Annotated in this window: 54 protein-coding genes, 1 tRNA gene, 2 other RNA genes and 1 riboswitch (2 of these 58 cut by a window edge); of the genes, 29 read left to right on the top strand and 28 right to left on the bottom strand. The window is 57.9% G+C overall.

Annotation, left to right across the window (positions count from 1 at the left end; genetic code table 11):
• The 6 genes from waaA to F3J41_RS21550 form a co-directional block, all read right to left on the bottom strand.
• A protein-coding gene (waaA, locus tag F3J41_RS21575) for a lipid IV(A) 3-deoxy-D-manno-octulosonic acid transferase (protein ID WP_021507071.1) crosses the window boundary here: on the bottom strand, window positions 1-554 show its start. It extends 721 nt beyond the left edge of the window; only the first 554 of its 1,275 coding nucleotides appear in the window; it begins with the start codon at window positions 552-554; its stop codon lies beyond the left edge, outside the window.
• An 85-nt stretch (window positions 555-639) separates the two neighbouring features.
• Window positions 640-1,773, bottom strand: a complete 1,134-nt coding sequence (locus F3J41_RS21570) for a glycosyltransferase family 4 protein (RefSeq protein ID WP_166712397.1) — start codon at window positions 1,771-1,773, stop codon at window positions 640-642.
• Window positions 1,766-2,842 (bottom strand): putative lipopolysaccharide heptosyltransferase III, encoded by a 1,077-nt coding sequence (gene rfaQ / locus F3J41_RS21565; protein WP_166712395.1) that lies wholly within the window; start codon window positions 2,840-2,842, stop codon window positions 1,766-1,768. Before rfaQ ends, F3J41_RS21570 begins: the two co-directional genes overlap by 8 nt.
• Window positions 2,843-2,915: 73 nt before the next feature.
• The gene (locus tag F3J41_RS21560; protein ID WP_166712393.1) at window positions 2,916-3,917 is read right to left on the bottom strand and encodes a glycosyltransferase; all 1,002 of its coding nucleotides are present in this window, start codon (window positions 3,915-3,917) and stop codon (window positions 2,916-2,918) included.
• Window positions 3,898-5,019, bottom strand: a complete 1,122-nt coding sequence (locus F3J41_RS21555) for a glycosyltransferase family 9 protein (RefSeq protein ID WP_058759423.1) — start codon at window positions 5,017-5,019, stop codon at window positions 3,898-3,900. Before F3J41_RS21555 ends, F3J41_RS21560 begins: the two co-directional genes overlap by 20 nt.
• Before the next feature lie 43 nt (window positions 5,020-5,062).
• A complete protein-coding gene (locus tag F3J41_RS21550) occupies window positions 5,063-6,187 on the bottom strand; it encodes a glycosyltransferase (protein ID WP_058759422.1) in 1,125 nt (374 codons plus the stop codon).
• Window positions 6,188-6,501: 314 nt separating this feature from the next.
• Here F3J41_RS21550 and F3J41_RS21545 point away from each other — a divergent pair, with 314 nt between their 5' ends.
• On the top strand, window positions 6,502-7,467 hold the full coding sequence (locus F3J41_RS21545; protein WP_166712391.1) for a deacetylase: 966 nt from the start codon (window positions 6,502-6,504) through the stop codon (window positions 7,465-7,467).
• A 14-nt stretch (window positions 7,468-7,481) separates the two neighbouring features.
• Here F3J41_RS21545 and rfaC read toward each other — a convergent pair whose 3' ends face one another.
• The 3 genes from rfaC to rfaD are packed head-to-tail and all read right to left on the bottom strand — an operon-like array spanning window position 7,482 to window position 10,446.
• The gene (rfaC, locus tag F3J41_RS21540) at window positions 7,482-8,450 is read right to left on the bottom strand and encodes a lipopolysaccharide heptosyltransferase RfaC (protein WP_166712389.1); all 969 of its coding nucleotides are present in this window, start codon (window positions 8,448-8,450) and stop codon (window positions 7,482-7,484) included.
• A 2-nt stretch (window positions 8,451-8,452) separates the two neighbouring features.
• A complete protein-coding gene (rfaF, locus tag F3J41_RS21535) occupies window positions 8,453-9,496 on the bottom strand; it encodes an ADP-heptose--LPS heptosyltransferase RfaF (RefSeq protein WP_058781669.1) in 1,044 nt (347 codons plus the stop codon).
• A 17-nt stretch (window positions 9,497-9,513) separates the two neighbouring features.
• Entirely contained in the window at window positions 9,514-10,446 is a 933-nt protein-coding gene (rfaD, locus tag F3J41_RS21530) for an ADP-glyceromanno-heptose 6-epimerase (RefSeq protein ID WP_021507062.1), read from the bottom strand.
• A gap of 231 nt (window positions 10,447-10,677) precedes the next feature.
• On the opposite strand from rfaD, the gene F3J41_RS21525 reads away from it, so the two are divergent.
• Both F3J41_RS21525 and tdh read left to right on the top strand, forming a co-directional pair.
• Entirely contained in the window at window positions 10,678-11,889 is a 1,212-nt protein-coding gene (locus tag F3J41_RS21525) for a glycine C-acetyltransferase (protein WP_159377802.1), read from the top strand.
• Window positions 11,886-12,914: an L-threonine 3-dehydrogenase gene (gene tdh / locus F3J41_RS21520; RefSeq protein WP_058781667.1), complete on the top strand. Its 1,029-nt coding sequence runs from the start codon at window positions 11,886-11,888 to the stop codon at window positions 12,912-12,914. The genes F3J41_RS21525 and tdh overlap by 4 nt, the downstream gene beginning before the upstream one ends.
• Before the next feature lie 30 nt (window positions 12,915-12,944).
• Here the strand turns inward: tdh and F3J41_RS21515 are convergent, their stop codons facing one another.
• The 4 genes from F3J41_RS21515 to envC form a co-directional block, all read right to left on the bottom strand.
• Window positions 12,945-13,856, bottom strand: a complete 912-nt coding sequence (locus tag F3J41_RS21515; RefSeq protein ID WP_021507059.1) for a hypothetical protein — start codon at window positions 13,854-13,856, stop codon at window positions 12,945-12,947.
• Complete coding sequence (locus tag F3J41_RS21510) at window positions 13,849-15,078, bottom strand: glycosyltransferase (RefSeq protein ID WP_166712387.1); 1,230 nt, start codon at window positions 15,076-15,078, stop codon at window positions 13,849-13,851. Before F3J41_RS21510 ends, F3J41_RS21515 begins: the two co-directional genes overlap by 8 nt.
• 67 nt (window positions 15,079-15,145) lie before the next feature.
• Entirely contained in the window at window positions 15,146-16,051 is a 906-nt protein-coding gene (locus tag F3J41_RS21505; RefSeq protein ID WP_166712403.1) for a divergent polysaccharide deacetylase family protein, read from the bottom strand.
• A gap of 3 nt (window positions 16,052-16,054) precedes the next feature.
• Window positions 16,055-17,356, bottom strand: a complete 1,302-nt coding sequence (gene envC, locus F3J41_RS21500; protein ID WP_031279626.1) for a murein hydrolase activator EnvC — start codon at window positions 17,354-17,356, stop codon at window positions 16,055-16,057.
• A 249-nt stretch (window positions 17,357-17,605) separates the two neighbouring features.
• Here envC and F3J41_RS21495 point away from each other — a divergent pair, with 249 nt between their 5' ends.
• The 5 genes from F3J41_RS21495 to cysE all read left to right on the top strand — a co-directional run bounded on the left by F3J41_RS21495 (window position 17,606) and on the right by cysE (window position 20,719).
• Window positions 17,606-18,037 (top strand): rhodanese-like domain-containing protein, encoded by a 432-nt coding sequence (locus F3J41_RS21495; protein WP_058759412.1) that lies wholly within the window; start codon window positions 17,606-17,608, stop codon window positions 18,035-18,037.
• Window positions 18,038-18,056: 19 nt separating this feature from the next.
• Window positions 18,057-18,311 (top strand): glutaredoxin 3, encoded by a 255-nt coding sequence (gene grxC, locus F3J41_RS21490; RefSeq protein ID WP_166712385.1) that lies wholly within the window; start codon window positions 18,057-18,059, stop codon window positions 18,309-18,311.
• A gap of 40 nt (window positions 18,312-18,351) precedes the next feature.
• Window positions 18,352-18,816 (top strand): protein-export chaperone SecB, encoded by a 465-nt coding sequence (gene secB / locus F3J41_RS21485; protein ID WP_166712383.1) that lies wholly within the window; start codon window positions 18,352-18,354, stop codon window positions 18,814-18,816.
• Entirely contained in the window at window positions 18,816-19,835 is a 1,020-nt protein-coding gene (gpsA, locus tag F3J41_RS21480; protein ID WP_166712381.1) for an NAD(P)H-dependent glycerol-3-phosphate dehydrogenase, read from the top strand. Before secB ends, gpsA begins: the two co-directional genes overlap by 1 nt.
• 68 nt (window positions 19,836-19,903) lie before the next feature.
• Entirely contained in the window at window positions 19,904-20,719 is an 816-nt protein-coding gene (gene cysE / locus F3J41_RS21475) for a serine O-acetyltransferase (RefSeq protein WP_021507052.1), read from the top strand.
• Here the strand turns inward: cysE and trmL are convergent.
• Genes trmL through cpxR form a run of 3 tightly spaced genes read right to left on the bottom strand, consistent with a single transcriptional unit; the run spans window position 20,716 to window position 23,296 of the window.
• On the bottom strand, window positions 20,716-21,189 hold the full coding sequence (gene trmL / locus F3J41_RS21470; RefSeq protein ID WP_021507051.1) for a tRNA (uridine(34)/cytosine(34)/5-carboxymethylaminomethyluridine(34)-2'-O)-methyltransferase TrmL: 474 nt from the start codon (window positions 21,187-21,189) through the stop codon (window positions 20,716-20,718). The two genes, cysE and trmL, sit on opposite strands and share 4 nt — an antisense overlap.
• 35 nt (window positions 21,190-21,224) lie before the next feature.
• Complete coding sequence (gene cpxA, locus F3J41_RS21465; protein WP_166712379.1) at window positions 21,225-22,601, bottom strand: envelope stress sensor histidine kinase CpxA; 1,377 nt, start codon at window positions 22,599-22,601, stop codon at window positions 21,225-21,227.
• Complete coding sequence (gene cpxR, locus F3J41_RS21460) at window positions 22,598-23,296, bottom strand: envelope stress response regulator transcription factor CpxR (RefSeq protein ID WP_007885339.1); 699 nt, start codon at window positions 23,294-23,296, stop codon at window positions 22,598-22,600. The genes cpxA and cpxR overlap by 4 nt, the downstream gene beginning before the upstream one ends.
• Window positions 23,297-23,446: 150 nt before the next feature.
• Between cpxR and cpxP the strand changes: the two genes are divergently transcribed.
• The 5 genes from cpxP (at window position 23,447) to F3J41_RS21435 (ending at window position 28,246) form a co-directional block, all read left to right on the top strand.
• Window positions 23,447-23,959 (top strand): cell-envelope stress modulator CpxP, encoded by a 513-nt coding sequence (cpxP, locus tag F3J41_RS21455; RefSeq protein WP_021507049.1) that lies wholly within the window; start codon window positions 23,447-23,449, stop codon window positions 23,957-23,959.
• Window positions 23,960-24,153: 194 nt separating this feature from the next.
• A complete protein-coding gene (fieF, locus tag F3J41_RS21450; protein ID WP_058781662.1) occupies window positions 24,154-25,056 on the top strand; it encodes a CDF family cation-efflux transporter FieF in 903 nt (300 codons plus the stop codon).
• Between the two features lie 207 nt (window positions 25,057-25,263).
• Entirely contained in the window at window positions 25,264-26,226 is a 963-nt protein-coding gene (pfkA, locus tag F3J41_RS21445) for a 6-phosphofructokinase (protein ID WP_021507047.1), read from the top strand.
• 147 nt (window positions 26,227-26,373) lie between these two features.
• Window positions 26,374-27,363: a sulfate ABC transporter substrate-binding protein gene (locus F3J41_RS21440; RefSeq protein ID WP_021507046.1), complete on the top strand. Its 990-nt coding sequence runs from the start codon at window positions 26,374-26,376 to the stop codon at window positions 27,361-27,363.
• A 127-nt stretch (window positions 27,364-27,490) separates the two neighbouring features.
• Window positions 27,491-28,246: a CDP-diacylglycerol diphosphatase gene (locus tag F3J41_RS21435; RefSeq protein ID WP_166712377.1), complete on the top strand. Its 756-nt coding sequence runs from the start codon at window positions 27,491-27,493 to the stop codon at window positions 28,244-28,246.
• Between the two features lie 67 nt (window positions 28,247-28,313).
• Here the strand turns inward: F3J41_RS21435 and tpiA are convergent, their stop codons facing one another.
• The 3 genes from tpiA to fpr all read right to left on the bottom strand — a co-directional run bounded on the left by tpiA (window position 28,314) and on the right by fpr (window position 30,645).
• Window positions 28,314-29,081 (bottom strand): triose-phosphate isomerase, encoded by a 768-nt coding sequence (gene tpiA, locus F3J41_RS21430; protein ID WP_031279624.1) that lies wholly within the window; start codon window positions 29,079-29,081, stop codon window positions 28,314-28,316.
• Window positions 29,082-29,202: 121 nt separating this feature from the next.
• Entirely contained in the window at window positions 29,203-29,793 is a 591-nt protein-coding gene (locus F3J41_RS21425; RefSeq protein ID WP_058771031.1) for a YiiQ family protein, read from the bottom strand.
• Window positions 29,794-29,898: 105 nt separating this feature from the next.
• Complete coding sequence (gene fpr, locus F3J41_RS21420; RefSeq protein ID WP_166712375.1) at window positions 29,899-30,645, bottom strand: ferredoxin--NADP(+) reductase; 747 nt, start codon at window positions 30,643-30,645, stop codon at window positions 29,899-29,901.
• 291 nt (window positions 30,646-30,936) lie between these two features.
• Here fpr and emrD point away from each other — a divergent pair, with 291 nt between their 5' ends.
• Complete coding sequence (emrD, locus tag F3J41_RS21415; RefSeq protein ID WP_275044624.1) at window positions 30,937-32,130, top strand: multidrug efflux MFS transporter EmrD; 1,194 nt, start codon at window positions 30,937-30,939, stop codon at window positions 32,128-32,130.
• Here emrD and glpX read toward each other — a convergent pair.
• The 3 genes from glpX to F3J41_RS21400 form a co-directional block, all read right to left on the bottom strand.
• Window positions 32,120-33,130: a class II fructose-bisphosphatase gene (gene glpX / locus F3J41_RS21410; RefSeq protein WP_021507041.1), complete on the bottom strand. Its 1,011-nt coding sequence runs from the start codon at window positions 33,128-33,130 to the stop codon at window positions 32,120-32,122. The two genes, emrD and glpX, sit on opposite strands and share 11 nt — an antisense overlap.
• Before the next feature lie 95 nt (window positions 33,131-33,225).
• On the bottom strand, window positions 33,226-34,737 hold the full coding sequence (gene glpK / locus F3J41_RS21405) for a glycerol kinase GlpK (RefSeq protein WP_021507040.1): 1,512 nt from the start codon (window positions 34,735-34,737) through the stop codon (window positions 33,226-33,228).
• A 29-nt stretch (window positions 34,738-34,766) separates the two neighbouring features.
• Window positions 34,767-35,615: an MIP/aquaporin family protein gene (locus F3J41_RS21400; protein WP_021507039.1), complete on the bottom strand. Its 849-nt coding sequence runs from the start codon at window positions 35,613-35,615 to the stop codon at window positions 34,767-34,769.
• Between the two features lie 416 nt (window positions 35,616-36,031).
• Between F3J41_RS21400 and zapB the strand changes: the two genes are divergently transcribed.
• A complete protein-coding gene (zapB, locus tag F3J41_RS21395; RefSeq protein ID WP_021507038.1) occupies window positions 36,032-36,271 on the top strand; it encodes a cell division protein ZapB in 240 nt (79 codons plus the stop codon).
• 51 nt (window positions 36,272-36,322) lie between these two features.
• On the opposite strand, the gene rraA is transcribed toward zapB, so the two are convergent.
• The 5 genes from rraA to F3J41_RS21370 form a co-directional block, all read right to left on the bottom strand.
• Window positions 36,323-36,808, bottom strand: coding sequence for a ribonuclease E activity regulator RraA (gene rraA / locus F3J41_RS21390; protein WP_021507037.1), 486 nt, complete (start codon window positions 36,806-36,808; stop codon window positions 36,323-36,325).
• A gap of 165 nt (window positions 36,809-36,973) precedes the next feature.
• Window positions 36,974-37,522 carry a mannitol operon repressor MtlR gene (gene mtlR, locus F3J41_RS21385; RefSeq protein ID WP_193717991.1) on the bottom strand — a complete coding sequence of 183 codons (549 nt, stop codon included), beginning with the start codon at window positions 37,520-37,522 and terminating at the stop codon, window positions 36,974-36,976.
• Window positions 37,523-37,582: 60 nt separating this feature from the next.
• A complete protein-coding gene (gene mtlD / locus F3J41_RS21380) occupies window positions 37,583-38,731 on the bottom strand; it encodes a mannitol-1-phosphate 5-dehydrogenase (protein WP_166712373.1) in 1,149 nt (382 codons plus the stop codon).
• Window positions 38,732-38,825: 94 nt separating this feature from the next.
• Window positions 38,826-40,760: a PTS mannitol transporter subunit IICBA gene (locus tag F3J41_RS21375; RefSeq protein WP_058771034.1), complete on the bottom strand. Its 1,935-nt coding sequence runs from the start codon at window positions 40,758-40,760 to the stop codon at window positions 38,826-38,828.
• Between the two features lie 433 nt (window positions 40,761-41,193).
• Window positions 41,194-41,910 carry a DUF3053 domain-containing protein gene (locus tag F3J41_RS21370; RefSeq protein ID WP_010616539.1) on the bottom strand — a complete coding sequence of 239 codons (717 nt, stop codon included), beginning with the start codon at window positions 41,908-41,910 and terminating at the stop codon, window positions 41,194-41,196.
• A 270-nt stretch (window positions 41,911-42,180) separates the two neighbouring features.
• A riboswitch (guanidine-I (ykkC/yxkD leader) is annotated at window positions 42,181-42,275 on the top strand.
• Between the two features lie 63 nt (window positions 42,276-42,338).
• On the opposite strand from F3J41_RS21370, the gene F3J41_RS21365 reads away from it, so the two are divergent.
• The 7 genes from F3J41_RS21365 (at window position 42,339) to F3J41_RS21335 (ending at window position 50,592) form a co-directional block, all read left to right on the top strand.
• Window positions 42,339-43,397, top strand: coding sequence for a putative urea ABC transporter substrate-binding protein (locus F3J41_RS21365; protein WP_166712371.1), 1,059 nt, complete (start codon window positions 42,339-42,341; stop codon window positions 43,395-43,397).
• 14 nt (window positions 43,398-43,411) lie between these two features.
• Window positions 43,412-44,224 carry an ABC transporter permease gene (locus F3J41_RS21360; RefSeq protein WP_058771035.1) on the top strand — a complete coding sequence of 271 codons (813 nt, stop codon included), beginning with the start codon at window positions 43,412-43,414 and terminating at the stop codon, window positions 44,222-44,224.
• Window positions 44,225-44,234: 10 nt separating this feature from the next.
• Entirely contained in the window at window positions 44,235-44,996 is a 762-nt protein-coding gene (locus F3J41_RS21355) for an ABC transporter ATP-binding protein (protein ID WP_166712369.1), read from the top strand.
• An 11-nt stretch (window positions 44,997-45,007) separates the two neighbouring features.
• Entirely contained in the window at window positions 45,008-45,715 is a 708-nt protein-coding gene (locus tag F3J41_RS21350; protein ID WP_058781653.1) for an urea amidolyase associated protein UAAP1, read from the top strand.
• Window positions 45,715-46,350, top strand: a complete 636-nt coding sequence (locus tag F3J41_RS21345) for an urea amidolyase associated protein UAAP2 (RefSeq protein ID WP_021507029.1) — start codon at window positions 45,715-45,717, stop codon at window positions 46,348-46,350. The genes F3J41_RS21350 and F3J41_RS21345 overlap by 1 nt, the downstream gene beginning before the upstream one ends.
• An 80-nt stretch (window positions 46,351-46,430) precedes the next feature.
• Window positions 46,431-50,030, top strand: coding sequence for an urea carboxylase (gene uca, locus F3J41_RS21340; protein WP_166712367.1), 3,600 nt, complete (start codon window positions 46,431-46,433; stop codon window positions 50,028-50,030).
• A 265-nt stretch (window positions 50,031-50,295) separates the two neighbouring features.
• Window positions 50,296-50,592 (top strand): HTH-type transcriptional regulator, encoded by a 297-nt coding sequence (locus F3J41_RS21335; protein ID WP_021507026.1) that lies wholly within the window; start codon window positions 50,296-50,298, stop codon window positions 50,590-50,592.
• A 46-nt stretch (window positions 50,593-50,638) separates the two neighbouring features.
• Here the strand turns inward: F3J41_RS21335 and F3J41_RS21330 are convergent, their stop codons facing one another.
• Window positions 50,639-51,232: an HD domain-containing protein gene (locus tag F3J41_RS21330; protein WP_021507025.1), complete on the bottom strand. Its 594-nt coding sequence runs from the start codon at window positions 51,230-51,232 to the stop codon at window positions 50,639-50,641.
• 60 nt (window positions 51,233-51,292) lie between these two features.
• Here F3J41_RS21330 and F3J41_RS21325 point away from each other — a divergent pair, with 60 nt between their 5' ends.
• The 7 genes from F3J41_RS21325 to dppA all read left to right on the top strand — a co-directional run.
• Window positions 51,293-51,757: a MarR family winged helix-turn-helix transcriptional regulator gene (locus F3J41_RS21325; RefSeq protein ID WP_010616544.1), complete on the top strand. Its 465-nt coding sequence runs from the start codon at window positions 51,293-51,295 to the stop codon at window positions 51,755-51,757.
• 96 nt (window positions 51,758-51,853) lie between these two features.
• Complete coding sequence (locus F3J41_RS21320; RefSeq protein WP_021507024.1) at window positions 51,854-52,282, top strand: organic hydroperoxide resistance protein; 429 nt, start codon at window positions 51,854-51,856, stop codon at window positions 52,280-52,282.
• A 269-nt stretch (window positions 52,283-52,551) separates the two neighbouring features.
• Window positions 52,552-54,246 (top strand): kdo(2)-lipid A phosphoethanolamine 7''-transferase, encoded by a 1,695-nt coding sequence (gene eptB, locus F3J41_RS21315; RefSeq protein WP_166712365.1) that lies wholly within the window; start codon window positions 52,552-52,554, stop codon window positions 54,244-54,246.
• A 124-nt stretch (window positions 54,247-54,370) separates the two neighbouring features.
• Window positions 54,371-54,447: transfer RNA gene (locus F3J41_RS21310), tRNA-Pro, on the top strand.
• Window positions 54,448-54,482: 35 nt separating this feature from the next.
• Window positions 54,483-54,612, top strand: a non-coding RNA gene (locus F3J41_RS21305) — RtT sRNA.
• Between the two features lie 37 nt (window positions 54,613-54,649).
• A non-coding RNA gene (locus F3J41_RS21300) (RtT sRNA) lies at window positions 54,650-54,779 on the top strand.
• A gap of 979 nt (window positions 54,780-55,758) precedes the next feature.
• Window positions 55,759-56,109 carry the start of a dipeptide ABC transporter periplasmic-binding protein DppA gene (gene dppA, locus F3J41_RS21295; RefSeq protein WP_058758078.1) on the top strand. Its footprint extends 1,260 nt past the window's final position, so 351 of the gene's 1,611 nt are visible here — the first part of the coding sequence; the start codon lies at window positions 55,759-55,761; the stop codon falls past the right edge of the window.

Here is a 56,109-nt window from a genome sequence, read left to right as displayed (position 1 = left end):
TCGACGTTCTGCGCGGCGATCAGCGTAATGCGCTGCAGCAGGTCACGCATGAAACCGCCGAGCTTTTTATAACCTCTGGCGGAGCGTTCAGACAGGCGCGCATTGGCAATCACCAGCGGAATCTGGCGCTGATGCAGAATGCGAATGATGTTCGGCCACAGCTCGGTTTCCATGATAATCACCAGCCGCGGGTCGACGGTATCGAGGAAACGGTTGATTGAGCCGGGCAAATCGTACGGCAGATAGACGTGGTGCACGTCTTTGCCAAACGCCGACTGGGCGCGCTCGGAGCCAGTCGGCGTCATGGTGGTCACGGTAATGGGCAGCGTCGGATAGCGATGACGCAACGCGCGCACCAGCGGCACGGCGGCGAGCGTTTCACCGACCGAAACCGAGTGCAGCACGATGCCGTGCGGTGCCACTTTACCGCTGCAGTAGCCGTAGCGTTCCGCCCAGCGTTTACGATAGGCCGGTGCTTTTCGACCGCGCAGCCACAGGCGCAGCCAGATCAGTGGCTGAATCAGATAAAGCAGGGCTGTATAGAGAGTCGTCATAGTTAAGGTTACGACCAGTTCGCGTCAAAAAACACAGTAAAGGCGGCATGTTAACAGAAACTGACCGCCTGCTCATACCACTTCGTCAACGGGTTTGCAGGACGTGCTGATAAAGCGAAGTCAGCGCCTGCGCCAGTCTTTGCGGACCATAAGGTTCAATTTTGCGACGTGCGGCTTCGCCCAGCGCCGGATTGTGCGAAAGTGCGGGCGTTGCGATTACCGCTTCGTTTAACGCTTTGATATCCAACGCATCGCAGACAAAACCCTGTTCACCGTTGGTGATAAATTCTGCGCCGCCGCAGCCGGTGCTGGTAATGATTGCCAGCCCGCAGGCCATCGCTTCCAGCACCACATTGGGGAACGGATCGTACAGCGTTGGCAACAGCAGCGCATCGGCAGCATGATAAAACGGCTGAACGTCCTGCTGCACGCCCGCAAAGCGCAGGCGGTCAAGACAGTTAAGCTGGTTCGCCAGCTGCTGATAGCGCGCCAGCTGTTTGTCCTGGCCGACCACCACCAGGTAGCGATCGCTATTAGCGACCGCTTCAATAGCGGCCTTTAGCCCTTTGCGTTCGAAGCCGGAGCCGACGTAGATCATCACCGTGGCGTCCTGCGGCAGGTTGAGTCGCTGACGCGCGGCGTGACGCAGCGTATCGCTGGCAGGCTGAAAACGCTGGCTATCAATGGCGTTGTGAATCACATGGATTTTGCTGGCATCCAGCGCGAAGTGACGCAAAATATCCTGCTTCACCATGTGTGAATTACAGATTACCGCTTTCAGCGAGGGCGCGTTGAACATCTCCGCTTCCGCCTGCAGCACATAGCGATGGTACGGGCTCAGGCTGGCGCTCAGCCGCTGCCACGGCGAAACAATGCGCGCGCGCTGCTCCAGCCATACGCGATGCACGCCGTCACCGGCGCGGAAAATATCGCAGCCGGCGATGCGCTCGTGGCTCTGTACGATATCGAACTTTTCCCGCTCCCAGCAGGCGCGCGCCGCGCGGGCAAAGCCGCGTTCACGCGAAATGCGGCCGAATTTTGCCGGATTGCAGATGTGCAGGTGCCAGGCCGGGTTCGGCGTGCCCTGCCAGCTGCGGGTAATGATGTTGAGATCGAGCTGCTCGCTGTCCAGCGCTTCCAGCGCGCGTGAGATAAAGCGCTCGGCACCGCCGTCCGGCCGGTATTTCTGCCGGACAATCGCCAGCCGTAACTTAGTCATGCAAAAGGCTCCTGGCGGCGGCAAGCACATCCTCAACCGGGATGGCAGACAGATAGCGCTGCTCGGTATTGGTATTGATCGAATCCGGTGACGGCAGCGGCGCATAGTCGCCCGCCCAGATAACGCGGTTATTGTCGCCCCACGGGCGCCAGTGCTGCAGCTTGGTCGGGCCGAACAGCGCCAGGCACGGCGTCTGCAGCGCCGCGGCCATGTGCATTGGTGCGGAATCGACGCCAATAAACAGCTGTGCCGCGTCGATCAGCGCCGCCAGCTGCGGCAGCGAGAGCTGGCCCGCCAGCGACACCACGTTCGGCGTGCGGCACAGCGACTGGATATGGGCGATCATCGCCAGCTCTTTCTGATCGGGCGCGGCGGTCAGCACCACGCTGCGACCATCAGCGGCCAGTGCATCTATCAGCTGCGCCACCTTTTCATCTTCCCAGCACTTAAAAACCCAGCGCGAGGTGGGCTGCAGCACCACAAACGGGCCGGTAATCGACTGCTGAGCGAGGACATCCTGCACTTTTTGCTGGTCGGCGGTGCTGAAATGCATGGAGGCTGTCGCCCCGGCGGTGGGAATGCCGAGCGGCTGCAGCGCCGTCATGTTTTGTTCCACGGTATGCAGCTGATGGTGACGGTCGGTGGAAACCAGCTGGTTATGACACCAGCGCCAGAACACGTTGTCGCGCTTGCGGTACGCAAAGCCAATACGCACCGGCGCACCAGACAGGCCGGTAATAATGGCGCTGCGCCACTGATCGGCCAGATTAATCACCACATCGTAATGGCAGGCGCGCACCGCCCGCACCAGCGCGACCTCATGGCGAAACTTCTGCCAGCCGCCTTCCTTTTTCCAGTTGCGATCGATGATATGCAGCTGACGGATCGCCGGATGCGCTTCCAGCATCGGGCGCGTCTCTTTATACAGCAGCACATCAATGTTGGCCTGCGGATAGCGCTGGCGCAGCGCATTGATGGCAGGCGTGGTCAGCAGCATATCGCCATGATGACGCAGCTTTATCAGCAAAATATTTTGCGGTGCAAAGTGGGCTGGAATCGGGCTTGCCATACTCAAATCATCTCAAAATTCAGTGAGCTGATTGTAGGGCAAACCCTGGAGGGGTTAAAGCCGCGGCGGGCGCTTATTTATTGCGCCAGCGATAAATGCGGCTCAGCCACAGCAGCAGCTGATACCACTGACGCGCGCCGCGCGCATTGCGCAGCATGCGTTTGTGCGTCTGGCTGCTAAACAGATCGGCGATCATTGCCTGGCGCGCTGCGGCGTCCGGTTCGCGCCGGATAGCGTGGCACACGCTGAGCGCTTCGCGGGTAATCTGCGCGTGGAAGCTCGGGTAAATCTTCACCTTGTGACGATAGCGCGTATTAATCTCTTCCAGCATGCGCGCGATTTTCAGGTAGTGACGCTGATAGTCGACGTTGTGCTGGCCGGTGCGCTTGCGGTTGCTGATCGACGCATCGTGCATGTAGTAGCGATACAGCACCCGATCGGTGTAGCGCACGCGCTGTACGTTGAGCATGAACTCAGTGGTCCACGGGATGTCCTGATGATGCAGACCGGGTTCAAACTGCAGATTAAGCTGTTCGATCAGCTCACGGCGGTAGATACCGAGCCACACGACGTGCAGGTAACGCCGGGTTTTCAGCGCCTTGTTGAGCCACTCCGGCCCGCTTAATACGCCGGTGCTGGTGAGGCGATCCCGCGGAATCATCGGCTTAATTGTCTGGCTGGCCTTGAAAAACCACTCGGCGTTGCACTGCGCAGCGTCCAGCCGATCGCGCTCCGCCATGTCGACCAGCGTCTGGTACATCGCCGGGTCCATGGTGTCGTCGGCGTCGGGAAAGCTGACGTATTTACCCCGCGCCACGGCCAGCCCGGCATTACGCGCACGCGACACGCCACCGTTCGGCTGATGAATCACCTGAATATGCTGGTACTGCTGCGCCAGCGCGTCGGCGCGCTCGCCGGAACCGTCGGTGGAGCCATCGTCAACAATGATGATCTCCAGCGACGTCAGGGTTTGCGCCAGCAATGCATTGATACAGCCAGTAAAATCAGCACCAGCGTTAAACATCGGGATAATGAGACTGAGTAGCGGGGATGAGTTATCGGGCTGCGCTGTCATGTTCTTCGTTGTTCCGTCGCGCCAGGCGCTGCTGCTGCCGGGTGCGGATAAAATCATGGATATCATTTAGCTTGCGTTCATCCAGCTCGAACAGCTGTTCAACCGGATGGGCAAATTTGTATTGCGCAGCGAACACAAACGAAGAGGGCGCGATGTGGTTCGGGCCAATTAAGAGCACGTCACCCAGCGGCCTTTGCTCCTCTACGCAGCAGGGACCATAAATTAAAATCACCGGTACCTGTTGCGCGTCGGCAATATACACATTGCCGGAATCCGAGGCGATATAGAAATCCATCTCGTTAATGGCGGCAGGCAGCGCCTCGAGCGGAATTTTACCTACCAGACTCACCAGATTGTTTCGCTGACCGGCAACTTTAAACAACTCCTGAACGCGTGATTGTTCATTCGGTGCGCCGAAAGCAAAAAAAGTGCAGGGGAGATCGCTCAGGTGGTCGAAAAGCCGACACCAGATTAACGGCGGAATGGTTTTGGCCTGATTTCCTGCCGTTACGCTAATACCAATACGGATGCCCGGCGCCTGCGTAATTTCCGCGGGCAGCGTTTCCGGTTGCCACAGTGGCAGGGTGGCATGTTTGGGATAACTCTCTTTGGTAAAAGAGCGATCGGCCAGTTTCAGGTAATTTTCCAGCGTTAAGGTATTTTTCTCGTGATAAACCACGCCGCTGGCCGTTAAATAAAACAGGCCCTGATAGCCTTTGCGCCGATAGCTGGAAAGAAATTGTTTGTTGCTGGCATTGCAGCAGGCGGCAATAAATAAATTGAGATTGGTGGGATGCAGCAAATAAATATTGTCGTAGCGATTGAGCAGCTGCCATACCAGTTTTATTTTTTTCATCAAACCGGAGCGATGATCTTCGATATACCAGATGTGCTCCAGCGTGGCGTCACGTTCAGCCAGCGGGGCGACACTATAGCTCAGCAGGGCATCGCTTTTTCCCAGGTGGGATAATAACGGCGTGATATTAATATAGTCGCCGATTTTAGCGGTTTGTATCACCAGGTTTTTACCGGTGCGGCCATGGACAAACTTCATCACCCATTTGACCGGCGAAAAAAGAATAAACAGTAGTACGTACGTCAAGTAGTCATCCCCATGATTCGGTCACACCGTCATGGGGGACCTGTTAACCTGAAACGTGCTGCGTGGTTGAAAATGACGTCTCCGCCACCTGAATAAGCTGCAGGTATTGCTGGCAAACAACGCTCAAACTATAAATGCTTAAGTCCAGATGTTGCAACCTGGGGGGAGTTGTATAAATTTCTCGCATTTTTTCTGCCAGCGATGTTGCATTCATCTCTGCCAGACCGCGTGACAGTTCGCCGGTGAGGATCGAAACAGGACCGCCCGGACAGCGCGTACTGACCACCGGGGTGCCGCAGCTCAGGGCTTCGACCAGCACATTACCAAAACCTTCACTGTCGGAACTGACCACCAGCAGGCGCGCGTGCCGTATCCAGGGATACGGGTTGCGCTGAAAACCCTCGAAGCGCACGCGCTCCGCAATGCCTGAATTCTGCGCCTGCTCACGCAATTTTTGCGTTATTTTTTCGCTTCCCTGTCCCAGCAAAACCAGCGGCGCGGTGATGCCACTCAGGGCATAGGCTTCGAGCAGGCGGTCATGGCGTTTGGTTTCATGGAAGCGTCCCACGTGCACCAGGAAATCGGTGCCGGCTAACGGGCAGGGTTCAGCGGCCAGCCGGGCGAGGCTGTCAAAATCGAAAGGATTGGCGATCACTTTGGCCTGGCGGGGCTGTACGCCAATGTTTTGCACCATATCGTCGATGACGTACTGCGAAACCCCGACGATTTGGCGATCCTGATAAACGTGACGGATTTTCAGCCGCTTCAGCCACAGCGAGAAGCCGGTTTTACGTGCCAGATACGAAGCAGAAAACACGCCGTGCAGACAGAACCAGGTCCTGTCTCCATCGAGCGCAGGCGTTTGCCTGACAATGCGGTCAGTTTTATGCAGATGAGAGAGGATCAGATCAAATTTGCCGTGACGCGCTTCACTGTCGCGCACCGCACGATCCAGCAGACGCGCGCGGCGCCATGTTTCTGTCAGCTTGCGCCACGGGTGGTTACAGCGATCAAGAATCACCTGGTAATCCACGCCAGCCGGAATAGGGTAATCACATACCTTCCGCAATGAGAAGATCGAAACCTGGTGTCCCTGACTGAGGAAGCCCCCCGCCAGAGTCAGTACGACTTTTTCGGCGCCGCCGCCCGGCAGGCCATCAATCACCATTAAAATGCGTTTCGACAAAATTTTTTACCCCTACATGCCAGTCTGCTGTAAAGACTTAGCTGCTATCATTCCCGGTGCTATCAGGACTTAATATAAGAAAATTCAATTAATTATTTTTATGGCCAGGTAATTTTACACGAACGTGCGCTCGGTTAATTGCTAAAATTCAGGCCAGTGAAGAGTTTAAATTATTCTAGTTTAACTAATCTTATACCGCTATCGACTTCCCCCTGAACCCGTATGGGAAAAGTTTGCGCCCGTCAGGAGCGTTGCGTACCATAGCGATTATAACACTGTAATTCACCGGATAAGTTATGGAAAAACCTGCCTTTTTAATTACCCTTGATACCGAAGGGGATAACCTGTGGCGCAATCGCAGCGGCAAGGTCACTACCCATAACGTCCGGTTTTTACCGCGCTTCCAGGCGCTGTGTGAGAAATACGCTTTTAAACCGACCTGGCTGACCAACTATGAGATGGCCAGTGACCCGGCTTATGTCGAGTTCGGGCGCGATCTGCTGGCGCGCGGTCAGGGCGAAATCGGTATGCATTTACATGCCTGGTACAGTCCACCTGAATATGCGCTGACCGACGATGAGTGGCGTTACCAACCTTATCTGATCGAATATCCTGAAAACGTCCTGCGCGATAAAGTCGCCTATATGACCGATCTGCTGGAGAACGCTTTTCAGCGTAAAATGACCAGCCACCGCGCCGGCCGCTGGGCATTCAATGAAGTGTACGCCCGCGCCTTGATCGATCAGGGCTATCTGGTTGACTGCTCGGTTACGCCGCGCGTGAACTGGCGTAATGCGCAGGGTGCACCGCAGGGACAGGGCGGAACGGATTACAGCCATTTCCCCGATCGCGCTTATTTCCTCGATGAACACGATATTTCCAAACCGGGCAACGGTCCGCTGCTGGAACTGCCGATGAGCATTCAGTATCGCTACGGCACACTGACCAATCAGCTTAAAAAAATGTGGAATGGCATCCGCGGCAGGCAGCGCGGACCGTCAGTGAACTGGCTGCGTCCGGTGGGGGGGAATCTGGCCCAGATGAAACAGGTGGCAGAACAGACGCTCGCACAGGGCAACGACTATGTGGAGTTCATGCTGCATTCATCCGAGTTTATGCCAGATGGCAGCCCCACGTTTAAAACGGAGGCTGATATTGAACGCCTGTATGACGATCTGGAAGGCCTGTTCAGCTGGCTGGCGACCCGGACGCAGGGCATGACGCTCACGGAGTTTGCCCGGCTGAAGCAACAGCAGCGCTAAGCCGCCCAATCGCGTTACAGCGCGATCTCAGCCAGCATGGCCATCACGTCGTCAGGCTGAATGCCTGCCATGCTGCTGCCCTGAGCGGGCCGTAACGCATGCTGATTCCTGCCATAGCCACCAATCAGACCCGGGTCAGTCGGGCCGAACAGGGTGATGTTGGGGCGATCCAGCGCGGCGGTCAGATGGCTCAAACCGGTATCCACTGAGACCACCGCACGGGCGCCCGCCAGCTGCTGCGCCACCTGCTCCAGCGTCAGCTTCGGCAACACCTCTGCATGATCAAACCCTGCTGCCAGCCGCTGCGCGCGCTGGTGCTCGTGTTCGGCGCCCCACGGCAGCCTGACGTGCAGGCCAGTGGGCTGAACCCGCGCGATGAGCTGGCGCCAGTGATCTTCCGGCCAGTGTTTGTTGTCGCGCGTTGTGGCGTGCAGAAACACCAGGTACGGTTGGCTATCCTGCGGTTGCGCCGCGAGAAAATGACCGGCAATGGCATAGTCGCCCTGCGTGGCCGGTTTATCATAGCCCAGACTTTTGGCGAACAGTTCGCGCGTGCGTTCCACGGCGTGCTGCTGCTTACCAATCTCATGACGCTTGTCATACCACCAGCTGGCGAACGGTTCACGTGCGCTGCGGCTGTCCTGACCATGTTTGATGCCTTTGGCGAGGCGCGTCACCAGCGCGGCGCTTTTAATCAGCCCCTGGGCATCAATCACCACGTCGTACTGACGTGATTGCAGCTCGCGTTTGAATTGCACGCGCTCTTCGCGCTGCTGGCTGCCAAACCAGTGTTTGCGCCAGCGACGAATCGCCACCGGCAGGACTTTATCGACGGCCGGATGCCAGCCGGGGATCTGCGCAAAATTCTCTTCCACCACCCAGTCGAAGCGAATGCCGGGAATCGCCTGCATCGCGTCGGTCAGCGCCGGCAACGTGTGCAGCACATCACCCATCGACGAGGTTTTAACAATCAAAACGTGCATGGTTACTCCTGCACCGGATGCAGCAACTCGTTGAGTTCCTGATGCACGCGTGCCGGTTGAATATCAATCAGGCTCTGATGATAGCCCTCTGCGGCATCGCCTTTGCGCACTTTGTGGTAGCCGGTAATCAGGCGAATGATGCGCGCCTGATGGGACAGCGGCGGCGTGAAATCCGGGCTGCTCGGGCCATACAGCGCCACCAGCGGCCGGTTGAGCGCGGCGGCAATGTGCATCAGTCCGGAATCATTGCTGACGACCGCAGCACAGTGGGCGATCAGAATCACCGCCTGCTCCAGCTGCGTTTCGCCCGCCAGATTGCGGCAGTGCGCGCGTGCCGTGTCCGGCAGCGCCTGCAGGATCGCCTCGCCGGTTTCCCGATCTTTAGCCGAGCCAAACAGCAGCACCTGATAGCCTTCAGCAATCAGCTGTTCTGCCAGCGCGGCGTAGTGATAGTGTGGCCAGCGCTTCGCGGGACCAAATTCGGCACCGGGGCAGAAGCCGATGGCCGGGCGATCGGCCGACAGCGCAAACTGCGCTGCGGTCATGCGTTTTTCATCGTCGTCGACGCGCAGCTGCGGCCACAACAGCGGCTGCGGCAACTGTGCTGCCGCCGCAACCGGCTGGTCATAGCCCAGCGCCACATAGCGCTCCACCATTAAGGGAAACGCGGCTTTGTCCAGCACACGCACGTCATTCAGCACGCCATAGCGCATTTCACCGCGCCAGCCGATGCGGCGTTTGATGCCGGCAAAAAACGGCACCAGCGCCGATTTAAACGAGTTTGGCAGCACATAGGCGCGATCGTAACCGCTGGCCCGCAGCGCTTTGCCCAGGCGACGGCGCTCACCCAGCGCCAGCGCACCGTGGCCAAGCGGCATCGCCAGCGCCTGATTCACTTCCGGCATGCGTGACAGCAGCGGCCGGCACCAGGCCGGCGCCATCACATCAATTACCGCCTCAGGGTGCGCCTGTTTCAGCGTGCGATAGAGACTTTGCGACATCATCATATCGCCGACCCAGGAGGGGCCAATAACCAGAATTTTCATCGCCGGTGCCGGTTTCCTTATGCGTGACGGTTCAGCCAGGCCATGTATTCGCCCACGCCCTGCGCAACGGTTTTAAACGGTTTGTCATAGCCCGCGGCGCGCAGTTTGCTGAGATCCGCCTGCGTAAAGGCCTGGTAGCGCCCTTTCAGTTTGTCCGGGAACGGGATGTATTCGATCTGGCCTTGCTGGTGGAACTTCAGCACCGCATCCGCCACTTCCTGGAAGGATTCGGCACGACCGGTACCACAGTTATAGATGCCGGATACGCCGTTTTCCCAGCACCACAGATTGACCGCCACCACATCATCGACGTGGATGAAGTCACGACGGAAGCTGTCGCTGCCCTCGAACAGCTTAGGATTTTCACCGTTGCTGATTTGCGTATTGAGGTGGAACGCGACGCTCGCCATGCTGCCTTTATGGCCTTCACGCGGCCCGTACACGTTGAAATAGCGGAAGCCGCACACCGGCGAATCCGCTTCCGGCAGAATCTGGCGGACATAGTGGTCGAACAGCATTTTTGAGTAGCCGTACACGTTGAGCGGCTGCTCGTACTGGCGCTCTTCAATGAAGTTCTCGTTACGCCCGCCGTAGGTGGCGGCCGAGGAGGCATACAGGAACGGAATTTCACGTTCGAGGCAGAAGTGCAGCAGATCTTTCGAGTACTGATAGTTGTTATCCATCATGTACTTACCGTCCCACTCGGTGGTGGCTGAACAGGCACCTTCATGGAACACCGCTTCAATCGGACCCAGATCTTCACCCGACATGATGTAGGTGAGGAACTCCTCTTTATCCATGTAATCCGCGATGTCCAGATCCGCGAGATTCACGAATTTGGTGCCATCTTTCAGATTATCCACCACCAGGATATCGGTATGACCGCGATCGTTGAGCGCTTTCACAATGTTGCTGCCAATCATGCCCGCGCCGCCGGTTACGATAATCATATGCTTTGCCTTTAAACAGTTGGGGTGAAACAGGAGGTTTCACGCACGAATATCTAACATCATAACATTTCAGCCCGATGCGGACAGCCAGATGACGCCGATCGCGCTGCACAAATCCTGCGCGCCGCGTGAACTATGCTGCAAAACGGAGATTTCCCTGGCTGAATTGTCGTCCATTCGCTTTTCGATCAGTAATATGTGCCAAAATTTTGCTATCTGAGGAGCAGAATCATGTCCGATCAGTTCTATTCACAAATCCGGCAACAGCTTGAGACAACGCGGCAGGACGGATTGTTCAAACAGGAGCGCACCCTGACCTCGGCGCAGCAGGCGGAAATCAACGTCGCCAATAGCCCGCCGGTGATTAACTTCTGCGCCAATAACTATCTCGGCCTTGCGAACCATCCGGCGCTGATTCAGGCCGCCAAAGACGGCATGGACACGCATGGTTTTGGCATGGCGTCGGTGCGTTTTATCTGCGGCACGCAGGACAGCCATCAGCTGCTGGAGCGCCGGCTGGCGGAGTTCCTCGGCATGGAAGAAGCTATCCTGTTCTCCTCATGCTTCGACGCCAACGGCGGGCTGTTTGAGACCCTGCTGGGCGCGGAAGACGCGATTATCTCGGATGCGCTCAACCATGCGTCGATCATCGACGGCATCCGCCTGTGCAAAGCCCAGCGCTATCGTTACGCCAACAATGATATGGCTGAGCTGCGCGCGCGCCTGCAGGAGGCCCGCGACAAGGGGGCGCGCCATCTGCTGATTGCCACCGACGGCGTGTTCTCCATGGATGGCGTGATCGCTAACCTGCAGGGCATTTGCGACCTGGCCGATGAGTTTAATGCGCTGGTGATGGTGGATGACTCGCACGCGGTAGGCTTTGTCGGCGCAAGCGGACGCGGCACGCATGAATACTGCGGCGTGATGGATCGCGTGGATATTCTGACCGGCACGCTGGGTAAAGCGCTGGGTGGCGCGTCCGGCGGTTACGTGGCGGCAAAACGCGAGGTGGTTGAATGGCTGCGTCAGCGCTCGCGCCCTTATCTGTTCTCCAACTCGCTGGCACCGGCGATTGTGGCCGCGTCGCTGCGCGTGCTGGATCTGCTGAACGAAGGCGATGGACTGCGGCAGCGGCTGTGGGAAAACGCCCGCTTCTTCCGGGAAAAAATGACCGCCGCGGGCTTTACGCTGGCCGGTGCCGATCACGCCATCATTCCGGTAATGCTGGGCGATGCCAAAGTGGCGCAGCAGTTTGCCAGCCTGCTCCAGCAGGAAGGCATCTACGTTACCGGCTTCTTCTATCCGGTGGTGCCGCAGGGCCAGGCGCGCATTCGCACGCAGATTTCTGCCGGCCACACTCAGGCGCAGCTGGAGCACGCGGTGGCGGCCTTCACGCGCATCGGACATCAGTTAGGGGTTATCACTGCAGGAGCCAACGGATGAAAGCACTGGCTAAACTGAAAGCGGAAGAGGGGATCTGGATGGTGCACGACGCGCCGGTGCCGGAGCCCGGTCATAACGATCTGCTGATTAAAATCCGCAAAACCGCCATCTGTGGCACCGATGTGCATATCTATAACTGGGACGACTGGTCGCGCAAAACCATTCCGGTGCCGATGATCACCGGCCACGAATACGTGGGCGAAGTGGTCGGTATCGGTCAGGAAGTGAAGGGTTTCGCCATTGGCGATCGCGTATCGGGCGAAGGTCACATCACCTGTGGCCACTGCCGCAACTGTCGCGCCGGCCGTACCCATTTATGCCGTAATACCGTGGGTGTCGGGGTCAATCGTCAGGGCTGCTTCGCTGAATATCTGGTGATCCCGGCGTTTAACGCATTCAAAATTCCCGACAATATTTCCGACGAGCTGGCGGCGATTTTCGATCCGTTCGGTAACGCGGTGCATACCGCGCTCTCGTTTGATTTGGTAGGTGAAGACGTGCTGATCTCCGGTGCCGGACCGATTGGCATTATGGCGGCAGCGGTGTGTAAACACGTCGGCGCGCGGAATGTGGTGATCACTGACATCAATGAGTACCGCCTCGGGCTGGCGCGTGAAATGGGCGTGACGCGTGCGGTCAACGTGGCGCAGCAGAATCTGCGCGAGGTGATGACGGAACTGGGCATGACCGAAGGCTTTGATGTCGGACTGGAGATGTCCGGCGCGCCGCCGGCGTTTCGTACCATGCTGGAGACCATGAATCACGGCGGACGCATTGCGCTGCTGGGCATTCCGCCGGGTGAGATGTCGATTGACTGGAATCAGGTTATCTTTAAGGGGCTGTTTATCAAGGGGATTTACGGCCGTGAGATGTTTGAAACCTGGTACAAAATGGCCGCGCTGATTCAGTCCGGCCTCGATCTGACGCCGATCATCACGCATCGCTATCACATCGACGACTTCCAGCAGGGCTTCGACGAGATGCGTTCCGGGCGTTCAGGCAAAGTGGTGCTGAGCTGGGATTAAACGACACACCGGCCTGCGGGCCGGTGACGCTCAGGATTGCTGTTTTTCCGCATCGGTCAGGTAACGCACCTTACGCGTGTAATCCTGGCCCTTAAAGCTCAGCGGCTGGTGCGGATCCTGCAAATATTTTTGCCATTCACTTAAGGGAAAGCCGCCATGCGCGCCAATCACCTGCGGTGGAATCACGGCCGACTGACCACCAATGCGTTTCGACACCGGCCAGTTAGCCCATTCGCCCAGATTGACCGTGCGGACATCCAGCAGGTCGAGCAGGGCAGCGAGCGGTAGCTGATCGGTTGGCGGCTGGTCGTCGTTCATCAATTCCCAGGTATCATTAAATAACGTCAGCCACAGCGGACAAATACGCTGCCATGTGCGACGGGAGGCCGCCAGATAGGCGCCATTCACGTGATCCTGCAAATAAGGGCGAACGGTGTGGTGGTAATAGGCCGGAATGTGTTCTTCTGGCGCGCCGGCCAGTTTGGCGATCATCTTGCCCTGACGGAAGCTGCTGTACAGATGATGCTCACGCATCGCAATATCCGGCGTTTTTAATAAATTGAGATCGGAATCGATCATCAATATACCTTCACCGGTCGCCTGCAAGGGGGCCTGAAGTTTAATCAGGCGGCTGCGGTAGATCTGTTTATAGCGGTAGTTTTCTTCACGAAACGGCACCTCCAGCGTCACCACACGCACGCGTGCCGGCAGCGGCGGAAAAGCGCTGGAAGGCTGATCGCTGACGATGACAATTTCGCTGATGGTGTCGGCGCAGCGGCTGGCAAAATAAGCGCTGAGCACCGCTTCTTCAATGTAATCAGCGCCGGTACAGGGAATGACCACGGAACTGACGGCAATTGTGCCCTGCGCATCCGCCTGCGTGGCGGGAATGTTGTGGCGCGAGAGAATATAGCGACGGTGTTTATTTAAAAAATCAAACATGCTTTTTTCTCTCCATGACGTTTTCCAGAATGTTTTCCACGCCCGATACGTAATGTTCAATGCTATAGCGCTCGCGCACCCGGGCGGCGGCGGCGGCGATTAAACGCTGGCGCAATGCAGTATCCTGCCATAGCGCGCTAAGATGCTGGCTAAGCTGTTGCGTATTGCCATAGTCAAACAGTAAACCGGTCTCGCCGTGTTGAATTAATTCCGACGTACCGACGACATTCGAACCTATCACCGCCGTATTCACCAGCATCGCTTCCAGCACCACGCGCGGCAGCCCTTCACTGGCTGAGGCGAGAATAAACGTATCGAATGCCGCCAGATAATCCAGCGCGTTATTTTGAAAGCCAGTAAAAATAACCTGCGCGGCAATCCCCTCTTTTTGTGCCAGCTGCTGTAAGTGCTGCTGCTCCGGGCCGGCACCGACGATCACCATTTTCCATTTAGCGGCAGGATGCGCGCGGCTGAATTCACCTAACGCCTGCAAAATATGATGGTTGGATTTACGCGCAATCAGGGAACCGATGGAGCCGAAAATAAAGGTATCCGCGGGATAATCAAAGCGCTGACGCACCGCCTCACGCACCGGCAGCGGCTGATGAATATCGATAGCGTTGGATACGGTAAAGCAGCGCTGCGCATCAACACCGCTTTTGCTCAGGGTGCGGTGTACGCCCTGTGACACAGCAATCACCGCATCACAATGCCGATTAATCATCTTGACCAGCGCATTATTGAGTAACGGATCAATGCGGCAGTGCTGAATTAACGCCACGTGAGTCTGTTCAGCGGCGAGATAGCCTTCAACGTTGGTGCTGGGCTGATTATTCATGTACAGCGCATCATAGCCACCGTCGCGTAAAATCGTCGCGATTTGGCGGGCGTTAGGCTGCATGCGCCACTGGCGATCGATGCGGTCGATGGCGCTTTTTTTCACCGCGCGGTTAAAAAACAGCAGGGTGCGCAGCGACTCTTTGGTGATTTTTGCCCAGAGCGGCTGGCGACGCTGCGCAATAAATAGCACCGGAATGCCGATCGCGTCTAATACCGAGGCAATGGTCTCCTGATTGCCACGCGCATAATTCTGATAAAAACAGCAGGTGATAGCGAAACGCTGGCGATCAATGCGCTTGAGTAATTCCAGCATGCTGTTGGTACCGCCGCCCCATTCGCGCCCGGTATCCAGCAGCAGAATTTTCTTTCTGGTTGACGTCATCTGTTCCGATATCCTTGCGCGGAAAAGGTGTGGCGTTAAATAAGGCGCAGCACGCTGCGCCTGATAATCAGAATAGCTGTTTAAGCGACTGCACGAGTGAACTGCCGGTAATGCTCTCTGTCACCACCTCCACCGCACGACTCTGCGGTACGGCAGGCAGCGGCTGGCCCGGCTTACACACGCCAGGCGCACGGAACACCGGGGTACGCGGTTTCACCGGCGTGCTGACCGGCGGCGTAGCGCCCTGGCGCAGCGGTTCGTTGAGCAACTGGCTGGGGCGGACGAGGGTGATATCGCCCGGTAGCGTTGGCAACATCTGCTGCAACACCCGTACCGTGGTGGGATGCGGATGGCCAATAGCGATGGCGTAGCCATCACGCTGTGCCAGCTTCACTGCGCGGGTGAACTGGGTGCGAATCGCCGCTTCATTCTGGCTGTCATCAAGAAATACCCGACGCTTCAGGACTTTGACCTGCGTGCCCTGTGCGGCCGGGACCGACTGGCTGTTGCCAATGGTCATGCTATCGAGGAAGTAGTAATTATAGTGATTGAGCACCTGCATCACTTTCTGCATGCCGGGCAGGCTGGAGGTCATTTTGCTGCCCATATGGTTGTTCAGACCAACCGCATACGGCACTTTGTTGCTGGCGTCACGCACGATGCGCGCGATCTCTTCGCTGCTCATCTCCGGCGTCAGCGTGTCCTTCTCCAGCGGCTGTTTGCTCAGCGGCGCCATCGGCAGGTGAATCAGCACTTCATGACCGTCCTGATGCGCTTTGGTTGCCATATCACGCGCATGAGGCGCGTTGGGCAGCACCGCCACAGAAATCGCGGCGGGCATCTGCAGCACTTTATTCTCTTCAGCCGGGCGGTAGCCGAAGTCGTCAATGACGATAGCCAGTTTTCCCGCATGGGCGGCAAAGGTGAAAAACAGCCCGCACAGGGCGGCGCTAAGCTTTTGGGACTGAAACAACACTTATCTTCCTAACCACGGCAGTGGGTTGACGGCCTGTCCCTGACGACGAATTTCAAAGTAGAGCGAGGGCGTGCCGCGGCCGCCGCTGGTGCCCACGAGGGCGATAGGCTGTCCTGCCTTCACCTGCGCACCGACGCTCACCAACGCGCTCTGATTGTAGCCATAAAGGCTCATATCGCCTTTACCGTGTTCGACGACCACAACCAGGCCGTAGCCTTGCAGCCAGTCGGCCATCAGCACGCGACCATCAGCAATGGCTTTGACTTCAGTGCCTTCCGGCGCATCAATCACCAGACCTTTCCAGCGCAGTTCGCCCTGCATTGCTTCACCAAAGCGATGTTCAATGCGACCGCGCACTGGCCAGATGGCCTGTCCGCCCGGCCGGCCAAGGCCGCCGGTGCGCGCCATCAGCTCGCGCTCGCTTTGCGTAGGAGAATAGCTGGAGCCTTTGGCTTTTGCCTGAGCCTGACGCTGGCGCACTTTTTCCGCCTCGCGCGCTTCGCGTTGCGCCCGTTCGCGCGCCTCACGTTCGGCTTTGGCGATTTTGTCCTGCAGGCGGCTTTCGTTCTGACGCATCTCGACCAGATCGGCCTGGTCTTTCTCCAGCGCGCTCTCCAGTGCGGACAACGTTTTCTTGCGTGCGGCGCTGGCGGTTTCCAGCTTGTTCTGTTGCGTCTGCTGCTGCGCTAACAGCGACTTTTGCTGCTCCTGCTTGCCCTGCAGCGCCTGACGCTGCTGCGCCAGCTCCTGCTGAGTCTGCTTAAGCTCGTCGATGTTTTTCTGCCGGGCGGCATTGAGGTAGCCAAAATAGGCCAGAATGCGTTCGCTGCGCTGTGCTTCTTCACCGCCGAGCAGCAGCTGCACGCCGTTGTGCTGGCCCTGACGAAACGCGGCATCCAGCTGCTGCGCCAGCAGTTTTTCCTGCTGCGCCTGCTGCTTTTCCAGCCGGGCAATGGCGGCGGTGGTTTGGGCGATTTCGCCGTTCAGCGCGCTCAGGCTGTTGCGGGTTTCACGCAGCTGGCGACTGGCCTGGGCAATCACTTTTTCCTGACTCTGCAGCTGATCCAGCAGCTTACTGCGCTGCAGCTTCTGCGCTTTAACGCTTTTCTCTTTTTCGGCGATGTCCTGCTGAATGGACTTTAGCTGCGTTTTGCTGTCATCGGCGCTATGCGCGGCGACGGGCAACAGCAACGCACCCGCACAAAGCAGGCTGAGGGAGATATCGGACCAGCGAAATGACAACGGAGATGCCGGGTCGTTGTAACGGGTCCTTGTGTGTGTAACGGTCGCTTTTCCCTTCATAGTCGATAATTATTCCACGATGAACAGCCGCTTACCAGTTATCCCGGCCGGGTTTTGCTTTACGAAAGATGTCGGCCACAGCTTACCGGGATAAAGATTGTCTCAATTTTGCGATTAGAACACTTTTTTTGGAAAATGACGCACAAATCGTAACTCTGCCCGCTTCACGACTGTACATGCGAAGTGGCGCAGGTATACTCAGAACCCTTGTTTTAGCTTATTAGCCCCGGTCTGGAGTCGTTACCCCTCATGCAAGAAATTATGCAGTTTGCAAGCAATCACCCCATCCTTAGTCTGGCATGGGTCGCTTTACTTATTCTGGTGATTGTAACCACCGTTAAAGGTATGTTCTCTAAGGTAAAAACCATCAGCCGTGGTGAAGCAACCCACCTGATCAACAAAGAGGACGCGGTGGTGGTAGACGTTCGTTCACGCGACGACTATCGCAAAGGACACATTTCAGGGGCTATTAACATCGCCGCAGCCGATATCAAAAAAGGCAGCTTCGGCGAGCTGGAAAAGCACAAGTCGCAGCCCATAATTGTGGTATGTGCCACCGGCCAGAGCGCCGCAGAACCGGCAGCCACCCTTAGCGCAGCGGGTTTTGACAAAGTGACCGTGCTGAAAGATGGTGTGAGCGGCTGGAGTGGCGAAAACCTGCCGCTGGTTCGCGGTAAATAACTTCCTGAGGTATCACCGCATGGCTAATGTTGAGATTTACACCAAAGTGACCTGTCCTTACTGCCACCGGGCGAAGGCGTTGCTGGATCAAAAAGGCGTGTCATACCAGGAGATTCCCATTGATGGGGACGCGGTAAAGCGCGAAGAGATGATCAAACGCAGCGGCCGCACCACGGTGCCACAGATCTTTATTGACGCGCAGCACATTGGCGGCTGTGACGATCTCTACGCGCTGGACGGGCGTCAGGGACTCGATACCTTGCTCCGCGCATAACATTTTCGACCGACAATTTTCACTTAAAGGATTCAGTAACATGTCAGAGCATAGCAGCAACGAAATGCAGTTCCAGATTCAACGCGTTTACACCAAAGACGTTTCATTTGAAGCGCCAAACGCACCTGAGGTTTTCCAGAAAGAGTGGGAACCGGAAGTGAAGCTGGATCTGGACACCGCCTCTTCTCAGCTGGCGGATGAAGTGTATGAAGTCGTGCTGCGCGTTACTGTCACCGCCACCGTGGGCGAAGACACCGCGTTCCTGTGCGAAGTACAGCAGGCCGGTATCTTCACCATCAGCGGTATCGAAGGCACGCAGATGGCACATTGCCTCGGCGCTTACTGCCCGAACATTCTGTTCCCGTATGCGCGTGAATGTGTCACCAGCCTGGTGTCACGCGGTACCTTCCCTCAGCTCAATCTGGCGCCGGTCAACTTTGATGCGCTGTTCATGAATTATCTGCAGCAGCAGGGTGAAGGCGAAGCGCCACGTCAGGATGCCTGATGACTACACTCAACGCTTCGATTAGCGTCATCGGTGCCGGCTCGTACGGCACCGCACTGGCCATTACGCTGGCCCGTAATGGCCATCCGGTGCTGCTGTGGGGCCACAATCCGCAAAACGTGGCGCAGCTGCAGGCTGACCGATGCAATACCGCTTTCCTGCCCGATGTTCCTTTCCCCGATAATCTCGTTCCTGAAGCCGATCTGGCCCGCGTCGTCAGCGCCAGCCGCGATCTGCTGGTGGTAGTGCCAAGCCATGTGTTCGGCGACGTGCTGATGCAGCTCAAACCGCTGCTGCGTGCCGATTCACGCATTGTCTGGGCGACCAAAGGACTGGAAAAAGAGACCGGACGGTTGCTGCAGGATGTGGCGCGCGAAATCCTCGGCGACAGCATTCCGCTGGCGGTGATTTCCGGCCCGACCTTTGCCAAAGAGCTGGCGGCCGGTTTGCCGACGGCGATTGCGCTGGCGGCCACTGACGCGCAGTTTGCCGACGATCTGCAGCAAAAGCTGCACTGCGGCAAAAGCTTCCGCGTTTACAACAATCCGGACTTCATCGGCGTGCAACTGGGCGGCGCAGTGAAAAACGTCATTGCGATTGGTGCCGGGATCTCCGACGGCATTGGCTTTGGTGCCAATGCGCGTACGGCACTCATCACCCGCGGTCTGGCGGAGATGAGCCGTCTCGGTGCTGCGCTGGGTGCCGATCCGACGACCTTTATGGGCATGGCGGGTCTTGGCGATCTGGTGCTGACCTGTACCGATAATCAGTCGCGCAACCGCCGTTTCGGCATGATGCTGGGGCAGGGCGAAAGCGTGGATGAGGCGCAACGCATTATCGGACAAGTTGTAGAAGGCTACAGAAACACGAAAGAAGTCAAAGCGTTAGCTGCGCATGTGGGCGTGGAAATGCCAATAACCGAGCAAATTTATCAGGTATTATATTGCGAAAAATCGGCGCGAGAGGCAGCATTGAGCCTGCTTGGTCGTACAAGGAAGGACGAGAACAGCCAAAGCTAAAGCAGGACGCTTAAGCATTATCACCTGTAGCGCCTAATCGGGCGCTTTTTTATCGGGAGCAAACAGCAATGTCGTCTGAAGAGTTAGAACTGGTCTGGAACCATATCAAAGCCGAAGCCAGAGCGCTGGCCGATTGTGAACCGATGCTGGCCAGTTTTTACCATGCGACCTTGCTCAAGCACGAAAATCTCGGCAGCGCGCTCAGCTACATGCTGGCTAACAAGCTCGCTAACCCGATCATGCCCGCTATTGCCATACGCGAAATTGTTGAAGAAGCCTATCGTCAGGATCCTGAGATGATTGTCTCGGCCGCGTACGATATTCAGGCAGTGCGTCAGCGCGATCCGGCGGTCGACAAATATTCCACGCCGTTACTCTATCTGAAGGGCTTCCACGCGCTGCAGGCGTACCGTATTGGCCACTGGCTGTGGAAAGAGGGACGGCGCGCGCTGGCGGTGTATCTGCAAAACGAAATCTCGGTCTCTTTTGCCGTGGATATTCATCCGGCGGCGCGCATCGGGCGCGGCATCATGCTGGATCACGCCACCGGCATCGTGATTGGTGAAACGGCTGTGGTGGAAAATGACGTCTCCATTCTGCAGTCGGTCACGCTGGGCGGTACCGGTAAAACCAGCGGCGATCGCCATCCGAAGATCCGTGAAGGGGTGATGATTGGCGCAGGGGCCAAAATCCTTGGCAATATTGAAGTCGGGCGCGGTGCCAAAATCGGTGCCGGTTCGGTGGTCTTGCAACCGGTGCCGCCCCATACCACGGCGGCCGGCGTGCCGGCGCGCATTGTCGGCAAACCAGCCAGCGACAAACCGTCGATGGATATGGATCAGCACTTCACCGGCGCCGGGTTTGAGTACGGCGACGGCATCTAGCCTTTGATCAGCGCGCCCGCATAATCCAGCTGGCGCCACGCCTCATACACCACCACTGAAACCGCATTCGACAGGTTCATGCTGCGGCTCTCTGCGCGCATCGGAATGCGGATCTTCTGTTCTGCCGGCAACGCATTAAGAATTTCTGGCGGTAAGCCACGACTCTCCGGGCCAAACAGCAGATAGTCGCCCGGCTGATAGCTGACGGCGCTGTGCGCCGGTGTGCCTTTGGTGGTCAGCGCGAATAAGCGCTGTGGCGCTTCCGCCGCCAGAAAAGCGGCGTAGCTGGCGTGCTTTTTCAGCGCGGTATATTCATGGTAATCCAGTCCGGCGCGGCGCAGGCGTTTATCATCCCAGGCGAAGCCTAACGGCTCAATCAGGTGCAGCTGAAAGCCGGTATTGGCGCACAGGCGGATGATGTTGCCGGTATTTGGCGGAATTTCAGGTTCAAATAAGACGATGTTTAGCATAAGGCCCCCGGAAACGAGGGCCGCAGCATAGCAAATTATTGCCGGGCGGAGTACAGCGGCAGCCACAGCGTCAGGCGCAGACCGCCTAACGGGCTGTCATCGGCTTTCACCCAGCCGCGGTGCTGTTGCACGGCGGTTTCGACAATCGCCAGCCCGAGCCCGGTGCCGCCGGATTCACGGTCACGCGCTTCATCGGTGCGGTAGAACGGACGGAAAATCTGCTCGCGATCTTCCGGGCTGACGCCAGGACCGTCGTCGTCCACGTGCACGGTAATGCCCTGAATATCCACCGCAAAGCTAACGCTGATGTGCGTGTGTGAATAGCGCAGCGCGTTACGCACAATGTTCTCCAGCGCGCTTTCCAGCGCATGCGGGTTGCCGTACTGCGGCCATGGACCGGGCGGATAGGGCACGTCCATGGTTTTACCCATCTGCTCCGCTTCGAATTTGGCATCTTCCAGCACGCCATTCCACAGCTGGTTGGCCTTCATCGCTTCGCTCACCAGCGCGTTCTTGTGCTGGGTGCGCGACAGTACCAGCAAGTCGTTGATCATGCCGTCCAGACGCTGCGCTTCGGTCTCAATGCGCTCCAGCTCTTTGCCTTCGCCATGACGCCGGCGCAGTAGCGCCGTCGCCAGCTGCAGGCGCGTCAGCGGCGTGCGTAATTCATGGCTGATATCCGACAGCAGACGCTGCTGTGCCGTCATCATGCGTTCGAGCGCGCTCACCATCTGGTTGAAACTGGAGCCGGCAGCGAGAAATTCCTGCGGGCCCGATTCCAGTTCCGGATGCTGACGCAGATTTCCGCTCGCCACTTCATCCGCGGCATGTTTTAGTTTGCGTGCCGGACGCGCCAGGCTCCACGCCAGCCACAGCAGCAGCGGTGAGCTGATTAACATGGTGACGATGAGCAGCAGCAGAGGACGGTCAAACAGCAGGTTGACGAAATCGAGCTGGGAACTGGTGGCGGGACGGATCAGATACAGCTGGTAATTGTCTTCGCCGTCGCGCACCGCGAAGGGGCCGACCATCTCGACGCGGCCATACTTTTTCTTCTGCGGATGATCGGCATTATCAGACTGGCCGATAAAGTTGCGGATCACCTGCATTTCATTGTGCTGCGCACCGATCACCCGTCCTTCGCTGGTCACCAGCAGCAGGCGCTGACCGGGCGGTGCCCATTTGTCGATGGCGCGAAACAGCCGGCGCCACCACATCAGGTCGTTGGGCGGATCCTGTGACAGCTCCGCCTCAACGTGTTGTTCAATCATGGTGCCCTGGCGCTGTTCGCTCTCCATCAGCGAGGTCATCTGGCGCGAATCGAGTTTGGGCACCATCAGTACCAGCATCAACACCAGCGCCAGGGTGAGCCAGAAGATGGCGAAGATGCGGGTGGTCAAACTTCCAATCATGATGCCGAAACCATCAGATAGCCGCGTCCGCGCAGAGTTTTGAACCACGGATGACCATCACGACGTTCCGGCAGCTTACGACGCAGGTTAGAGATGTGCATATCGATGGCGCGGTCAAACGGCGTCAGGCGCTTGCCCAGCACTTCCTGGCTGAGATGCTCGCGTGACACTACCTGGCCAAGATGCTGCGCCAGTAAGTAGAGCAGGGTGAACTCAGTGCCGGTGAGATCCAGCGTTTCGCTGTCGAAGCTGGCTTCCTGACGGCCCGGATTCAGGCGCAGGCAATCCACTTCCAGCGTCGGTGAGCTGTTATCGTGCTGTTGCTGCTGTTCGCTCCAGTTGGAACGGCGCAGAATCGCACGGATACGCGCCACCAGTTCGCGATCGTTGAACGGCTTTGGCAGATAGTCATCCGCGCCCAGTTCCAGGCCCAGAACGCGGTCCAGCTCGCTACCGCGGGCGGTCAGCATGATGACAGGGGTTTGATGTTGCTGGCGTAGCTCTTTTAACGTGTCGATACCGTTCTTCTTCGGCATCATGACATCGAGCAAAAGCAGGTCGACGGTGTTGTCCAGCAGATTGAGCGCCTGCTCGCCATCGCTGGCGACAATCACCTCAAAACCTTCCATTTCAAGCAGTTCTTTAAGCAGCGAAGTCAATTCGCGATCGTCATCAACCAACAGGATTTTATTCATTTTTTGTTGCCCTCCGCAGGCAAAATACCGTGTTCCTATAGTGGCAATCCAACGCTTTACGTAGTTTTACACCCCCTGACGGATGTTTGCAGCTGTCGCCGTACACTAGCTCTCGTTGAATCGCAAAACGGAACGAACCGGGAGTAAACGATGCGCTACTTAACCGCCGTCGTCTTTGCCTCAGCGATGGTTCTCAGTCACGCCAGCGCAGAAGCAGCAGACACGACGACGATTGACGAGATGCATCATAACGGCGGATTGACGACAGGCAGTATGACGCAAAATCCGCAAAGCCACATGTTCGATGGCATTGAGCTGACTGAACAACAGCGGCAACAGATGCGCGACCTGATGCAGCAAGCGCGCCATGAACGCCCGGTGTTAAGCGTTCAGGACATAGAAACTATGCATGACCTTGTCATTGCAGACAAATTTAACGAATCGGCTATCCGCCAGCAGGCAGAGAAACAGGCCCGCGAGCAGGTAGAACTGCAAATCGAGATGGCCCGGGTTCGTAATCAGATGTATCACCTGCTAACGCCTGCACAGCAAGCGACATTGCAGAAGAATTTTGAGCGGCGCCTGAATGAAGCGCGTCGGCTCTCCGGATTGCAGCCATCATCACCGCTGCAAGCAGTGAGTAGTACCAGCAGTAACCAGTAACATAGTATCCCTGTTTTCCTTGCCATAGACACCATCCCTGTCTTCCCCGCCATGATGGCGGGGTTTTTTTTGCCCTGAATTCGCGGGCAAATTGCATCCGTCTCGCCATCCTGTCACGCAGTCTGCACGGGACGGTGATAAACTTGAGCCATTTTCCACTGCATGGCGTGCTGCAGCGCCTGACGAGGCAAGGCATGGAACCTTCCTACGCAAAACTGGTAAACCGCGCGGCGCTGGCGGCAACCACGCTGGCAACGCTGTTGCTGATCGTGAAAATTTTCGCCTGGTGGTACACCGGTTCGGTCAGCGTGCTGGCGGCGCTGGTGGATTCGCTGGTCGATATCGCCGCGTCACTGACCAATCTGCTGGTGGTGCGCTATTCATTGCAGCCTGCCGATGACGATCACACCTTTGGTCACGGTAAAGCGGAATCGCTGGCGGCACTGGCGCAAAGCATGTTTATCTCCGGATCGGCGCTGTTTCTGTTTCTTACCGGGCTGCAGCATCTGGCCACGCCAGAAACGCTGCGCGCGCCGCTGGTGGGTATAGTAGTGACGCTGATCGCCCTCAGCTCCACGCTGGTGCTGGTCGCTTTTCAGCGCTGGGTGGTGCGGCGTACCCGCAGCCAGGCGATACGCGCGGACATGCTGCATTATCAGTCGGATGTGGTGATGAACGGCGCGATTCTGGTGGCGCTGGGCTTAAGCAGTTATGGTTTTAAGCGAGCGGATGCGCTGTTTGCGCTCGGCATCGGCGTATATATCCTCTATAACGCGCTGCGCATGGGCTATGAAGCGGTGCAGTCGCTGCTGGATCGTGCGCTGCCGGAGCAGGAAAAACAGGCGATTATCGCGCTGGTAAGCCACTGGCCCGGCGTACGCGGTGCCCATGCGTTACGTACGCGGCAGTCTGGCCCGACGCGGTTTATTCAGCTTCATCTGGAGATGGACGATCATCTCCCGCTGGTGCAGGCGCATCAGGTGGCCGATCAAATTGAGCAGGCATTACGGCAAAAATTTCCCGGCTCAGATGTGATTATTCATCAGGACCCCTGTTCTGTCGTGCCGCAAAATCAGCAGGGTTTTTTTCAGTTTTAGCCGTTATAAAACATAGTATTGCGTGAAAAAAATGACGTAACGCTAACAACTCTGTAAAAAATTAGCGAAAACTTGTCTGACCTGAATCAATTCAGCATCAAGCCTTTGATATACTATCTGCAACTATTAAGCCGTGCGATCGCGAGCTGGTCCACACCGGTCGACAGGCAGGAATAATCCTTAGTTTTGAACAATCCAGAGGTTGTCATGATCAAAAAAATCGGAGTACTGACCAGCGGCGGCGACGCCCCAGGCATGAACGCAGCCATTCGCGGAGTTGTCCGTTCCGCGCTGAGTGAAGGCCTTGAAGTTTTTGGTATTTATGACGGCTATCTGGGTTTGTACGAAGACCGCATGATCAACCTCGACCGCTACAGCGTGTCGGACATGATTAACCGCGGCGGCACCTTCCTCGGCTCGGCGCGTTTCCCGGAGTTCCGTAACGAAGAAGTGCGTCAGGTCGCGATCGAAAACATGAAAAAGCGCGGCATTGATGCGCTGGTGGTGATCGGCGGTGACGGTTCTTACATGGGTGCCAAACGCCTGACCGAAATGGGCTTCCCGTGCATCGGCCTGCCGGGCACCATCGACAATGACGTCGCCGGTACCGATTACACCATCGGTTATTTCACCGCGCTGGAAACCGTAGTTGAAGCGATTGACCGTCTGCGCGACACCTCTTCTTCGCATCAGCGTATCTCCATCGTAGAAGTGATGGGCCGCTACTGCGGTGACCTGACCCTAGCGGCGGCCATCGCCGGTGGTTGTGAGTTCATCGTGCTGCCTGAAATCCCTTACACCCGCGAAGAACTGGTGGCAGAAATCCAGGCTGGCATTGCGAAAGGTAAAAAACACGCCATCGTGGCGATCACCGAACACATCTGTGACATCGACGATCTGGCGCACTTTATTGAAGCGGAAACCAAGCGTGAAACCCGTGCCACCGTGCTCGGTCACATCCAGCGCGGCGGTGCGCCATGCGCTTACGACCGCATTCTGGCATCACGCATGGGCGCTTATTCAATTGAGCTGCTGCTGCAGGGCTACGGCGGTCGCTGTGTGGGGATTCAGAACGAGAAGATGGTGCATCATGACATCATCGACGCTATCGAAAACATGAAGCGTCCGTTCAAGCGCGACTGGCTGGATACCGCGAAAAAACTCTACTAATCAACGATAAATCGGGCGCGATCGCTTTCGCGCCCTTTTTTATGCCTTGCTATATTCTCCATAGTTATAACAGCTTATTTTTAATTCTTTAATCCATGGATTGCTTTGTGTCAGTCTTGTTCTATAACGACCTCGGGAGAGCAAGCAATGAACAAGTGGAGTATTGGTGTCACCCTGTTACTGGCTTCAACCAGTGTTCTGGCAAAGGATATTCAGCTGTTAAACGTCTCTTACGATCCAACCCGTGAGCTGTACGAGCAGTACAACAAAGCGTTTAGCGCGCACTACAAGCAGGAAACCGGTGATAACGTGGTGATCCGCCAGTCGCACGGCGGTTCGGGTAAGCAGGCGACGTCCGTGATCAATGGCATCCGCGCAGATGTGGTGACGCTGGCGCTGCAGTCCGACGTGGATGCTATTGCTGACCGTGGTCGTATCGATAAAAACTGGATCAAGCGTCTGCCGGACAACTCGGCACCTTATACTTCCACCATCGTGTTCCTGGTGCGCAAAGGCAATCCTAAAGGCATTCATGACTGGCCGGATCTGATTAAGCCAGGCGTTTCCGTAATCACGCCAAACCCGAAAACTTCCGGCGGCGCACGCTGGAACTATCTGGCGGCCTGGGGCTGGGCGCTGGACCAGAACCACGGTGACCAGGCCAAAGCGCTGGCTTACGTCCGGGCGCTGTTCAAAAACGTTGAAGTGCAGGATTCCGGTGCACGTGGCGCGACCAACACCTTCGTTGAGCGCGGTATCGGTGATGTGCTGATTGCATGGGAAAACGAAGCCTATCTGGCCGTTGATAAGCTGGGCAAAGACAAGTTTGAAATCGTTACGCCGAGCGAATCGATCCTCGCCGAACCGACGGTCTCCGTGGTCGATAAAGTGGTGGATGAACAGGGCACGCGTAAGGTGGCGGAAGAGTATCTGAAATATCTCTACTCACCGGAAGGCCAGACCATCGCGGCGCAAAACTTCTATCGCCCGCGCGATCCTGAGGTGGCGAAGAAGTTTGCCAGCAGCTTCGCGCCGGTTAAGCTGTTCACCATTGATGACAAGTTTGGCGGCTGGAGCAAAGCGCAGAAAGCACACTTTGCCGACGGTGGCAGCTACGATCAGGTCATGAAACCGTAACCGCGTTTTCATCATGACGAAACGGTCAGCTCTGCGCTGGCCGTTTTGCTTTACGGCGCGGAAAAAGCCGTGACTTTCCGCTGGCGACAGGTGAGGATGCTGACAGCTCATCACTGAGGATCTGGCCATGCAGGCGCGCCGCCGTAGTCTTACGTTGCTGATTATCGCGTTCATCCTTCTGATTGCCGGGCTGATCGCCGGTGCGGTGCATTTGCATAAAAACGCCGACGCGCTATGGCAGATTGTCAGCGAAAAGTGCGTACCGGACATGACGCAACGCGGTAATCCTGCCCCCTGTCAGCAGGTCAATCTGGCGCAGGGTTACGTTACGCTCAAAGATCTGAATGGCCCGCTGCAATATCTGCTGATGCCGATAGCAAAAATCACCGGCATGGAGAGCCCAATCCTCCTCGAACCCACCACGCCGAACCTGTTTGCTGCCGCCTGGCAGCAGCGCCGCCTGCTGGCGCAGAAGCGCGGTGCGCCTGTCGACGACCGCGTGCTGTCGCTGGCTATTAACGCGCAGTATGGTCGTACGCAGAATCAGCTGCACATTCATATCTCCTGCCTGCGACCGGATGTGCGTCAGCAGCTGGATACGCTGGCGCCGAGGCTGAATGCGCAGTGGCAGACGGCAACGCTGCTGCGGCATACCTGGCTGATTCGCACGCTGAGCACTGCCGAACTTGCGCAGCAGAGCGTATTTATCCGGCTGGCTGAGGAGGTGCCGCATGCGCGCGGTGAGATGGGCAAATACGGGCTGGCGCTGGCCCGGTTGCCGGATGGACGCCTGGCGCTGCTGGCGCTGGAGCGCAACTGGCTGAATCTGAATCGCGGTTCGGCGGAAGAACTGCAGGATCACCAGTGCCGTTTGCTGGAGTGAGTGGCATCGCGACTGCTCAGGCAATAAAAAAGGCGGCTCATCAGCCGCCTTTCTTTGCGTCAGCAACTTACGCGTTTTTGGCTGCTGCAGCGGCTTTGACGATCACCGCGAAAGCGTCGGCCTTCAGCGACGCACCGCCCACCAGCGCGCCGTCGATGTCCGGCTGGGTGAACAATTCTGCGGCGTTTTTGTCGTTAACCGAACCGCCGTACTGAATGATTACCTGCTCAGCGATAGCGGCATCTTTCTTCGCGATGTGGTCACGAATGAATTTGTGTACTGCCTGCGCCTGCGCAGGGGTCGCTGATTTACCGGTACCGATGGCCCAGACTGGCTCATAGGCGATAACCGCGCCTTCGAAGGCCGCTGCACCCTGGGTTTCCAGCACGGCGTCGATCTGACGTGCGCACACTTCTTCAGTTTTGCCGGCTTCGTTCTCGGCTTCGGTCTCACCGATGCACAGCACCGGTACCAGGCCTGCGGCCTTCAGCACGGCGAATTTCTTCGCGATGAACTCGTCGCTCTCTTTATGGTAGGTGCGGCGCTCAGAGTGGCCGATGATGATGTATTTCGCGCCGATGTCTTTCAGCATCTCGGCAGAGGTTTCACCGGTGAAAGCGCCAGACAGGTTCACGTCAACGTTCTGCGCACCCAGCGCAATGTGGCTGCCGGAAATGGCGTGTTTGGCCTGATCCAGATAGATCGCCGGCGGAGCAATCGCCACACCGCAGCCTTCCACACCTGACAGCTCTTTGCGCAGGCCTTCAATCAGCTCGCCCGCCATGTGCTTGCTGCCATTCAGTTTCCAGTTACCCATAACCAGTGGATGTCGCATTCTTTCCTCCGCATAACGCGATTCATGAAATAGCGCTGCCATCGGGGCAGCGATGTCTGCCAGACAGTATAGAGATCAAATGGGGCGCTGGCTTTGCTTTTCGTCATTTTTGCCGGGGAGATCAGGGGCTAGCGAGCGCCAGTTTGATGGGCTCAACGGCGAAGGTCAGTCCCTTGTCGCCGTTGTCTGCGACCACAAAGCGCAGCGCACCTTCGGTGCGGGAAAAATAGCGTGCGCCCTTGCCGGCGCTGAGCAGGCCATCGAGCTTCTTGTGTCCCTCTTCCGCTGACAAACCGGGCACAAAAAAGCGCAGTAGCGCAGTCATGTAATCCATGGCGCGTGTCTGTGCCGCTTTCATATCCGGGCCCGGCACCGGCAGCCAGGTAATCTGCAGCGTTTTAATCTTGCCGGTGCCCTGTTCCAGCGCGGTGGAGGCATACAGCGTTTCGCTGATTTTGCTGGCGGCACGTGTCAGGTGGCTCTTGTCATCGCGGTTATCGATGGCGCGATACTCCTGCAGCGGCAGGTCAGGATTGGCGGCGTTGTACTTTTCGCGGAACTGCGCGATGGTCATATCAAAGGTGGGCGCACCCGCCAGCAGATACGGCGCCGCAGGCAGGTGATCGTTGCGATCCTGCGCGGGCGCGTCCTCTGCCCAGGCGGGAAATGTCAGTGCGACGCTGAGCAACAGCGCGACTGGCAGATTCTTCATTGCTTCGGCCCTAAATCATTCACTTAGCCCACGATTAGAACGGTTTTTACCGCTGAAAGTCAAAACCCGCGCCGGGAAAAATCTGACATTTTGCTGCCGGCGCGATTACCAGTAATGCTCGCTGGTCATGTGACCGGGTTTACGCTTGAAATGCTTGCGCATATCGCGGGTCTCTTTCAGCAATTGCTGGGTATCGCGCACCATCTGCGGGTTACCGCACAGCATCACGTGGCTGGTGTCGGCGTGCATTGGCAGGCCCACGGCGTTTTCCAGTTCTCCGCTCTCGATCAGCTGCGGTACGCGGCCATGCAGTGAACCGGGCATCTGCTCGCGGCTGACCACCGTCTGAATGTGCAGCTTGCCCTGATAACGCTGCTGCAGTTGCTGCATCAGCGGCAGAAAACTCAGGTCGGCGGCATAGCGCGCAGCGTGCACCAGCACAATGTTATCGAAGCGCTCCAGCCCTTCGCCCTGTTGCAAAATCGACAGATACGGGCCGATCGCCGTGCCGGTCGCCAGCATCCACAGCGTCTGGCAGTCGGGGAGCTCATCCAGCACAAAGAAACCGGCCGCCTCTTTGGTCACCATCACCTGATCGCCGGGCTGCAGCGCCTGTAAACGCGGGCTGAGCTTCCCTTCCGGCACCGTTACCAGATAGAACTCCAGCAGCGGATCGTGCGGCGCGTTGACGTAGGAGTAGGCGCGCTGCACGCGCTCGCCGTCGACTTCCAGCGCCAGCTTGGCAAACTGGCCGGCGGTAAAAGGGTCGATGGGCGCCGTGACGCGCAGGCTGAACAGTGCGTCGGTCCAGTTTTTCACTTCTTTTACTTCTGCATTGACCCACTCTGCCATGTTCGCTCCTGATGATTGATAATTGGTCTCTTTCTATCTTCGTCAGCCCGGCACCAGATTTCCAGCCCCGCAGCGGTCAAAGGGCTCTCTGCGACAAATCGTCCGCACACATCAGCAACTGTAGCGGCCACGTTACAGCCTGGTACAGAAGCTTGACGGTGCCTGTGCTGCCGCTTTACGCCCGCCTCTCGCTTTGTGCGCAATTCCTGATATTTTTGCCGCCATAACTCTCCGGCAGCCCTGTTTAGTGCTGTCATTACTTTGTTTCTCAGGCAGACATTTTGTTCCATGATGATGAGTAATACGCAAAACCGCTTCCTGCTGTTCATGCTGATTGTGCTGGTGGCGGTCGGGCAGATGGCGCAGACCATCTATGTGCCCGCCATGGCGAACATGGCAGAGGCGCTTAACGTACGCAGCGGCGCCATGCAGCAGGTGATGGCGGCCTATCTGATGACCTACGGCGGATCGCAGCTGATCTACGGCCCGTTGTCGGACAGTATTGGCCGGCGTCCGGTGATCCTCGCGGGCATGACGATCTTCGCGGCGGGCGCGCTGATCGCCCTGTTTGCGCCGTCGCTGAGTGTGCTGGTGCTGGGCAGTGCGGTGCAGGGACTGGGTACCGGCGTGGCTGGCGTGATGGCGCGCACCATGCCGCGCGATCTCTACTCCGGCATTGCGCTGCGCCAGGCCAACAGCCTGCTCAACATGGGCATTCTGGTCAGCCCGCTGCTGGCGCCGGTAATCGGCGCGCTGCTGACCCATCTGTTTGGCTGGCACGCCTGCTTTGCTTTCCTGCTGCTGCTGTGTGTTGGCGTAACGGCGGCGATGGCACGCTGGCTCCCGGAGACCCGTCCGGTGGATGCGCCCGCGACACCGTTTCTGCGCCGCTACATCACGCTGCTCAGCGACGGCAACTTTGTGCGTTATCTGCTACTGCTGATCGGCGCGCTGGCGGGCATTGCGGTATTTGAGGCCAGCTGCGGCGTACTGATGGCGGGCGTGCTGGGGCTGGACGGGCTGACGGTGAGTATTTTGTTCATCCTGCCGATTCCGGCGGCCTTTTTTGGTGCCTGGTTTGCCGGCCGCGAGCAGAAATCCTGGCATACGCTGATGTGGTACGGCGTGAACAGCTGCCTGCTGGCGGGCCTGCTGATGTGGCTGCCGGCGTGGTTTGGCGTGATGACTATCTGGACGCTGCTGGTGCCGGCCGCGCTGTTCTTCTTCGGCGCGGGCATGCTGTTTCCGCTGGCAACTTCTGGCGCGATGGAGCCCTACGCGTGGCTGGCCGGCAGCGCCGGTGCGCTGATCGGAGGCCTGCAGAATCTGGGTTCCGGTGTGGTTGCGTGGCTCTCAGCGCTGCTGCCGCAGCACGATCAGTCGAGCCTCGGTATGCTGATGTTTGTGACGTCGCTGGTGATGCTGCTGTGCTGGTGGCCGCTCTCGCGTCATCCGGAGAGCGGCAAACAGACGGTTACAGGATAAAAGGGTGCAGCGCTGCGTCTTTGCGGTCCAGATAGTGGATTGACTGAATGCGGCGAATGGTGCGCGATTTACCGCGCACCAGCAGCGTTTCGCTGGTGGCGATATTGCCCTGGCGCGTGATGCCCTTTAGCAGATCGCCCGTGGTGATGCCGGTCGCCGCAAAAATCACGTTATCGTTACGCGCCATCTGTTGTAGCGTCAGCACTTCCCCGGCGTTGATGCCCATTTCGGCACAGCGCGCCAGCTCCTGCTCACCCAGACGGCGGTTTTCGGCCGAATCTCCTTTGACCTGATGACGAGCCAGCAGGCGCGCCTGCATGTCGCCATCCATGGCGCGGATCACCGCCGCCGACACCACGCCTTCTGGCGCACCGCCGATGCCATACAGCACGTCCACTTCGCTGTCCGGCATACAGGTGAGAATCGAGGCAGCCACGTCGCCGTCCGGAAAAGCAAACACGCGCACGCCCAGCTGCTGTAGCTGCGCGATGACCGCATCGTGACGCGGTTTAGCAAGAATCGACACCGTCAGCTGGCTGAGCGGTTTATTGAGCGCCTGCGCAATCGCCTGCAGATTGGTGGCGAGCGGCAGGTTGAGATCGATAGCGCCGCGCGCGCCCGGACCGACAATCAGCTTTTCCATATACATATCAGGTGCGTGCAGGAAGCTGCCTTTATCGCCCACCGCCAGCACCGCCAGCGCGTTGGCCTGGCCCATCGCAGTCATGCGCGTGCCTTCGATAGGATCAACTGCAATGTCCACCGCATCGCCGTGGCCGGTACCGACTTTTTCACCAATGTACAGCATCGGTGCTTCGTCGATTTCGCCTTCGCCAATCACGATCTGGCCGTCGATATTGATGGTGTTGAGCATAATGCGCATGGCGTTGACGGCGGCGCCGTCGGCGGCATTCTTGTCGCCGCGTCCTAACCAGTGATAGCCCGCTAACGCAGCGGCTTCGGTCACACGGGAAAATTCAATCGCGAGTTCTCGTTTCATGGTCTGCACCTGACAAAAAACAGGCGGGCAGTGTAGCACAGCGGGGCAGGGGGACGGGAAAAACCCGCGGCAGGGCGCCGCGGGTCAGCACAGTGTTACTCTTCTTCTTCCCACGCCTGGGCGCGCGCCACGGCTTTTTTCCAGCCGGCATAGCGCACGTTGCGTTCGGTGGTTTCAATGCTTGGACGGAACTCGCGTTCCACCACGGCTTTAGCACGAACTTCTTCCAGATCGTTCCAGAAACCGACCGCCAGACCGGCGAGGTAAGCCGCACCCAGCGCAGTCACTTCGCGCACTTCCGGACGCTCCACGCGCGTGCCGAGAATATCGGACTGGAACTGCATCAGGAAGTTGTTGGCCACCGCACCGCCATCCACGCGCAGCGACTGCAGGCGGGTATCGGCATCGTTCTGCATCGCTTCCAGCACATCACGCGTCTGGTAAGCGATGGACTCCAGCGTGGCGCGAATGATGTGGTTGGCATTGGCACCACGGGTCAGGCCGAAGATTGCGCCGCGCGCATACGGGTCCCAGTACGGTGCGCCGAGACCGGTAAAGGCCGGCACCATGTACACGCCATTGGTGTCTTTGACTTTCATCGCGAAGTATTCGGAGTCGCCCGCATCGCTGATCAGCTTCATCTCATCGCGCAGCCACTGAATTGACGCACCACCGATGAACACGGCACCTTCCAGCGCGTAGTTCACCTCGCCGCGTGGACCGCAGGCGATGGTGGTCAGCAGACCGTGAGTCGAAGTAACCGCTTCGGTACCGGTGTTCATCAGCATAAAGCAGCCGGTGCCGTAGGTGTTTTTCGCCATACCAGGCTGCACACACAGCTGGCCATACAGCGCAGCCTGCTGGTCACCGGCGATACCGGCGATAGGAATACGCGTGCCGCCCTTACCACCAATGTTGGTCTGGCCGTAGATTTCGGACGATCCTTTCACTTCCGGCAGCATTTCACGCGGAATATCCAGAATCTCCAGCATGCGCGCATCCCACTCCAGCTTGTGGATGTTGTACATCATGGTACGCGATGCGTTGGTGTGATCGGTGATGTGCACGCGGCCCTGAGTCATTTTCCACACCAGCCAGGTGTCAACGGTGCCAAACAGCAGCTCGCCGCGTTTCGCCCGCTCACGTGCGCCTTCCACGTGGTCGAGAATCCATTTCACCTTGGTGCCGGAGAAGTACGGGTTAATCACCAGACCGGTGGTGTGCTGGATGTACTCTTCCAGACCCTCTTTCTTCAGCTTGTTACAGTAGTCGGCGGTACGCGGATCCTGCCAGACGATGGCGTTGTAAATCGGTTTGCCGGTCTCTTTATCCCAGACAATGGCGGTTTCACGCTGGTTGGTGATACCGATGGCGGCGATCTGGTCAGAACGGATATCAGCGTGCGCCAGCACTTCCACCAGCGTGGAGCTCTGTGAGGCCCAGATGTCCATCGGATCGTGCTCAACCCAGCCGGCTTTCGGGTAGATCTGGGTGAATTCGCGCTGTGAGACGGCGACGATGTTGGCGTCATGATCGAGCACCACGGCACGTGAGCTGGTTGTGCCCTGATCGAGCGCGACAATATATTTTTTATCAGTCGTAGTCATTATGGTTTCCTGATGATTAACGATGAAACTTACGCTTTACGCTGCTCAGCGCGCGCAACCGGTTTTTCTGTTTTACTGGTTTCTGCAAGGTTGCCCGGCAGGTGACGGCCAATCAGCGCACGGTAACCGAAGGCACCGAGGCAGGCGCCGACCAGCGGGCCAAAAATTGGCACCAGGAAGTAAGGAATATCTTTACCACCGGTGAACGCCACGTTACCCCAGCCCGCGAAGAAGGCGAACAGCTTCGGACCGAAGTCACGCGCCGGGTTCAGGGCGAAGCCGGTCAGCGGACCCATGGAACCGCCAATCACCGCCACCAGCAGACCAATCAGCAGCGGCGCCAGCGGGCCACGCGGTACGCCGTTGCCGTCGTCGGTCAGCGCCATGATCACCGCCATCAGCACGGCGGTAATTACCATTTCCACCAGGAACGCCTGCGCCACGGTGATGTGCGGGTTCGGATAGGTGGAGAAGATACCGGCCAGATCGAGGCTCTGCACGCTGCCGCGTACCATCTGGTGGCTGGCTTCGTAATCAAAGAACAGATTGTAGTAAAGACCGTAGACCAGCGCCGCCGCACAGAACGCGCCAGCGATTTGCGACACAATATAAGGTAAAACTTTGCGGCCTTCGAAGTTGGCGAACAGGCACAGGGCAACCGTGACTGCCGGATTGAGGTGAGCGCCGGATACGCCTGCGCTCAGATAAACCGCCATGGAGACAGCAAGACCCCAGATGATACAAATTTCCCACTGGCCGAATGCGGCACCGGCCAGCTTCAGCGCCGCCACACAGCCGGCACCAAAAAAGATGATCAAACCGGTACCGAGAAACTCGGCGATGCACTGACCTTTGAGTGTGTTCGTTGTCTGACTCATAATGGAATTCCTGAAGCGAGGTTAAATTTTATCAGTTTTTGTTCTCAATCCTTGAGTCGCCCAGCTCTAATGTAGGGTTGATGTGAATTTATCGTTAACGAGCATAAACGAGAAATAGCGAAATCGAATTTTGTGTGCCGTGTCATAAAAATGCGCGTTTTCGCGTCTTTTGCCTGTGTTTAGGGCCAAAAACCCCCGCTGCGCTGCACCCTGCGCGTGTGACCGCGCGCAAAATGCGCGAAGTTGCGCGTTTTCCAGGTATAAACTGAAAAGTGTTACAGACTTCCCTCGCAGGCCTTGTGCTGCTGGACTTGCCGGGTGTGGCTACATACAATCGGGACATCGTGGCTGGACGCACTATTTTAAGGCACGCCCGGTCTATCAACGCCTTGCACGATTTAGGAGAGGTCAGAAAGATGTCATTTGAAGTATTCGAGAAACTGGAAGCGAAAGTACAGCAGGCGATTGATACCATCACCCTGCTGCAGATGGAAATTGAAGAGCTGAAAGAGCAGAACAATAATCTGAAAAACGAAATGAGCCAGGCATCCGGCAATCACGAAGCGCTGGCGCGTGAAAATCAGCATCTGAAAGAAGAGCAGCATGTATGGCAGGAGCGCCTGCGTGCACTGCTGGGAAAAATGGAAGAAGTTTAAGCCTTAGCGCTTAAACCAACGGGTGCCGCGGCACCCGTTTTTGTTTGTCGCTTACTCGATGTCGAGTGCGTCTTCAGACAGGATCATGCCGGTGTTGTCGGCGTAGAGATGATCGCCGGAGAAGAAGGTGACGCCGCCGAAGTTAACCCGCACGTCGCTCTCGCCGATGCCTTCGCCTGCGGCGCCAGCCGGAATGGCCGCAATCGCCTGAATGCCGATCTCCAGCTCTTCCAGTTCATCGACCTGGCGAACCGAGCCGTACACCACGATGCCTTCCCACTCGTTTTGCGCCGCCAGTCTTGCTAACTGTGCGTCAACCAGCGCGCGCCGCACTGAGCCGCCGCCATCGACCAGCAGCACGCGACCGCGACCGTTCTCTTCGAGCAGGTCATACAGCAGGCCGTTGTCTTCGAAACATTTCACTGTGGTAATTTGACCACCGAATGAGGTGCGCCCACCAAAGTTCGAAAAAAGCGGTTCAACAACGTTCACTTCTTCATGGTAGATGTCGCAGAGTTCAGATGTATCGTATTTCATAGGGATGTCGTCTGTTTGCCACAGGAGCGGTAAGTATATCGCTATCTGACGATTGTTGGCAAAATCATCAACCGCCAAAAAAAGCGCTGCATCAATATCCTGCGTAATATTTTGTCTGCGGCGGAGAGAACAGCGGCGCGTGGCAATAGCGCCGCAGGGGAAGCGTTACACGGCGGGCTTCTTGAAGGCCTGTTTGTGCGAGATACGGGAAATCAGCTCGGTCAGCGACAGCACCATGGTGGATCGCACCATCTGCAGGTAGCGCTGCTGCTGCATGGCGCGCAGCGCGGCGTCGTCGCGGGTGAAATCGGGTTGCGGCGGCCAGGCCAGCACGCAGTGCAGTTCGCCGAACGGGCCGAGTATTTCATCGTCGGTAAAGCGGTAGTCGCTGGTGTCGTGATTCAGCTCCTCACGCAGCGCCAGCAGCAGCTCGCAGTCTTCGTATTCGTGGCGATTGATCACCCCCAGGCCGTAGATGAGCTTCAGGCGTACCGACAGCTCGCCCAGCGGGCCGTCGCCCAGCAGCAGCGGTTCCACCGCATATTTCACCGCGTAGTCGTCTTTGCGAAAGACCTGCAGCACCAGCAGATTGACTGCTTCCGCCAGCAGTTCGACAGCGGCGATCAGGAAGCTTCTCACCGAACGACCGGCGTTCAGCCGCTCAAGCACCCGGTTTTCAAAAGCCTGCTTCTCTTCCATTATTGCCTGCATCATTCAGCTACCGTCGACGGGCACGCGGCTGCCGTGCCCGAATTGACCACTAAAGGGCGCGCATTATGCCATAGCGTGGTAAGCGCTCACCACTGAGCTCACCACTTCGCTATTGGCATCAAGGCCAGAAATCTCCGCCAGCGCCGCCTGTGGGCCTTTCTGCGCGATCAGTGACGCCAGCTCCTGCGCCTGCGGATCGGCTTCGCTGCGATAGTGCATCGCGGCAGCAATACCCTGCACCAGGCTGGCGTGCGGCAGCTGATACTCCAGCGTGCCCAGCGTTGGCTTGATCAGGCGATCGCCGGCACTCAGCTTACGCAGCGGCTGACGGCCGACGCGCTCGACGTCATCTTTCAGGTACGGGTTTTCGAAACGCGTGAGGATTTTCTGGATATACGCGGCATGTTTCTCCGCATCGAAACCATAACGCTTGATCAGCACCGCGCCGCTCTCCTGCATCGCGCCCTGCACCACGGCGCGTACTTTCTGGTCGAGAATGGCTTCGCGAATGGTGGCGTGGCCGGCGAGCTTACCGAGATAAGCGGTAATGGCGTGGCCGGTATTGAGGGTAAACAGCTTGCGCTCGACGAACGCCATCAGGTTATCCGTCAGCTCCATGCCAGGAATGTCCGGCAGCGCGCCTTTAAACTGGGTTTCGTCGACAATCCACTCGCTGAAGGTTTCTACCGTAACTTCCAGCGGATCGGTGCTGCCGGCTTCAGATGGCGGCACGATGCGGTCAACTGCCGAATCAACAAAGCCAACATGCTCTTCAACCCACGCATGATACTGCTGCGGCAGCGCCTTCAGTACGTGCTGCTTCAGCTGGCTGGTGCCGCGCACCATGTTTTCACAGGCGATGATATTCAGCGGACGGACATTACCGTTGTCACTGCGTTTGGCCAGACCCTGCGCCACGCTGCCCGCGATGCGCTCAAGGATCTGCGGACCAACCGCCGTGGTAACGATATCAACCTCAGCGATCAGCGTGACGATGTCGTCGCTGGTGCTGTTCACCGCGCTGACGCCGGTAACGATTTCAACCTGCGCCTGCTCGCCCACCACGTGAACCGGATACTCATGACGGGCGTTAAGGGCATCAAGCACCACCTGATTCACATCAGCAAACACCAGTTCGATACCGGCATCCGCCAGCAGCTTACCGATAAATCCACGGCCGATGTTACCTGCTCCAAAATGTAACGCTTTCATAAATTTGACCCATATCAAATGACGAAGGGGCGAGCATGTCCGCCCCGGAAAGTGGGGACGGGCTTGCCCGCCCCAGGGAAGTTAAAACCGCGAATTACGCGTTGGCAGTGCTGCCAGACAGCAGATCCAGCACATCCTGCACGCTGGTGGTGTTCGCCAGCTTCTCGATTACGCTGTCGTCGTCGAGCGCATTGGTCAGGCTGGTGATCACCTGAATGTGTTCGTTATTGCGTGCGGCAATACCAATCACCAGTCGCGCGACTTCGTCCGGCTCATCGCCAAACTGCACGCCGGCCGGATACTGGCAGAATACCACGCCGGTTTTCAGCACGCGGTCTTTGGCTTCGACGGTGCCGTGCGGCACGGCGATGGATTCACCGAGGTAGGTTGGCGTCAGCTGCTCGCGCGCCAGCATCGCTTCAACATATTCCGGCTGCACGTAGCCGCCTTTCACCAGCTGCTCGCCGGCGAAGCGAATCGCCTGCTCTTTATTGCTGGCGCTCAGGCCGAGGAACACGTTGTCAGCGCCCAGTTTGAACAGGTGCGCGCTGCCGTCGTCATAGCTGTCTGCCAGCGCGGTCTGTACCGTTTCACGGTGGGCTTCGCTGCGGTTCGCCGCCACCAGACGCTCGGTAAGGTTGGTGTACAGCGCGCTGTCGAGGAAGTTGTTCAGCGAGATGTGCTGCGCCTGTGGCGCCTGACGCATCGCACGTTCGGTCAGATCGCGGTGAGTAATCACCAGATCGACATCGCCCGGCAGCGAGTTAATCGCGCTGTTGGTCACAGAGATATTGCTCAGGCCCGCATCCTGCACCTTCTTGCGCAGCACGCCTGCACCCATCGCGCTGGAGCCCATACCGGCATCACAGGCGACGATGATTTTGCGCACGTGGCTGACGTCAACGCTGCTGGCATCGGCAACCACCGGTGAACCGGCAACGGCCTGGCCTTTTGACTGCGCTTTCATGTCTTTCATGCGCTGGGTCGCCGCTTCGATATCGTCTTCTTCTTTTACTTTGCTGGTTTTCAGCAGAATCGAGGAGACCACGAAGGAGACGGCGAAAGCCGCAACGATAGCCGCGATGTTAGCGAAGTAAGCGCCTTTTGGCGTCATCGCCAGCACGGCCAGAATCGAACCTGGTGAGGCCGGTGATACCAGACCGCCGTTCAGCAGCGTCAGGGTGAACACGCCGGTCATACCGCCGAGGATCACTGCCAGCAGCAGGCGCGGCGCCATCAGCACGTACGGGAAGTAGATTTCGTGGATACCGCCAAGGAAGTGGATGATCGCTGCACCGCCCGCCGACTGCTTGGCGCTGCCGCGGCCGAAGATCATATAAGCAACCAGCACGCCCATACCCGGACCCGGGTTCGCTTCAATCAGGAAGAAGATCGATTTGCCCGCTTCGCTGGCCTGCTGGATACCCAGCGGCGAGAAGATACCGTGGTTGATGGCGTTATTGAGGAACAGGATTTTCGCCGGTTCAACAAAGATTGAGGTCAGCGGCAGCAGGTTGTTCTGCACCATCAGGTTTACGCCGGCGGCGAGAATGTGCGACAGACCTTCTACCAGCGGACCGATAGCGAGGAAGGCCAGCAGCGCCAGCAGCATACCGATAATACCGGCCGAGAAGTTGTTGACCAGCATCTCGAAGCCGCTTTTGATTTTGCCGTCAACCGCGCGGTCAAACGACTTGATCGCCCAGCCGCCCAGCGGACCGGCAATCATCGAGCCAAGGAACATCGGCATATCGGCACCGACGATCACGCCCATGGTGGTGATGGCACCGACCACGCCGCCGCGATCGCCACCCACCAGACGACCACCGGTGAAGCCGATGAGCAACGGCAGCAGGTAGGTAATCATCGGGCCGACCAGTTTGGCCAGCGTTTCGTTAGGAATCCATCCGGTTGGAATGAACAGTGCTGTGATGATACCCCAGGCGATAAACGCACCGATGTTTGGCATCACCATATTACTCAGAAAGCGACCAAAGCTCTGAACCTTGACCTTGACTGATGAGGACATAAACCCACCCCTTATTGAGACGCGCTGCAATAAGAGAGCGCGTTTGTTTTTGTTAAGACGTTACGGCGGGGGCCGTGGCATTACTGTATGCACGCGGACTCTAGCACTAGTTGATTACACTGCGTAGCGTCAGGAAAAAGTGTGATACATATCACGCTAAGTTGGGGTGGGCAGGGGGATTAAAGGTGACTTTGATCACAAAAATACCCTGTAAGAAAGCAACGCCGGCGAAAAAATGCGCGCAACAGCGGTAGAAATGTGACAAAAATCACCTTTCACCTGGGCCGGTTTGTTTCACAAATGTGATTGAGATCACAAACTATTTTTGGTTGAAAATGCGCCAGATCACACTCTGTGCTGACAGAAAAAGGCGATGTAAGGAAGTGACGAAAATCTGAAAAAGCGGGCAGTGGAGAACTGCCCGCTGAGCGGCTTACTGCAAACCACCCTGTACGGCATTTTGTGCCTGGGTCAGCGCCTGCGTGTTGCTGGCGAGATTGCTCATCAGCGTGTTGTACTGCGTGGCCTGCTCCTGCGTCGGGAACTGAACGCCGCCGTCATTGAAGCTGACGCGCGCGCCCTGCGACTGCAGATAATCGCCGGCCTGAACTGCCGACTGGCTCAGCGCCTGCAGCTGCGGCAGCAGCGGAATCAGCGTGCTGGCTGGCTGCGTCACCACTTTGGCGTACACGCTGTCGTACACTTTCTTCAGATCGTCCGGCTGCTTCAGCGTGGCTTTGCTGCTGTCGGCCTGCATTTTGGCGCTCTGAATCTGCTGCGTCAGCACGCTCAGATTGCCGCTCGCCTGGCGCAGGCTGTCGCGGCGTGTCAGGTAATCCTGCGGCACGCGAATAGCCGCCAGCTCATCAACCACCGGGCGCATGCCCTGATCCACCGCCTGATTCACCTGCTGCGAGAAGCCATACAGGATGGCGTAATCACTGGCGTAATTACCGAAGGTTTGCTTCTGGTTTTCGCTCAGGCTGGGCAGATGTTCACCGCTGCGCATCACGGTGTTTTGCAGAAAATCAGTAAAGGCTTTGCGCTGATCGCCCTCTTTATCGCCGCAGGCGGTAAGCTGCAGCACAAGTAGCACGCCGGTCAGCAGCATGCCGCTACGCATCCAGATGCGGGAAATTCCTGACGCCATAATTCAACTCCTGTTGTGACGATGGCTAAATTCGATTCGCTGGGAAAGGTCCTAAAGAATAGTGCAATGGCCCCGGCTGTACAACGGCTGGTCTGCAGTGCTTCACGCTGGTGCGTGCCTGCTGCACAACTGTGCAGCGCAGCCTGCCTGCAAGCGCAGCGCTGTGCAATAACGCATGTAATTCAGGCTGATAGCAACCTGGCATTGATATTGCCTGCTTTCTGGCAGATGCAGGAGCGATCGCGGGCAACCGACGTCGCCACACAATTTGCAATGGGTCACTAGGGTTCCGATCGCGAGATGCTGGTCCGAGAGTGACCGACCGTCCTCTGACGGTTACACGGCGGGAAAAAAGCCCGGGAGGAAAGCGAGAACGTTGCTCGCCGCCTCCTGCCTGATTTTCGTCCGTTAACGCCAGAGGAATCATCATGATTAAAGTCTGTCTGCGCCTGCTGCTGATTTGCAGCGTCGCCCTGTTCAGCGTTCCGTCGCTGGCCGCCGCTAAACCTTCCTTTAAGCTTTGCTGGTCCATCTACGCTGGCTGGATGCCGTGGGATTACGCCCAGCAAAGCGGCATCGTGAAAAAGTGGGCCGATAAGTACGGCATCGATATTCAGTTTGTGCAGGTTAATGACTATATCGAGTCGGTCAATCAGTACACCGCAGGTGGCTTTGACGGCTGCACCATGACCAATATGGATGCGCTGACCATTCCGGCCACTGGCGGCGTCGACAGCACCGCGCTGATTGTCGGCGACTACTCCAACGGCAACGACGGCATTCTGCTTAAAGGCGCGGACAGCGTCAGCGCGCTGAAAGGCAAACCCATCAACCTCGTCGAACTCTCGGTCTCACACTATCTGCTGGCGCGCGCGCTGGAGAAATCCGGCATGAGCGAGAAAGATGTCAGGGTGGTTAACACCGCCGATGCCGATCTGGTGGCGGCGTTTGGCACTGCTGACGTTCACGCCATCGTCACGTGGAATCCGCTGCTGGCGGAAGCAGAGAAGCAGCCGGACAGCCATCTGGTGTTCTCCTCGGCGCAGATCCCGGGCGAAATCCTCGACCTGCTGGTAGTTAACACCGCCACGCTCAACAAATATCCTCAGCTCGGCAAAGCGCTTACCGGCGCCTGGTACGAGACGCTGCACAGCATGGCCGGACAAAGCGACAGTGCCAAAGCGGCGCGCACGCAGATGGCGCAGGCATCCGGTACCGATCTGGCCGGTTTTGATCAGCAGCTTGCCGCGACACACCTGTTCAGCGATGCCAAAACCACGCTGGATTTTGTCGACAGCCCGCAGCTGAAAGCCACGATGCAGCTGGTGGCCGAATTCTCCTTTAAACACGGCCTGCTGGGCGAAGGCGCGCCGGGGGCCGATGCGGTAGGGGTCGCTACCCCGGCCGGTAACTGGGGCGATGCCGGCAACATCAAACTGCGCTTTACCGACACCTTCACCAAACTGGCCGCTGCCGGTCAGCTGTAAGCGAGGCGCTGCCGATGCGTAAATTGATCAACTACCAACCGCTGCCGCTCGGCCGCCTGCTGCTTGGCATTCTGCCGCTGCTGGCGGTGCTGCTGGTCTATCTGTTCGCGTCGGATGCGCGCCTCAGCCTGAACGCGGCAGACAAGCTGCTGCCGGGATTCAACGCCATGGGCGAGGCCATCAGCCGGATGGCGTTTCAGCCCAGCCCGCGCACCGGCGAATATCTGCTGTGGAGCGATACCGCCGCCAGCCTGCTGCGTTTGCTGAGTGGTGTCGCTATCAGCGCGCTGCTGGCGCTGGCAATTGGCCTGTTCACCGGCGCGCTACCGGTGGTGCGCGCGGTGCTGGCGCCGCTGGTGACGCTGTTTGCGCTGGTGCCGCCGCTGGCGATTCTGCCCATTCTGTTTATCTGCTTTGGCCTTGGCGAAGTCTCCAAAGTGGTGCTGATCGTTATCGGCATCACGCCGCTGATCGCCCGCGATCTGCAGCTGCAGGTGCAGAAAATCCCGCAGGAGCAGCTGGTCAAAGCGCAGACGCTGGGTGCGCATAGCGCGCAGATTCTGTGGCGGGTGATTCTGCCGCAGCTGATGCCGCGCCTGTGCGATGCGGTGCGGCTGTCGCTCTGTTCGGCGTGGCTGTTCCTGATTGCTGCCGAAGCAATTGCGGCCACGGAAGGTCTCGGTTATCGCATCTTCCTGATGCGCCGCTATCTGGCCATGGATGTGATTCTGCCGTACGTGGCATGGATCACCCTGCTGGCCTTTGCCCTCGACCTGCTGCTGCGGCTCGTCAGCCGACGCTGCTGGCCGTGGTATCACGCCAAATAAGGAGCGCGCGATGCCCTTACTGCAACTGAAAAATCTGGAAAAACACTACGGCGATCAGGTGGTGCTGGAGCGGCTGAATATGCAGGTCGAGCGCGGCGAGTTCGTGGCGATTGTCGGTGCCTCAGGCTGCGGCAAAACCACGTTTCTGAATATGCTGCTCGGCACCGAAGCGCCGACCAAAGGCGAGCTGCTGCTGGATGGCGCACCGATTCCCGACGAGCCGGATGCCCATCGCGGCGTGGTGTTTCAGCGCTACTCGGTGTTTCCGCATCTGACGGTGCTCGGCAACGTGATGCTGGCTGACGAGTTCAGCAGCGCACGCTGGCTGGGACGCGTCTGGGGACGCAAACGTCAGGCGATTCGCCAGCGCGCGCAGGCAATGCTGGCGCAGGTCGGACTGGAACAGGCGCAGAGCAAATATCCGCATCAGCTGTCGGGCGGCATGCAGCAGCGTCTGGCCCTGGCGCAGGCGCTGATGAAACAGCCGCGCATTCTGCTGCTGGATGAACCTTTTGGCGCGCTCGATCCCGGTATTCGCAGCGAGATGCATCAGCTGATCACCCAGCTGTGGCAGCAGCATCAGCTGACCATTTTCATGATCACCCACGATCTGAAAGAGGGCTTCAGCCTCGCGTCACGCCTGCTGGTGTTCGACAAACTGCGCCACGATCCGCACGCGCCGCAAGCCTGGGGCGCCACTATCACTTACGACCTGCCGCTGGATCGCACTCAGCCTGCCGCTGAGGTGCTGTCCACGACGCAGGTGGCTTAAAGGAGAGCACGATGCAGCCATACCAAACCCTGCTGCCCGCCGGGGCGCACTGGTCTTTTGTCATGCGCAGCGGCAGCGCGCTGACGCTGACCGATGTGGTGGGCGGCGCCAGCGCCAGCCTGCTGTTTTATAACCCGGAAAACCTGCTGGAGCGCTACAACGCGCCGGATACGCTCAAATGCCAGCACACTTTCCGGCTCACCGCCGGCCACTGTCTCTACTCGGACATGGGGCGCATTTTCTGCGGCATTGAACACGACAGTTTCGGCTGGCACGAGAGCGTGTGCGGCACGCTGAACGCGGCACAGACTGCCGCGCGCTATGGGGTCAGCGATTATCAGCAGGCGCGCAACCTGCGCCATCAAAACGGCTACGACAGCTTCCTCGTCGAGCTGGCGAAATATGGCCTTGGCCAGCGCGACATGGCGGCCTGCCTCAATCTGTTTGCGCAGGTACGCGCCGATGACAGCGGGTGCTTAACGCTGGAGCGGCAGGGCCAAGCCGGCGCGCAGGTTCGGCTGCGTTTCGCCATGGACACGCTGGTGCTGCTGCACACCTGTCCGCACCCGCTCAGCCCGGCGAGCGATTATCCGTGCCAGCCGCTGCAGCTAACGCTGGATGCGCAGCGCGCGCCGCTGCCGGAAATCTGTCTGCAGCGCGCTGAAAACCAGCGCGGCCTGCGCAATAACGCCCTCTATCAACTGCAGGGAGAAGTGTGATGATTAAAGAGAGTGAACGAAACCCGGCGCAGGCGCGTCTGCAACAGCAGATCGACGCCGGTGATTACTGGCTGCAGCGCATTGCCGCTGGTGAAACGCTGCGCATTACCGATCTGGAAGGCAATCAGGCGGCGGATACGCTGTTTTTCAACGCCGACGATACCGCCGAGCGCTACAGCATGAGCGAGACGCTGCGTGGCCAGCACAACGTGTTTCTCACGGCCGGCAGCGTGCTGCGTTCTAATCTTGATCGGCCGATGCTGACCATCACCGCCGATACCTGTGGCCGTCACGATACGCTCGGCGGCGCCTGCTCGTGCGAGAGTAATACGGTGCGTTATGACCTCGAAAAGCGCCACATGCACTCCTGCCGCGACAGCTGGATGCTGGCGGTCGCCGCGCATCCGGAGTCTGGCCTGACGCGCCGCGATATCACGCACAACATTAACTTCTTTATGAATGTGCCGGTGACCCACGACGGCGGCCTGACGTTTGCTGATGGCATCTCCGCGCCGGGTAAGTATGTTGAGATGGTGGCGCAGATGAACATTCTGGTGCTGATCTCCAACTGTCCGCAGCTCAACAATCCCTGTAACGGTTACAACCCGACGCCGATTGCCGTCAGCGTGTGGTGATTCTCTGACGCAACGGGACGACCCGTTTTACGCCGTCACAGCTGGTGCAGGACGACCTGCCGCAATAAGAGTATTCAGTCATGATTGATCGCGTATTGATTGCCAACCGTGGCGCGATTGCCGTGCGCATCATCCGTACCCTGCAGGCCATGAATATCCGGGCGATTGCCGTCTATGCCGAAGCCGACCGCCATGCGCGCCACGTGCGGCTGGCCGATGAAGCCTGGTCGCTGGGCGAGGGCCAGGTGCGCGACACCTATCTCAACCAGGACAAACTGCTGGCGATTGCCGCGCAGAGCGGCGCGCAGGCGCTGCATCCGGGCTATGGCTTTCTCAGTGAAAAACCGGAGTTCGTCACGCGCTGCGAAGCGGCGGGCCTGCATTTTCTCGGGCCGGATGCGGCGCAGATGCGGGCGTTTGGCCTGAAACATCGCGCGCGTGAGCTGGCGCAGCAGAACGCGGTGCCACTGCTGCCGGGCAGCGGCCTGCTGACCTCCCTGCAGCAGGCACAGGCCGCCGCGCAACAGATTGGCTATCCGGTGATGCTGAAAAGCACCGCCGGCGGGGGCGGCATTGGGATGCAGCGCTGCAACAGCGCGGACGAGCTGGAGGAAGCCTTTACCCGCGTGAAGCGGCTGGCAGGCAATAATTTCGCCGACGATGGCGTGTTTTTAGAGAAATTTATCGCCCGGGCGCGCCATATCGAAGTACAGATTTTTGGCGATGGCCGGGGCGACGTGATTGCGCTGGGCGAACGCGACTGCTCGGCGCAGCGCCGTAATCAGAAGGTGCTGGAGGAGACCCCCGCGCCGCGGCTCAGCGATGCGGTGCGCGCGCAGTTGCAGGCCACCGCCGTACGGCTGGCGCGCGCGGTTAACTATCGCAGCGCCGGCACGGTGGAGTATGTCTATGATGAGGTCAGCCAGCAATTCTGGTTCCTGGAGGTGAATACCCGCCTGCAGGTCGAGCATGGCGTCACTGAACTGGTGTACGGCGTGGATCTGGTGCGCTGGATGGTTGAACTGGCGCAGCAGCGTCTGCCGCCGCTGGCGACGCTGCAACCGGTGGCGCAGGGCCATGCCATTCAGGTGCGGCTGTACGCTGAGGATCCGGCGAAGCAGTTTCAACCAAGCGCCGGACTGCTCAGCCACGTGCAGTTCCCGACGGCGCTCGATCACGCTACGCTGCGCATCGACAGCAGCGTAGAGAGCGGCATGGAAGTTTCACCGTTTTACGATCCGATGCTGGCGAAGATCCTCGTGCACGCGGCCGATCGCCAGCGCGCGCTCGACGGCATGATCGCGGCGCTGGCGCAGAGTGAGCTGTATGGCATCGAGACCAACCTGCGCTGGCTGCGTCAGCTCTGTACGCTGCCGGACGTGCAGCAGGGGCGCATCATTACCGCCACGCTCGGCAGCGTGGCGTGGCAGCCGCCGACGCTGGATATCCTCAGCGGCGGCACCCTCACCACGGTGCAGGATGCGCCGGGCCGCGTCGGCTACTGGCACGTCGGCGTACCGCCTTCCGGGCCGTTCGACAGCCGCGCCTTTCAGCTCGGCAATCGCCTGCTGGGTAACGAGGCCCAGGCGGCCGGGCTGGAAATCACGCTGCGCGGCCCGACGCTGCGCTTTAATCAGGCATGCAGCTTTGTACTGAGCGGCGCGCCGCTGGCGGCCACCCTCGACAGCCAGCCGCTGGCGATGCATCAGGTGCTGCATGCGCAGGCCGGGCAAACCCTGACGCTGGGCGACGTGCGCGACGGCTGCCGCAGCTATCTGCTGCTGGCGGGCGGGCTGGATACGCCGCGCTATCTGGGCAGCCGCAGTACCTTTACGCTGGGTAAGTTTGGCGGTCATGCCGGGCGGGCGCTGCGCGCCGGCGACGTACTGCAGCTGGCCGCGCCGCGTCAGGCTGCGGCGGCGCGCCTGCCTGAGACGCTGCTGCCGCCGCTTAACGGTGAATGGCAGCTGCGCGTTATTTATGGTCCGCACGGCGCACCTGCCTTTTTTACCGATGACGATATCGAGGAATTTTTCGCTGCCGAGTGGCAGGTGCACTACAACTCCAGCCGCACCGGGATTCGGCTGATCGGCCCGAAACCTGACTGGGCGCGCAGCGACGGCGGCGAGGCGGGCATGCATCCGTCCAATATTCACGACAACGCCTATGCCTTTGGCACGGTGGATTTTACCGGTGATATGCCGGTGATTCTTGGTCCGGACGGCCCTTCGCTGGGCGGCTTTGTCTGTCCGGCGACGGTGATCGACGCCGATCTGTGGAAGCTGGGTCAGCTGAAAGCGGGCGATCGACTGCGCTTTGTGCCGATCGCCCTTGCTGATGCCGATCGTCTGGCGCAGGCGCAGCGTCACGAGATCGCGCATCTGCAACCGGAAGCGGTGCGCGTGGCGCCAGCACTGCCGCTGATCGATCCGATATTGCACCAGCATGCAGCAACCGCCGGGCGGCCTGCACTGTGCGTGCGCGCCGCGGGAGACCGTTTTCTGCTGGTGGAGTATGGCGCGCTGACGCTGGACATTGCGCTGCGTTTCCGCGTTCACGCTCTCATGCAGTGGCTGGAGGCGCATCCGCTGGCGGGTCAGCTGGAGCTGACGCCCGGCATCCGCTCGTTACAGGTGCATTATGATGCGCAGCAGTGCGCAAGAAGTGAGTTGTTGGCGCAAATTTTGCAAGCTGATAATCTGCTGGGCGACCTCGCCGACGCGGCTGTGCCATCGCGCACTGTGTGGCTGCCGCTCAGCTGGGATGATGCCGCCTGCCGTGAAGCCGTGACACGCTATAGCCAGTCGGTGCGTCCGAATGCGCCCTGGTGCCCGAGCAACATTGAGTTTATCCGGCGCATCAACGGGCTCGAAAGCGTGGAGGCGGTGAAACAGATTGTGTTCAGCGCCTCGTATCTGGTGATGGGGCTGGGCGATGTCTATCTCGGCGCACCGGTGGCGACGCCACTCGATCCGCGACACCGCCTGGTGACCACCAAATACAATCCGGCGCGCACCTGGACGGCGGAAAACTCGGTGGGCATCGGCGGCGCGTATCTGTGTGTTTATGGCATGGAAGGGCCGGGCGGCTACCAGTTCGTCGGACGTACGCTGCAGATGTGGAATCGCGATCGCCGCACCAGCGCCTTTACCCAGCCGTGGCTGCTGCGTTTCTTCGACCAAATCCGTTTTTATCCGGTCAGTGCCGACGAACTGCTGCAAATCCGCGAACGTTTCCCGTGGGGCGATTATCCGCTGCGCGTGGAAGCCGGTGAGTTCCGGCTCGCCGAGTATCAGGCGCTGCTGACTGCCCAGGCGACGGAGATCGACGCGTTCCAGCAGCAGCGTCAGCAGGCGTTTGACGCCGAGCTGGCACGCTGGCGCGCCGATGGCCAGTTCACCTTCGACAGCCAGCTGCAGGCGCAGAGCAGCGAGGAAGTGGTGGTGCCGGCGGGCTGTCACAGCGTCGAGAGCCAGGTGGCGGGTAGCGTGTGGCAATGGCTGGTGGCGGAAGGCAGTGATGTGACCGCGGGTGCCACGGTAGGCATTCTCGAATCCATGAAGATGGAAATCCCGATCGTGGCGCCGGTCAGTGGCAAAATCCACAGCCTGCAACGCCAGGCCGGGCAGCAAGTGCAGGCGGGTCAGTTACTTATGGTGATCGATCCGTTTGCAGCATAAGAAAGAAGAAAAAATAATCAGGAAACAGGCAGCAAAGCCGGGGATCTGACCCATACTTAGAGACCCGGTTCAATGTTGCATTGCCCTGACATCTTTTCGCAGTGTGCAACAGGCTGTGTCCCGTAACGGTTTCATTAAAACACTATTTTCGCCCTGATAAGGGAAAACTGTTTCGGGATACAGCCTGATAAGGCCGGTTTCAGCGCCTGGTGGCGCTTACCTCTCTACTTTCACGTGCTTCATAGTGAGTTTTAAGGAGTTCTCTATGGAAATAAAAGATCCAATGGTCGAATTACTCAGCAGTCTTGAGCAAATTGTTTTGACACGTGATGCACAGACTCCCGTATCAGAAATTGCACTCAATACCGTTTCCGTTCCCGAACCGCAGCGTTTACGCGAGATGACCGGCATGCAGGTGGATGAATTCGCCCGCGTGATGGGGGTGAGCGTCTCGTCAGTAAAAAGCTGGGAAGCGCAACGTACGCGCCCATCCGCCACGGCTCGCAAACTGATGAAACTGCTGCAGGCCAATCCGTATCTGGGCCGACAGCTGCTGGAATAACGCCGACTATCGGTTCTCTGTGACCCGCCTGCACGGCGGGTTTTTTTCAGCTTAAGCCACCGTATTTCGCCGCCTGTTTGACAAACCAGCTTTCCGGCACGCTGTACGGCGGTTTTGCCAGCTGCGCGATGCCCTGTTCAATGATGTGATTCGCCTGCTGCCACAAACGCCGATCGCCCTGCTGTAACAGCTGAATCTGAATCTGTTTCTCGACCAGGTAAACCCGGGCAAAGTTGGGATCGAACTGCACGATGGCACGGGTGTTATCGATGATATCGGCCAGCTTGATGGTTTGCGCTTCGGGCGAGGCTTCGGCAGTGTGGCGAAAGTGTGCCAGCTTACGGGCGGTACGATTTTTCGCCTGCGGCTGGGCGCTGTCGGTAAGCATGTCCACCAGGTGTGCAACGCGCGCACCAAAGTGTTCTTCAATATCCTGTAAGGTACTGGCGGTGTCCTCCACCGTGTCGTGCAGCCAGGCGGCAGCGATCATCGCTTCGTCATCGCTTACGCTGCGTACCAGCTCCGCGACGGCAGCCGGATGCACAATATAGGGTTCGTCGGTGTATTTGCGACGCTGGCCCGCATCGGCATGTGCCTGCGTGGCATAACGGCGCGCCTGCTCTTCCAGTGAATCACGCATCTTCACACTCCAGGAAAAAGTTGCTTGCAATTATCTAGCGCGCTATCTATATTGAGTCGCATGAACAGTAATCAAGATGACAAAAAAGTGAAGCCTGCGCCACTCCAGCTTGATCAGCATCTGTGTTTCGCGCTCTATTCGGCGAACCTGGCGATGCATAAAGTCTATCGCCAGCTGCTGGCGGCGCTGGAGATCACCTATCCGCAATATCTGGTGATGCTGGTGCTGTGGCATCAGGATGATCTGACGGTATCGGAGATTGGTGAAAAGCTGTTTCTCGATTCGGCCACCCTGACGCCACTGCTGAAACGACTGGAGAGCGCTGGTCTGCTGCGCCGCCAGCGTTCGCGTCAGGATGAGCGTCAGGTCGTGGTTACGCTGACCGACCAGGGACGCGCGCTGCAGGAAAAAGCCGCCAGCATTCCGGAAGCGGTACAGTGCGCGACCGCCTGCGATACCGACACCATGGCGGCGCTGAAACAGCAGCTGGACGATCTGCGCGGCAACCTGAATCGCGCCACCTGAGCATCAGGGATGTCGCTGCGGCGGCATTCTGAGAGTGAAGTTTTCCCCTGTGCCTTATAAATAGCACGCGATTATATAGCGAATAGTGAGGTTATGATGTCTTTAGAAAAAGTGATTTACACCGCCAAAGCCAAAGCAACCGGTGGCCGCGATGGCCGCGCCACCTCGTCTGATAACGTGCTGGACGTGAAGCTGGGCGTGCCAAAAGAGATGGGCGGCGCGGGCGGCGAGGTGACGAACCCGGAGCAGCTGTTTGCTGCCGGCTACTCTGCCTGCTTCCTCGGCGCGATGAAGTTTGTTGCCGGCCGCGACAAAATCGCCATGCCAAAAGACGCGTGGATTGAGGGCGAAGTAGGGATTGGCCCTATCCCCACCGGTTTTGGCATTGAAGCAAAACTGAATATCCATCTGCCAGAGATGGACGCGGCGGAAGCGCAGAAGCTGGTTGATGCGGCACACATTGTTTGTCCGTACTCAAACGCGACGCGCGGCAACATCGACGTGACGCTGAATATCATCAACTAAGTTGATGCCTGCATAAAAGGCTCCTGCGGGAGCCTTTTTTATCACGAACAACATCCCGCATCCCATCGAACTAAAGAATTTTCTGGTCTTACCATTGGTTAAATGTTCTACTGCTGCGCTCCGTGCATCATCGTAATTATTTGGGTTCAGATTCGTCCCGATCCTACTCGCCAGGTCACGCTTTTCTGCTACGCAAGCGAACCTTACGCTCTTTGCACAGTCACATTTACGGTTGAAGCATCGACACCAGGTCGGGAACAGAAATTTATATGAATTACATTAAAAGTTTAACGCAGCAAAAGTTGTCGCTTTTGCTGGCGCTCTATCTTGGCATCTTATTGAATTTGCCAATCTTTTATCGCCGTTTTGACGGCTTCTTAACGAAATCCACCGTCACCAACTGGTTATCCGCCGCGGCGGAAGTGACCGCGGCCGTACTGCTGACCTTCTTCCTGATGCGACTGCTGTCGCTGGGTGGCAAATGGTTTTATCGCGTGATCGCCAGCCTGCTGGTGGTGATTTCGGTGGCCGCCGCCTATTACATGGCGTTCTTTAACGTGGTGATCGGTTACGGCATCGTGGCGTCGGTCATGACCACCGATGTCGATCTTTCTAAAGAGGTTATCGGGCTGCACTTTGTATTGTGGATGGTGCTGGTGAGCGCACTGCCGCTGCTACTGATCTGGCGCAATAACCTGAGCCTGACACTGATTGAACAGCTGAAAACCCCTGGTCAGCGCCTGAAACCTACAGTGATCCTGCTGCTGAGCGTGGCGCTGGTGTGGTTGCCGATTCGCTACTTCGACAAGCTGCAAAAAGCCAATGAAGAGATCACCAATATCGACCTGCCAAGCTATGGCGGCGTAGTGGCGCACTCTTATCTGCCTTCGAACTGGATTGCGGCGCTGGGCCTGTTCGCCTGGACCAAGGTGGACGAGAAGCTGGACAGCCAGGAGTTGCTCGATCCGGCGAAGAAGTTTACCTATATAGCGCCGCCTGGTATTGACGATACCTATGTGGTGTTTGTGATCGGCGAGACCACGCGCTGGGATCACATGGGCATGCTGGGCTATAACCGCGATACCACGCCGAAGCTGTCGAAAGAGAAGAATCTGGTGGCATTCCGCGGTGAATCCTGTGATACCGCCACCAAGCTGTCGCTGCGCTGCATGTTTGTGCGCGAGGGCGGCACCATGGATAACCCTGGCCGTACGTTGAAAGAGCAGAACATTTTTGCGGTGATGAAAGAGCTGGGCTTCACCTCCGAGCTGTTCGCCATGCAGAGCGAAGTGTGGTTCTACGACAACGCCGATGTGAATAACTTCTCGTTCCGCGAGCAGATTGGTTCTGAGAAGCGCAATCAGGGCAAAGCGGTGGACGATATGCTGCTGGTGCCGGAGCTGCAGGCTTCGCTGCAGCGCTTCCCGAAAGGCAAGCATCTGGTGGTGTTGCACACGAAAGGTTCGCACTATCTCTATTCGCAGCGTTATCCGCGCGAGTTTGCCCGCTATCAGCCTGAGTGTATTGGCGTGGACGATAAGTGCAGCAAAGCCCAGCTGATTAACGCCTATGACAACTCGATTCTGTATGTTGATACCATGCTGGACAGCGTGCTGGATCAGCTGCGTGATAAGAAAGCGATTGTGTTCTATGCCGCCGACCACGGCGAGTCGATCAGCGAAAATATGCACCTGCACGGTACGCCGCGCGAGATGGCGCCGCCGGAGCAGTTCCGCGTGCCGATGATTGTCTGGGCGTCCGATAAGTATTTGCAGGACCCGACTAACCGCAGCAACTTTGAGCGCTTACAGGCGCAGCAGCGCGTCGGCAAAACCCATCGTCACGTTGAGCTGTTCGACACCATTTTAGGGTGTCTGAGTTATACCTCGCCGGATGGCGGTATTAAAGCAGCGAATAACTGGTGCCAGGCACCTGCCACTGCCAGCAGTGCGAAAGCGCTGTAATTCGTGCCTGGATCTTATTGAGCAGGCAGGTGTTTAAGGCACTGCTTGCTTTCCAGGCAATCAGGCGGATTTTCGGGAAAAGGGATTGACGCTCTAAAGTCACGGCAGTAATATTCGCCCCCATCGGCGAGTAGCGCAGCTTGGTAGCGCAACTGGTTTGGGACCAGTGGGTCGGAGGTTCGAATCCTCTCTCGCCGACCATATTCGAAAAGCCCGCTTTGCAAAAAGCGGGCTTTTTTCGTTCGTAGCAAAAGAGGATGAGAACCTCCGAAGGAGGTTTGAGCCGAGCGAAGCGAGACAACGTTGCGTCAGCAACGGCCCGCAGGGCGCTTCTCGCAGAGAAGCGTAATCCTCTCTCGCCGACCATCATTTAAGAAACCTGCTTTGCAAAAAGCAGGTTTTTTTTCGTCTGTAGCAAAAGAGGATGAGAACCTCCGAAGGAGGTTTGAGCCGAGCGAAGCGAGACAACGTTGCGTCAGCAACGGCCCGCAGGGCGCTTCTCGCAGAGAAGCGTAATCCTCTCTCGCCGACCATCATTTAAGAAACCTGATTTGCAAAAAGCAGGTTTTTTTTCGTCTGTCGTTTTTGCAGTTTCAGGGTGAAATACGCGACCGCTCCGTAAAGACGCTGTCTCGTCCCTGATCGCTCGGCACACGCCATCCATGGCGTGTGACGCTTTACTCCACGGCCCCGCATTCCACCCTTTATCCGGCTTCGGTGATGACTGAAGGTTTACTGACTGCCGTGCACATCCCCCAGGTGCGTATAAATACGCACCCTACAAAAGTGCATAATCCTGTAGGGGCGCCATTCATGGCGACCGGACGGCCAAGCCGGAACCCACGCCCATCATTCATGGCGATCTGATGGCTTTCCCTGAACCAGACTCACATCCCGGCAGCGATCAAGCAAAGTCATCAATTTACGCGTTCCATTAATCATCACCGGGATAAACCGTATTATCCTTCAACACCGCTCTTCATCCCTTGCTGCATCAAAGCACCTCTCTTAATTCGCGACACATTCTGCTTATGACCGGCTTTTGCTTTTTGCTGATTTCTTATGCCATTACGCCAGCATATTTCGCTGCCTGAACGTCATAACGCACGGGGAATCGTTCAGATATTCAACATTTACCGACAACTTTAAGACGTTTTTTAACGGTGATAATCACTGTCATCAGGCGCTATTGCCAGAGAATCACACGGCATTGCGCGCTTTATCACCTTTTTAAATTTTGGCTTAGCGTGAAAACACTGTTTTTTATCGTTGCTTGCACTTACTCACACTCTGTGTAAATAACCCCACGTTGTATTGACGTTCATTGCAACTGTTGACAAATTGATGCGTCAATAAGATGCAGAGACGGCCAGCGCTGGCAGGTTCCACGGCGTCAGCGCTACAACAATAACCGCTCGCATTTTGGTCATTACATAACTGACCTGCCCGAACCGCATAAAAAAATCAGAGGTCGGGCGACGCACACAACATCACATCACAATGGAGCAAAACATGATCAACTCCCTGGCCAAATCCAGGATGCTGAAGGTCGGTCTTAGCCTGATTGCTATGACCGTGGCCGCGGGCGTTCAGGCGAAAACCCTCGTTTACTGTTCAGAAGGTTCGCCGGAAGGCTTCAACCCGCAGCTGTTCACATCCGGCACCACTTACGATGCCAGCTCAGTACCGATCTACAACCGTCTGGTTGAGTTCAAAACCGGTACCACTGAGCTGCAGCCGGGCCTGGCAGAAAAATGGGACGTTAGCGAAGATGGTAAAACCTATACCTTCCATCTGCGTCAGGGCGTGAAGTGGCAAACGACCAAAGACTTCAAGCCGACCCGCACCTTCAACGCTGATGAC

The sequence above is a fragment of the Pantoea sp. Ap-870 genome (assembly GCF_011752515.1).
GTDB lineage: Bacteria > Pseudomonadota > Gammaproteobacteria > Enterobacterales > Enterobacteriaceae > Pantoea > Pantoea dispersa.
This window is presented reverse-complemented; position numbering and strand designations above follow the sequence as displayed.

Excerpts from the sequence above, each read along its gene's own strand:
- F3J41_RS21570 (WP_166712397.1), bottom strand. The coding sequence starts at position 1,773 with ATGACTAAGTTACGGCTGGCGATTGTCCGGCAGAAATACCGGCCGGAC.
- rfaQ (WP_166712395.1), bottom strand. The coding sequence starts at position 2,842 with ATGGCAAGCCCGATTCCAGCCCACTTTGCACCGCAAAATATTTTGCTG.
- F3J41_RS21560 (WP_166712393.1), bottom strand. The coding sequence starts at position 3,917 with ATGACAGCGCAGCCCGATAACTCATCCCCGCTACTCAGTCTCATTATC.
- F3J41_RS21550 (WP_058759422.1), bottom strand. The coding sequence starts at position 6,187 with ATGGTGATTGATGGCCTGCCGGGCGGCGGCGCCGAAAAAGTCGTACTG.
- F3J41_RS21545 (WP_166712391.1), top strand. The coding sequence starts at position 6,502 with ATGGAAAAACCTGCCTTTTTAATTACCCTTGATACCGAAGGGGATAAC.
- rfaC (WP_166712389.1), bottom strand. The coding sequence starts at position 8,450 with ATGCACGTTTTGATTGTTAAAACCTCGTCGATGGGTGATGTGCTGCAC.
- rfaF (WP_058781669.1), bottom strand. The coding sequence starts at position 9,496 with ATGAAAATTCTGGTTATTGGCCCCTCCTGGGTCGGCGATATGATGATG.
- rfaD (WP_021507062.1), bottom strand. The coding sequence starts at position 10,446 with ATGATTATCGTAACCGGCGGCGCGGGCATGATTGGCAGCAACATTGTG.
- F3J41_RS21525 (WP_159377802.1), top strand. The coding sequence starts at position 10,678 with ATGTCCGATCAGTTCTATTCACAAATCCGGCAACAGCTTGAGACAACG.
- tdh (WP_058781667.1), top strand. The coding sequence starts at position 11,886 with ATGAAAGCACTGGCTAAACTGAAAGCGGAAGAGGGGATCTGGATGGTG.
- F3J41_RS21515 (WP_021507059.1), bottom strand. The coding sequence starts at position 13,856 with ATGTTTGATTTTTTAAATAAACACCGTCGCTATATTCTCTCGCGCCAC.
- F3J41_RS21510 (WP_166712387.1), bottom strand. The coding sequence starts at position 15,078 with ATGACGTCAACCAGAAAGAAAATTCTGCTGCTGGATACCGGGCGCGAA.
- envC (WP_031279626.1), bottom strand. The coding sequence starts at position 17,356 with ATGAAGGGAAAAGCGACCGTTACACACACAAGGACCCGTTACAACGAC.
- F3J41_RS21495 (WP_058759412.1), top strand. The coding sequence starts at position 17,606 with ATGCAAGAAATTATGCAGTTTGCAAGCAATCACCCCATCCTTAGTCTG.
- grxC (WP_166712385.1), top strand. The coding sequence starts at position 18,057 with ATGGCTAATGTTGAGATTTACACCAAAGTGACCTGTCCTTACTGCCAC.
- secB (WP_166712383.1), top strand. The coding sequence starts at position 18,352 with ATGTCAGAGCATAGCAGCAACGAAATGCAGTTCCAGATTCAACGCGTT.
- gpsA (WP_166712381.1), top strand. The coding sequence starts at position 18,816 with ATGACTACACTCAACGCTTCGATTAGCGTCATCGGTGCCGGCTCGTAC.
- cysE (WP_021507052.1), top strand. The coding sequence starts at position 19,904 with ATGTCGTCTGAAGAGTTAGAACTGGTCTGGAACCATATCAAAGCCGAA.
- trmL (WP_021507051.1), bottom strand. The coding sequence starts at position 21,189 with ATGCTAAACATCGTCTTATTTGAACCTGAAATTCCGCCAAATACCGGC.
- cpxA (WP_166712379.1), bottom strand. The coding sequence starts at position 22,601 with ATGATTGGAAGTTTGACCACCCGCATCTTCGCCATCTTCTGGCTCACC.
- cpxR (WP_007885339.1), bottom strand. The coding sequence starts at position 23,296 with ATGAATAAAATCCTGTTGGTTGATGACGATCGCGAATTGACTTCGCTG.
- cpxP (WP_021507049.1), top strand. The coding sequence starts at position 23,447 with ATGCGCTACTTAACCGCCGTCGTCTTTGCCTCAGCGATGGTTCTCAGT.
- fieF (WP_058781662.1), top strand. The coding sequence starts at position 24,154 with ATGGAACCTTCCTACGCAAAACTGGTAAACCGCGCGGCGCTGGCGGCA.
- pfkA (WP_021507047.1), top strand. The coding sequence starts at position 25,264 with ATGATCAAAAAAATCGGAGTACTGACCAGCGGCGGCGACGCCCCAGGC.
- F3J41_RS21440 (WP_021507046.1), top strand. The coding sequence starts at position 26,374 with ATGAACAAGTGGAGTATTGGTGTCACCCTGTTACTGGCTTCAACCAGT.
- F3J41_RS21435 (WP_166712377.1), top strand. The coding sequence starts at position 27,491 with ATGCAGGCGCGCCGCCGTAGTCTTACGTTGCTGATTATCGCGTTCATC.
- tpiA (WP_031279624.1), bottom strand. The coding sequence starts at position 29,081 with ATGCGACATCCACTGGTTATGGGTAACTGGAAACTGAATGGCAGCAAG.
- F3J41_RS21425 (WP_058771031.1), bottom strand. The coding sequence starts at position 29,793 with ATGAAGAATCTGCCAGTCGCGCTGTTGCTCAGCGTCGCACTGACATTT.
- fpr (WP_166712375.1), bottom strand. The coding sequence starts at position 30,645 with ATGGCAGAGTGGGTCAATGCAGAAGTAAAAGAAGTGAAAAACTGGACC.
- emrD (WP_275044624.1), top strand. The coding sequence starts at position 30,937 with ATGATGAGTAATACGCAAAACCGCTTCCTGCTGTTCATGCTGATTGTG.
- glpX (WP_021507041.1), bottom strand. The coding sequence starts at position 33,130 with ATGAAACGAGAACTCGCGATTGAATTTTCCCGTGTGACCGAAGCCGCT.
- glpK (WP_021507040.1), bottom strand. The coding sequence starts at position 34,737 with ATGACTACGACTGATAAAAAATATATTGTCGCGCTCGATCAGGGCACA.
- F3J41_RS21400 (WP_021507039.1), bottom strand. The coding sequence starts at position 35,615 with ATGAGTCAGACAACGAACACACTCAAAGGTCAGTGCATCGCCGAGTTT.
- zapB (WP_021507038.1), top strand. The coding sequence starts at position 36,032 with ATGTCATTTGAAGTATTCGAGAAACTGGAAGCGAAAGTACAGCAGGCG.
- rraA (WP_021507037.1), bottom strand. The coding sequence starts at position 36,808 with ATGAAATACGATACATCTGAACTCTGCGACATCTACCATGAAGAAGTG.
- mtlR (WP_193717991.1), bottom strand. The coding sequence starts at position 37,522 with ATGATGCAGGCAATAATGGAAGAGAAGCAGGCTTTTGAAAACCGGGTG.
- mtlD (WP_166712373.1), bottom strand. The coding sequence starts at position 38,731 with ATGAAAGCGTTACATTTTGGAGCAGGTAACATCGGCCGTGGATTTATC.
- F3J41_RS21375 (WP_058771034.1), bottom strand. The coding sequence starts at position 40,760 with ATGTCCTCATCAGTCAAGGTCAAGGTTCAGAGCTTTGGTCGCTTTCTG.
- F3J41_RS21370 (WP_010616539.1), bottom strand. The coding sequence starts at position 41,910 with ATGGCGTCAGGAATTTCCCGCATCTGGATGCGTAGCGGCATGCTGCTG.
- F3J41_RS21365 (WP_166712371.1), top strand. The coding sequence starts at position 42,339 with ATGATTAAAGTCTGTCTGCGCCTGCTGCTGATTTGCAGCGTCGCCCTG.
- F3J41_RS21360 (WP_058771035.1), top strand. The coding sequence starts at position 43,412 with ATGCGTAAATTGATCAACTACCAACCGCTGCCGCTCGGCCGCCTGCTG.
- F3J41_RS21355 (WP_166712369.1), top strand. The coding sequence starts at position 44,235 with ATGCCCTTACTGCAACTGAAAAATCTGGAAAAACACTACGGCGATCAG.
- F3J41_RS21350 (WP_058781653.1), top strand. The coding sequence starts at position 45,008 with ATGCAGCCATACCAAACCCTGCTGCCCGCCGGGGCGCACTGGTCTTTT.
- F3J41_RS21345 (WP_021507029.1), top strand. The coding sequence starts at position 45,715 with ATGATTAAAGAGAGTGAACGAAACCCGGCGCAGGCGCGTCTGCAACAG.
- uca (WP_166712367.1), top strand. The coding sequence starts at position 46,431 with ATGATTGATCGCGTATTGATTGCCAACCGTGGCGCGATTGCCGTGCGC.
- F3J41_RS21335 (WP_021507026.1), top strand. The coding sequence starts at position 50,296 with ATGGAAATAAAAGATCCAATGGTCGAATTACTCAGCAGTCTTGAGCAA.
- F3J41_RS21330 (WP_021507025.1), bottom strand. The coding sequence starts at position 51,232 with ATGCGTGATTCACTGGAAGAGCAGGCGCGCCGTTATGCCACGCAGGCA.
- F3J41_RS21325 (WP_010616544.1), top strand. The coding sequence starts at position 51,293 with ATGAACAGTAATCAAGATGACAAAAAAGTGAAGCCTGCGCCACTCCAG.
- F3J41_RS21320 (WP_021507024.1), top strand. The coding sequence starts at position 51,854 with ATGTCTTTAGAAAAAGTGATTTACACCGCCAAAGCCAAAGCAACCGGT.
- eptB (WP_166712365.1), top strand. The coding sequence starts at position 52,552 with ATGAATTACATTAAAAGTTTAACGCAGCAAAAGTTGTCGCTTTTGCTG.